Origin of the sequence: Eubacterium sp. An3, from assembly GCF_002159465.1 — a bacterium.
In the GTDB taxonomy this organism is placed as follows: Bacteria; Bacillota; Clostridia; order Lachnospirales; family Lachnospiraceae; genus Anaerobutyricum; species Anaerobutyricum stercoris.
In genome coordinates this window covers 1-57,671 of sequence record NZ_NFIR01000007.1, presented here as the reverse complement: position 1 = coordinate 57,671, position 57,671 = coordinate 1, and the positions used below count along the sequence as shown (strand labels likewise).

46 protein-coding genes and 1 pseudogene (1 of these 47 running past the window's edge) are annotated in these 57,671 nt (G+C 47.0%); 7 read left to right on the top strand and 40 right to left on the bottom strand.

Annotated features, from left to right (window positions below):
* From hisD to B5F87_RS08390, 7 genes are all read right to left on the bottom strand, one after another.
* Positions 1 to 658, bottom strand: partial view of a histidinol dehydrogenase gene (gene hisD, locus B5F87_RS08425; protein WP_087279671.1) — the 5' portion only. 650 nt of this gene lie to the left of the window's left edge; only the first 658 of its 1,308 coding nucleotides appear in the window; the start codon lies at positions 656 to 658; its stop codon lies off the left edge, out of view.
* A gap of 31 nt (positions 659 to 689) precedes the next feature.
* The gene (hisG, locus tag B5F87_RS08420; RefSeq protein ID WP_087279668.1) at positions 690 to 1,331 is read right to left on the bottom strand and encodes an ATP phosphoribosyltransferase; all 642 of its coding nucleotides are present in this window, start codon (positions 1,329 to 1,331) and stop codon (positions 690 to 692) included.
* A 1-nt stretch (position 1,332) separates the two neighbouring features.
* Positions 1,333 to 2,598, bottom strand: a complete 1,266-nt coding sequence (gene hisZ / locus B5F87_RS08415) for an ATP phosphoribosyltransferase regulatory subunit (RefSeq protein WP_087279663.1) — start codon at positions 2,596 to 2,598, stop codon at positions 1,333 to 1,335.
* A 202-nt stretch (positions 2,599 to 2,800) separates the two neighbouring features.
* Positions 2,801 to 3,238 (bottom strand): PH domain-containing protein, encoded by a 438-nt coding sequence (locus B5F87_RS08410; RefSeq protein ID WP_087279659.1) that lies wholly within the window; start codon positions 3,236 to 3,238, stop codon positions 2,801 to 2,803.
* A gap of 200 nt (positions 3,239 to 3,438) precedes the next feature.
* The gene (locus B5F87_RS08400) at positions 3,439 to 3,972 is read right to left on the bottom strand and encodes a VanZ family protein (RefSeq protein ID WP_087279653.1); all 534 of its coding nucleotides are present in this window, start codon (positions 3,970 to 3,972) and stop codon (positions 3,439 to 3,441) included.
* A gap of 68 nt (positions 3,973 to 4,040) precedes the next feature.
* Entirely contained in the window at positions 4,041 to 4,817 is a 777-nt protein-coding gene (locus B5F87_RS08395) for a DUF4367 domain-containing protein (RefSeq protein WP_087279651.1), read from the bottom strand.
* On the bottom strand, positions 4,814 to 5,359 hold the full coding sequence (locus B5F87_RS08390) for a sigma-70 family RNA polymerase sigma factor (protein ID WP_158096998.1): 546 nt from the start codon (positions 5,357 to 5,359) through the stop codon (positions 4,814 to 4,816). The genes B5F87_RS08395 and B5F87_RS08390 overlap by 4 nt, the downstream gene beginning before the upstream one ends.
* A gap of 695 nt (positions 5,360 to 6,054) precedes the next feature.
* Here B5F87_RS08390 and B5F87_RS08385 point away from each other — a divergent pair.
* Positions 6,055 to 7,803, top strand: a complete 1,749-nt coding sequence (locus B5F87_RS08385; protein WP_087279645.1) for an NFACT RNA binding domain-containing protein — start codon at positions 6,055 to 6,057, stop codon at positions 7,801 to 7,803.
* A 45-nt stretch (positions 7,804 to 7,848) separates the two neighbouring features.
* Here B5F87_RS08385 and B5F87_RS08380 read toward each other — a convergent pair whose 3' ends face one another.
* Both B5F87_RS08380 and tnpB read right to left on the bottom strand, forming a co-directional pair.
* Complete coding sequence (locus B5F87_RS08380; RefSeq protein WP_087279642.1) at positions 7,849 to 8,718, bottom strand: radical SAM protein; 870 nt, start codon at positions 8,716 to 8,718, stop codon at positions 7,849 to 7,851.
* A 157-nt stretch (positions 8,719 to 8,875) separates the two neighbouring features.
* Positions 8,876 to 9,980 (bottom strand): annotated as a pseudogene (gene tnpB, locus B5F87_RS08375) (IS200/IS605 family element RNA-guided endonuclease TnpB).
* A 260-nt stretch (positions 9,981 to 10,240) separates the two neighbouring features.
* Here tnpB and B5F87_RS08370 point away from each other — a divergent pair.
* Positions 10,241 to 12,340: a sodium-translocating pyrophosphatase gene (locus tag B5F87_RS08370; protein ID WP_087279639.1), complete on the top strand. Its 2,100-nt coding sequence runs from the start codon at positions 10,241 to 10,243 to the stop codon at positions 12,338 to 12,340.
* A gap of 124 nt (positions 12,341 to 12,464) precedes the next feature.
* Here B5F87_RS08370 and glgA read toward each other — a convergent pair whose 3' ends face one another.
* The 3 genes from glgA to B5F87_RS08350 all read right to left on the bottom strand — a co-directional run bounded on the left by glgA (position 12,465) and on the right by B5F87_RS08350 (position 18,947).
* Positions 12,465 to 13,901, bottom strand: a complete 1,437-nt coding sequence (gene glgA, locus B5F87_RS08365) for a glycogen synthase GlgA (protein ID WP_087279638.1) — start codon at positions 13,899 to 13,901, stop codon at positions 12,465 to 12,467.
* A gap of 160 nt (positions 13,902 to 14,061) precedes the next feature.
* Positions 14,062 to 14,622, bottom strand: coding sequence for a manganese efflux pump MntP family protein (locus B5F87_RS08360; protein WP_087279634.1), 561 nt, complete (start codon positions 14,620 to 14,622; stop codon positions 14,062 to 14,064).
* Positions 14,623 to 14,894: 272 nt separating this feature from the next.
* Entirely contained in the window at positions 14,895 to 18,947 is a 4,053-nt protein-coding gene (locus tag B5F87_RS08350) for an MMPL family transporter (protein ID WP_242964337.1), read from the bottom strand.
* A 217-nt stretch (positions 18,948 to 19,164) separates the two neighbouring features.
* On the opposite strand from B5F87_RS08350, the gene B5F87_RS08345 reads away from it, so the two are divergent.
* The gene (locus tag B5F87_RS08345; protein ID WP_087279628.1) at positions 19,165 to 19,767 is read left to right on the top strand and encodes a TetR/AcrR family transcriptional regulator C-terminal domain-containing protein; all 603 of its coding nucleotides are present in this window, start codon (positions 19,165 to 19,167) and stop codon (positions 19,765 to 19,767) included.
* 29 nt (positions 19,768 to 19,796) lie between these two features.
* On the opposite strand, the gene spo0A (B5F87_RS08340) is transcribed toward B5F87_RS08345, so the two are convergent.
* Together spo0A (B5F87_RS08340) and spo0A (B5F87_RS08335) are read right to left on the bottom strand one after the other, a co-directional pair.
* A complete protein-coding gene (gene spo0A, locus B5F87_RS08340; RefSeq protein ID WP_087279626.1) occupies positions 19,797 to 20,618 on the bottom strand; it encodes a sporulation transcription factor Spo0A in 822 nt (273 codons plus the stop codon).
* 62 nt (positions 20,619 to 20,680) lie between these two features.
* On the bottom strand, positions 20,681 to 21,502 hold the full coding sequence (gene spo0A / locus B5F87_RS08335; RefSeq protein WP_087279622.1) for a sporulation transcription factor Spo0A: 822 nt from the start codon (positions 21,500 to 21,502) through the stop codon (positions 20,681 to 20,683).
* Positions 21,503 to 21,828: 326 nt separating this feature from the next.
* Between spo0A (B5F87_RS08335) and B5F87_RS08330 the strand changes: the two genes are divergently transcribed.
* Complete coding sequence (locus B5F87_RS08330) at positions 21,829 to 23,361, top strand: sodium:solute symporter (RefSeq protein WP_087279619.1); 1,533 nt, start codon at positions 21,829 to 21,831, stop codon at positions 23,359 to 23,361.
* 147 nt (positions 23,362 to 23,508) lie between these two features.
* Here the strand turns inward: B5F87_RS08330 and B5F87_RS08325 are convergent, their stop codons facing one another.
* Positions 23,509 to 25,143, bottom strand: coding sequence for a class I adenylate-forming enzyme family protein (locus B5F87_RS08325; protein ID WP_087279616.1), 1,635 nt, complete (start codon positions 25,141 to 25,143; stop codon positions 23,509 to 23,511).
* Between the two features lie 253 nt (positions 25,144 to 25,396).
* Between B5F87_RS08325 and B5F87_RS08320 the strand changes: the two genes are divergently transcribed.
* Positions 25,397 to 26,581 carry a pyridoxal phosphate-dependent aminotransferase gene (locus B5F87_RS08320; protein WP_087279611.1) on the top strand — a complete coding sequence of 395 codons (1,185 nt, stop codon included), beginning with the start codon at positions 25,397 to 25,399 and terminating at the stop codon, positions 26,579 to 26,581.
* Between the two features lie 11 nt (positions 26,582 to 26,592).
* A complete protein-coding gene (locus B5F87_RS08315; protein WP_087279609.1) occupies positions 26,593 to 27,453 on the top strand; it encodes an amidohydrolase family protein in 861 nt (286 codons plus the stop codon).
* Positions 27,454 to 27,634: 181 nt separating this feature from the next.
* Here B5F87_RS08315 and upp read toward each other — a convergent pair whose 3' ends face one another.
* From upp to B5F87_RS08270, 9 genes are all read right to left on the bottom strand, one after another.
* A complete protein-coding gene (upp, locus tag B5F87_RS08310) occupies positions 27,635 to 28,264 on the bottom strand; it encodes a uracil phosphoribosyltransferase (protein ID WP_087279858.1) in 630 nt (209 codons plus the stop codon).
* An 86-nt stretch (positions 28,265 to 28,350) separates the two neighbouring features.
* Complete coding sequence (locus B5F87_RS08305; protein WP_087279605.1) at positions 28,351 to 29,337, bottom strand: diaminopimelate dehydrogenase; 987 nt, start codon at positions 29,335 to 29,337, stop codon at positions 28,351 to 28,353.
* Positions 29,338 to 29,584: 247 nt separating this feature from the next.
* Positions 29,585 to 30,889: a phenylacetate--CoA ligase gene (locus B5F87_RS08300; RefSeq protein WP_087279602.1), complete on the bottom strand. Its 1,305-nt coding sequence runs from the start codon at positions 30,887 to 30,889 to the stop codon at positions 29,585 to 29,587.
* Between the two features lie 67 nt (positions 30,890 to 30,956).
* Positions 30,957 to 31,526: an indolepyruvate oxidoreductase subunit beta gene (locus B5F87_RS08295; protein ID WP_087279599.1), complete on the bottom strand. Its 570-nt coding sequence runs from the start codon at positions 31,524 to 31,526 to the stop codon at positions 30,957 to 30,959.
* 11 nt (positions 31,527 to 31,537) lie between these two features.
* Entirely contained in the window at positions 31,538 to 33,265 is a 1,728-nt protein-coding gene (gene iorA, locus B5F87_RS08290) for an indolepyruvate ferredoxin oxidoreductase subunit alpha (RefSeq protein ID WP_087279596.1), read from the bottom strand.
* A 79-nt stretch (positions 33,266 to 33,344) separates the two neighbouring features.
* Positions 33,345 to 33,650, bottom strand: a complete 306-nt coding sequence (locus tag B5F87_RS08285) for a YerC/YecD family TrpR-related protein (protein ID WP_087279593.1) — start codon at positions 33,648 to 33,650, stop codon at positions 33,345 to 33,347.
* Between the two features lie 223 nt (positions 33,651 to 33,873).
* Entirely contained in the window at positions 33,874 to 34,185 is a 312-nt protein-coding gene (locus tag B5F87_RS08280; protein ID WP_242964334.1) for a hypothetical protein, read from the bottom strand.
* A 197-nt stretch (positions 34,186 to 34,382) separates the two neighbouring features.
* Positions 34,383 to 35,573, bottom strand: a complete 1,191-nt coding sequence (locus B5F87_RS08275) for an ATP-binding protein (RefSeq protein WP_087279588.1) — start codon at positions 35,571 to 35,573, stop codon at positions 34,383 to 34,385.
* Between the two features lie 185 nt (positions 35,574 to 35,758).
* Entirely contained in the window at positions 35,759 to 37,291 is a 1,533-nt protein-coding gene (locus B5F87_RS08270) for a 4Fe-4S dicluster domain-containing protein (RefSeq protein WP_087279585.1), read from the bottom strand.
* 221 nt (positions 37,292 to 37,512) lie between these two features.
* On the opposite strand from B5F87_RS08270, the gene B5F87_RS08265 reads away from it, so the two are divergent.
* Positions 37,513 to 38,013, top strand: coding sequence for a phosphatase PAP2 family protein (locus B5F87_RS08265; RefSeq protein WP_158096997.1), 501 nt, complete (start codon positions 37,513 to 37,515; stop codon positions 38,011 to 38,013).
* A gap of 13 nt (positions 38,014 to 38,026) precedes the next feature.
* Here B5F87_RS08265 and B5F87_RS08260 read toward each other — a convergent pair whose 3' ends face one another.
* The 16 genes from B5F87_RS08260 to B5F87_RS08185 all read right to left on the bottom strand — a co-directional run bounded on the left by B5F87_RS08260 (position 38,027) and on the right by B5F87_RS08185 (position 57,387).
* Positions 38,027 to 40,279, bottom strand: coding sequence for an EAL domain-containing protein (locus tag B5F87_RS08260; protein WP_087279578.1), 2,253 nt, complete (start codon positions 40,277 to 40,279; stop codon positions 38,027 to 38,029).
* A gap of 65 nt (positions 40,280 to 40,344) precedes the next feature.
* Positions 40,345 to 42,237, bottom strand: coding sequence for a bifunctional 4-hydroxy-3-methylbut-2-enyl diphosphate reductase/30S ribosomal protein S1 (locus B5F87_RS08255; RefSeq protein WP_087279575.1), 1,893 nt, complete (start codon positions 42,235 to 42,237; stop codon positions 40,345 to 40,347).
* 3 nt (positions 42,238 to 42,240) lie between these two features.
* A complete protein-coding gene (gene cmk / locus B5F87_RS08250) occupies positions 42,241 to 42,918 on the bottom strand; it encodes a (d)CMP kinase (protein ID WP_087279572.1) in 678 nt (225 codons plus the stop codon).
* Positions 42,919 to 43,025: 107 nt separating this feature from the next.
* Positions 43,026 to 44,273, bottom strand: coding sequence for an NAD(P)/FAD-dependent oxidoreductase (locus tag B5F87_RS08245; RefSeq protein WP_087279856.1), 1,248 nt, complete (start codon positions 44,271 to 44,273; stop codon positions 43,026 to 43,028).
* Positions 44,274 to 44,289: 16 nt separating this feature from the next.
* The gene (locus tag B5F87_RS08240) at positions 44,290 to 45,171 is read right to left on the bottom strand and encodes a MurR/RpiR family transcriptional regulator (protein ID WP_242964331.1); all 882 of its coding nucleotides are present in this window, start codon (positions 45,169 to 45,171) and stop codon (positions 44,290 to 44,292) included.
* A 159-nt stretch (positions 45,172 to 45,330) separates the two neighbouring features.
* Positions 45,331 to 45,855, bottom strand: coding sequence for an adenine phosphoribosyltransferase (locus tag B5F87_RS08235; RefSeq protein ID WP_087279853.1), 525 nt, complete (start codon positions 45,853 to 45,855; stop codon positions 45,331 to 45,333).
* A 135-nt stretch (positions 45,856 to 45,990) separates the two neighbouring features.
* A complete protein-coding gene (locus B5F87_RS08230) occupies positions 45,991 to 46,860 on the bottom strand; it encodes a Cof-type HAD-IIB family hydrolase (RefSeq protein WP_087279567.1) in 870 nt (289 codons plus the stop codon).
* A 67-nt stretch (positions 46,861 to 46,927) separates the two neighbouring features.
* Complete coding sequence (recJ, locus tag B5F87_RS08225; RefSeq protein WP_087279564.1) at positions 46,928 to 48,712, bottom strand: single-stranded-DNA-specific exonuclease RecJ; 1,785 nt, start codon at positions 48,710 to 48,712, stop codon at positions 46,928 to 46,930.
* A 120-nt stretch (positions 48,713 to 48,832) separates the two neighbouring features.
* Entirely contained in the window at positions 48,833 to 51,073 is a 2,241-nt protein-coding gene (gene secD, locus B5F87_RS08220; protein WP_087279562.1) for a protein translocase subunit SecD, read from the bottom strand.
* Positions 51,074 to 51,077: 4 nt separating this feature from the next.
* Entirely contained in the window at positions 51,078 to 52,433 is a 1,356-nt protein-coding gene (gene scfB / locus B5F87_RS08215; protein WP_087279559.1) for a thioether cross-link-forming SCIFF peptide maturase, read from the bottom strand.
* A 208-nt stretch (positions 52,434 to 52,641) separates the two neighbouring features.
* The gene (scfA, locus tag B5F87_RS08210; RefSeq protein WP_087279556.1) at positions 52,642 to 52,788 is read right to left on the bottom strand and encodes a six-cysteine ranthipeptide SCIFF; all 147 of its coding nucleotides are present in this window, start codon (positions 52,786 to 52,788) and stop codon (positions 52,642 to 52,644) included.
* A gap of 135 nt (positions 52,789 to 52,923) precedes the next feature.
* Positions 52,924 to 53,310, bottom strand: coding sequence for a TIGR04086 family membrane protein (locus tag B5F87_RS08205; RefSeq protein ID WP_090128054.1), 387 nt, complete (start codon positions 53,308 to 53,310; stop codon positions 52,924 to 52,926).
* 133 nt (positions 53,311 to 53,443) lie between these two features.
* Positions 53,444 to 53,758 carry a preprotein translocase subunit YajC gene (gene yajC / locus B5F87_RS08200; protein WP_087279551.1) on the bottom strand — a complete coding sequence of 105 codons (315 nt, stop codon included), beginning with the start codon at positions 53,756 to 53,758 and terminating at the stop codon, positions 53,444 to 53,446.
* 127 nt (positions 53,759 to 53,885) lie between these two features.
* The gene (gene tgt, locus B5F87_RS08195) at positions 53,886 to 55,028 is read right to left on the bottom strand and encodes a tRNA guanosine(34) transglycosylase Tgt (protein ID WP_087279547.1); all 1,143 of its coding nucleotides are present in this window, start codon (positions 55,026 to 55,028) and stop codon (positions 53,886 to 53,888) included.
* 239 nt (positions 55,029 to 55,267) lie between these two features.
* Positions 55,268 to 56,509 carry an ABC transporter permease subunit gene (locus B5F87_RS08190; protein ID WP_087279544.1) on the bottom strand — a complete coding sequence of 414 codons (1,242 nt, stop codon included), beginning with the start codon at positions 56,507 to 56,509 and terminating at the stop codon, positions 55,268 to 55,270.
* Positions 56,506 to 57,387: an ABC transporter ATP-binding protein gene (locus B5F87_RS08185; RefSeq protein WP_087279850.1), complete on the bottom strand. Its 882-nt coding sequence runs from the start codon at positions 57,385 to 57,387 to the stop codon at positions 56,506 to 56,508. Before B5F87_RS08185 ends, B5F87_RS08190 begins: the two co-directional genes overlap by 4 nt.
* Positions 57,388 to 57,671: the final 284 nt, after the last annotated feature.

Genomic DNA, 57,671 nt, shown 5'->3' with positions numbered 1-57,671 from the left:
CAAGAGCCACGTAAATGTTTCCAGGTCCCACGATCTTGTCCACTTTGGCGATGGATTCCGTGCCGTAAGCCAGAGCCGCGATGGCCTGAGCGCCTCCTACCTTATATACGTGGGTCGCTCCCGCCTCGTGAGCCGCCACCAGTGTCGCCGGCGTCACTTCACCGTTCTTGTCCGGCGGCGTCACCATGACGATCTTCTCCACGCCTGCCACCTGGGCCGGCACGATATTCATAAGAACCGAAGACGGATACGCCGCTTTTCCGCCAGGCACATACACGCCCACGGAAGCCAGAGCCGTTACCTTTTGTCCGAGGATCGTTCCGTCCGGTTTGGAATCAAACCAGCTGTACTGTTTCTGTTTCTCATGATATTCACGGATGTTGGCGAGGGATTTGCGAATGACTCCTACCAGCTCGTCGCCCACCTTTTCATAAGCGGCGGCGATCTCCTCCTCCGTCACCTGCAAAGTCTCCGGCGTCAGCCTGCAGCCGTCAAACTTCTCCGTGTAGCCGAACAGCGCTTCGTCCCCCTTCGCCTTCACAGCGTCAAGAATCTCCTGCACACTGTCCGCGTAGGAGTCGTACTGATTGGGACTTCTTTTGAGCAGGTCGCTCAATATATTTTCCGTCGTCTGCTTATCTATCTTTACAACTCGCATTGTTTTCCTCCACATTATTATTTCTTTTTTCTTATACCGCCTTTAACGCCCGCAGATCCTGGATCAGCTTGCGGATCCGCTCCTGCTCCATTTTGAGACTTACCTGATTGACCACCATCCGGGCGGAAAGGGAACAGATCTCTTCCAGCACCTCAAGGCCGTTGGCACGGAGCGTGGAGCCGGTCTCCACGATATCCACGATTACCTCAGAAAGGCCCACGATCGGCGCCAGCTCCACGGAACCATTCAGTTTGATGATCTCCACAGTCTGAAACTTCTTATTATAGAAGTAATCCTTGGCGATGTGCGGATACTTGGACGCCACGCGAATCAGCTCTCCGTGTTTGAGCTTCTCTCTGGCGGACGCCGGGCCGCAGACGCACATACGGCACTTTCCAAATCCCAGATCCATCACCTCATAAAGATTCCTTCCCTCTTCCAGAATCGTGTCCTCACCGACAACGCCGATATCCGCCGCGCCGTACTCCACATAGGTCGGCACGTCCGACGCCTTTGCCAGAAAAAACTTGAGCTTCAGCTCTTCATTGACAAAAATCAGCTTTCTCGTATCTTTATCTTTCATGGCCTCGCAGGTGATTCCCAGCTCCTCAAACATGGCCATGGTCGTTTTTGCCAGACGCCCTTTCGCCAGGGCAAATGTTAAATACCGCATTCTAGTACTCCCTCCTGAAATTAGTCAGACTGGTCTGTGCCACTCTGCCGGCAGAAAAATCATGGATGATCAGCGCATCCCCGTCCAGGACAAACACCGCCCGGGCGCCCTGCGCTTTCGCGAAGGAAATATAATCCCCTGCCTGCTGGTCTTCCTTCATGCAGATGCACTCCAGCTTATCTCCGCCGGTTCGCATTTCCATGGCAAGACCGATGGCCGTCGACATATCCTTTCTATTATAAAGGAGTACGGAATACTCAAATTCACGGATGGAAACCGGGATATTCTGCCTGTCCAGAGCAGAAAGCATATCATCCACCAGAATGGTAAAACCGATGGCCGGTGCATTTTTACCAAACTGCATGAGCAGATTGTCATACCGGCCTCCTTTTCCGATGGCGTCTCCGGTTCCGTAAGTATATCCTCTGAAAATAATGCCTGTGTAGTAATCAAAATGATTGACCATGCCAAGGTCAAAGCTTACATATTTCTCGTAGCCGTAATGACAGATCACCTCATAGACCTGCTCCAGACGCTCGATGGCTGCCTGGCATCTCGGATTCACCGTCAGCTTTTTCGCCTGCTCAAGCATGGACACGTCTCCGTACAGCTCGTTATATTCCAGCAAAATATTCCGGTAGCAGTCCTTCATAGGCAGATCCGCCAGCAGAAGTTCCATACCCAGAGAATTCTTATTCTCAATATATTCATGGATCTGCGCCTTTACCTCGTCGGATACGTCCAGCGCCTCCATGATTCCTCTGTAAAACTCACTCTGACCGATATCAATACGGAAATCATTCAGGCCGGCTTCCAGGAAACAGTCGATCATCATGACGATGGCCTCGGCGTCCGCCTCCGGCGAATCGTCGTTGATATACTCGGCGCCCAGCTCTGTCTTCTCCGCCAGCTTACCCTGATAACTTCTGTTATTAAGAAATGTATTGCCCACATAAGAAAGCCGCAGCGGAAATGTACAGTCGCTGTAATATTTTGCCACGCTTCTGGCGATGGACGGCGTCATATCCGGCCGCAGCACCAAAGTATTATTATCCCTGTCAAAAAACTTGAACATCTCCCGGGAGCTCACCGTTCCCGTATCACTGTTAAATATATCAAAAAACTCGAAGGCCGGCGTCTCGATATCCTGATAGCCGTAAAGCGCCAGCACCTGATGCAGTCTGCGCTCCAGCGCTGTCTTCTTCTTACATTCAGAATTATAAATATCTCTGACGCCCTCCGGGGTGTGAAGTAATTTTTCCTTCATAAATAAAAGTCTCTCCCTGTCTAAACATTTTACTTTATCGCAATGCAGTGGTAACGCAGCGATGCAATCTCGATTATACCTTTCTTCCTCCCGCTTGTCAATCTTTTTATCGTCTGCCAGTCGGGATTTTGTTAGCTGCCAACTGGGATTTCGGCTGGGATTTACCGGTCTGGATTCCTTTTACCGGCAGCCGGCGCAGCTTTTATAAATCAAGATCCTGCGGTTCATTTCCATATTCTATATCATCCAGATGCCCGGCAGCTCCGTACATGTCGCGGCCAACCACTTTCTTCTCTTCCCGTTCTTTCTCAATGAGATTACTGAGCATTCGTTTCACTTCCACCGAGTGAGCGATATTTTCCAGCCGGATCAGCGGTGTGGACTGGTCCTTCGTATTCATCTCAATGGTCCCCGTTCCAAAAATCCTCTGCGCGAGACTCCTCGTCAGGCTGATATCCGTGATCCGGTACAGCAGACACTCGTCTTCTCTCGAGGAAAGCAGCCCGGAATTAATATACAGTCTGCCGTCCCCCACGGAATACTTTGTAAAACTGATTGGAAACCACAGATGATGCTTCCGGTCCTGCCAGATTATATTACTGCCAATCTCACGAATTTCTCCGTTTTCTATCTTACTCATAGCTCTTTGCTCCTTTCTGTCCGTACATACAATGCCATCCGGCACGGGATTGTTTTATAGTACCACAGCAGAAAATCTATGTCAAAAAATAGTACCCTGCTCCAGGCACTAATACAACCAAAGAAACAGGGACAAAGCCCCTGAAACTCTGTCCCTGTTTCCTCCTGCATACTCGTCACCTTTTTCTTTTTGCTGTGCAATTATTCACTTTCCTTCGCATATCTCCCCAGCCACGCATAAGACAGTAAACCACCAATGATATACAAGATCATATCATCAATATCAATGCTCCGGTACAGATATCCCAGAAACAAACTAACCACAGCCTGGATTCCTTCCGCCATAACAGCAAAAGTCAAAAGCCATTTAATATATGCGCGTAAACTATACAGACGCATATACCATCCCAACACGCTCATAAGAAAGAAAAACAAAAGAATATTCCCACAAATCTGAGAGAGTGCTGTTCCAATCATGCCGTCCCTTACCGCCGAAATAATATATCCAGCTATGGTTTTAAAGGGAATTATGTTGATGCCAGCGAAACCTAGCTCATCCTGCGACAGCGGCAGCGGAAAAAGCAGCACGGTTAAAAAAACAATGAATGTGGCTGCCATTGCCAGAAACTTTATAATTTCCGACACATCCCATCTGAAATGTTCTGCCAACGCCGTTACCAGGCATATTGTTAATATGACAAAAAATAAAATACCAAAAACAAGATTTAAAATCATCTTCCCCTCCAAATTAACTTATATTTATCTCATATATATCTGCCGCATCATTTTATATACGTTCCATTTTACTCCTGAAGAATTCCGGAATTTTTGATCCACTCCACAATAATCTCTTCCGGCTGTTCCGACATGATAGTAAATATGTATCCATCCTTTTCAAAGAAAATCGAATTATCCCGGCCGCTGGATACAGAGTAGGCTTCTGTGCCGTTCAGATCGATTTTTCTTTTGTATCCCTCTTCTTCATTGCACGTGATAGTCACCGTATATATCGATGCGTCATGCTGCATGAAATGCAAATTATTTTCTTCTTTATTCTGGTACCATACTGTATACATTCTGCTTTCCGGTTCTTCCGTCTCATTCACCAAATGATACCCTTCCGGCACGTTCTTCCATCTATAAGCACGAAACGGCTGTTCGTCATCTGCGCTATTTCCTTCTGCTGCATTCTCATTTTTAGCTCCTTCAATGGAAACGCCGTTTGAGGAAAACTGAATACTCAGTTTCCTTAACCCCTCCCGCACATCTTCACTGGCAAGTGCCGCGGCAGATGCCAGCACCATTAAAAGTACAGCCACCAAAATATAACGACTTCCCGCAAATATATGGTGTTTCTCTCTTTTTTTTCTGGATTTTTGCAGTTTTTGCAGGAACGAAACTTTTTCATTTCCGAAAATGTGCGTATTCTCCTGCAGTAATCTCTGCATTTTCTCCTCAAACTGCGGTGTAAATGTATGATACTTGTTTTGCATCTCTGTGTCAAGATTATCCAATTCCCTCTCCGCAGCCATACATACAGCCTCTTTTAAAATATGCTCATCCAACATCTGTTTTTTCATCTTTCATACCCCATTTCTGTCATTTTCTTTCTAAGCTGCTCCTTCGCTCTTCGTGCAACCTGTCTCACATAATCAGGCCTGATCTGAAGCAGAGCTGCAATCTCTTTTACTTTCATTTCATTATAATATTGCAGATACAGCACCTCTTTATATGGATACGAGAGCTGACAGACCAGATCAGCTATCAATGCCTTTTGCTCCTGCCCGATCAGTTCAGCCTCAGGCCCCGATTCTCCCGGAACACGTACATCATCTTCGTCACAATAAGGGGCCACCCGCTTCTGCTTTTCCAGCAGATCAAAACAATGATGTTTCAGTGCCGTGAGTATATAATTCCATGTCCGGCGGCTTTGCACATTGTCAAGTTTGTCCATATGCTTTGTCAGGGACAAAAAGGTCTCATGAACCATGTCCTCCGCGGATACTTCATTGCCCGTGATGCGAAAAGCAATCTGATACATCTTTTGTACGTACATTTCATATAATGTTTGAAATGCCGCCTTTTCCTCCGGCGTGTCCAGCAATTCCAGGTAAGCAATCATAGTTACATCTCTCCTCCGCATCTGATAATTCCTTTAAAAGGTATTTTTTTCTGTAAATCTATCTGTTTTGAAAACAGACGTTCGCAGGCCTGCAGCGTTTTTATCTGCTTTCATATATGAAACGGTTTTGCAGGCGTTTTGTGACAGATTTTTTGTATTTTTTTCAAATTAATAAATTTTTTTCATTTCCAAAATGTCCGCACGGATTTACCGGATATATCATCCACTCATCCACGCAAAAGAAACAGGGACAAAGCCCCTGAAACTCTGTCCCTGTTTACAATTTGATATTTCAATCAAAATTATTGTGCATCTGCTCCGCAGAAAACCACGCCTCTATCCTGGCAATTGGCACATCAACAATCTCGGCTATCAGCTCCACCGGATAATTCATGCAGCGCAGCCGAAAAGCGGTTTCTCTGGCCTTTTTGGCTTCACCTCTTGCTTCACCATGAGCCGCAACCTCTTCCTGTAATTTCTTTTTGTGAATGGTATTGTTTTATTTTATCATAATTCAGAAGGTATAAAAATAGAATATTTTCACAATTCCGCTTCTTTTGACATCCTCCTTCCGTCTATGGTATAGTACATAAGGATTTTTGCCTTTTGGCAGAGCTTTCGTAAAAATGTACTGCAAGCCGGTGCATTTCTCAGGAAATGTACCGGGCGCCGCAGTTTTCACAGGAGGAATATATATGGCTTTTGACGGAATTGTCATTTCCAATATTGTTTATGATATGAATCGTCTGCTTACCGGCGGGCGTATCTATAAAATTTATCAGCCGGAGGCCGATGAGCTGCTGCTGGTTGTAAAGAATCAGAAGGAAACGTACCGGCTGCTGCTGTCGGCCAGCGCCAGTCTGCCGCTGGTCTATTTTACGCCGGATAATAAGGCGAACCCGCTGACCGCGCCGAATTTTTGCATGCTGCTGCGGAAGCATATCAGCAACGGACGGATCACGGGGGTGGGCCAGCCGGGCATGGAACGAATCATGGAGATATCCATCGAACATCTCAATGAGCTGGGAGATCTGTGTCAGAAGAAGCTGGTCGTTGAGATCATGGGCAAGCACAGCAACATCATCTTTCTCGATGACGCGGGAATGATCATCGACAGCATCAAGCACATTTCCCATCAGATCAGCTCTGTGCGTGAAGTTCTTCCGGGGCGGACTTACATGGCGCCGCCGGTGCATGACAAGGTGTCCCTTGATGCCGTCACTCCGGAGTGGATGGAGCGTGTTCTGCTGAAAAAAGCTTCCACCGTGCAAAAGGGTATCTATACCAGTCTTTCCGGCATCAGCCCGGTGTTTGCCAGCGAGCTTTGTTACCGGACGGGTATCGACGGCAGCGCCGCCATGGCGTCCCTCTCGCCGGAAGAACAGACCGCCCTTTACGGAGAGCTCGTCCGTCTGCGGACGCAGATCGAGGAGCACCAGTATCAGCCGAATATCGTTTATCAGGGCAAGGCGCCGGTGGAATTTGCCAGCCTGCCGTTTACCATGTATCCGGATATGGAGACGAAGAACTTTGATTCTATCTCTGAGGTGCTGCGCACCTTCTATTCGGAAAAAGAAGTGGTGACAAGAATCCGTCAGAAGTCCACCGACCTGCGCCGGATCGTCTCCAACGCCATCGAGCGGACTGCCAAGAAATATGATCTGCAGAGAAAGCAGCTGTCAGATACTGATAAAAAAGAGAAATATAAGATTTACGGAGAGCTGCTCCACACCTACGGTTACGAGGCGCAGCCGGGGCAGAAGGAGCTGACCTGCGTCAACTATTATGACGGGCAGGAGATCACCATTCCTCTGGATCCGCAGCTTGACGCCATGGAAAATGCAAAGAAATATTTTGATCGTTACGGAAAGCTCAAACGGACCTACGAGGCGCTCTCCACCCTCGTGGAAGAAACCCGTGCAGAGCTTCTCCATCTGGAGTCCATCAGCAATGCTCTGGAGATTGCCCGGGACGAAAATGACCTTGCCATGATCAAGGAAGAGCTGATGGAATATAATTATGTAAAACGCCACGGTCAGAACCGCGGCAAAAAGAAAAACAAGGCCAAAAGCAAGCCGTTCCATTACATTTCCTCGGACGGCTTCCATATGTACGTGGGAAAAAATAACTTCCAGAACGAAGAGCTGACATTCAAGTTTGCCAACGGCAAAGACATGTGGTTCCACGCCAAAAAAATGGCCGGCTCCCACGTGATCGTCAAGCTGGAGACAGCCTCGGAGCTGCCGGACCGCACCTATGAGGAGGCCGCCCGCCTGGCAGCCTACTATTCCAAGGGCAAAGACGCCCCGAAGGTGGAGGTGGACTACACTGAACGACGGAATCTAAAAAAACCGCCGCAGGCAAAACCGGGCTTCGTGATCTACCACACCAACTACTCCATGACCATTGAGCCGGACATCAGCGGAATCCAGGAAATATCATAGAAAGACTGTCGACATGGCTTTATCATAAAGCATATGTTCCTCCTGTTACAACATCCTGTATCGTTCTGCCTTATAGCCCTGTCTTTTCTCCGCCTCTTCCACCTGCGCCAGCATGGCCGGAATGTCCCGGTTTAACGTGCCTTTTAACGCCAGGTAGTTGGAAGCGTGATTGGCGCGGTAAATGGTTCCCTCGGAGTCCACATGGCTGAGAAACAGTTTCGTCTCTTCCATCACATCGTCCGGCGTGAGGAGAGTCATGCTGCCGGCGCGAATCTCGGAAAGAATCGGCGCGCCCTTCTCCAGCATCAGCGTCAGGAATCCCAGATATTCCGGTTTCATGGCAGAGACCAGACGGGCCGACTCCAGCGCGTGTTCTTTCAGGCGTTCCCTGCCGCCCAGACCCGAAATGAGGGTGAGGGACAGCTTTATGCCGCACCGTTTCAGCTTCTCTGCCGCCTGTATCATCTGTTCCACTGTCACATCTTTTTTCACGTGAGTGAGTATCACCGGGTCGCCGGTCTCCGCGCCCACATAGACCATGGAAAGCCCTTCCTTTTTCAGCAGCGCAAGCTCCTCGTCTCCTTTCCGCAGAATATCCTGCACTGTAGCGTAAGCTGTGATCCGCTGACAAAATGGGAATTTTATCTTTATATATCTTAGGATATCCAGCAAATCTTCCGTTTTCAGTACAAGAGCATCGCCATCTGCAAGGAAGATACGCAGCGGCAATTCCCCGTATATTTCGGACATTTCATCCAAATCCAGCAACACTTCTTCTTTATGGCGGATACGGAACTTCTTATCTTTATACATATTGCAGAACGTGCAGCGATTGTGACTGCATCCGACAGTCACCTGAATAATCAGGCTGCGTGCCTCACTGGGAGGACGGTAAATATTTCCTTCGTATCTCATTTTTTACTCCTTTTATTTCTTTTTACCCATTATATTTGACAACGAAATTATTGTGAACTACCCATTGCCTAAAGTCATTGAGTTTCCTGCTTCATCAACCTCGTAACCTACTATCTCCACAGGCGTTGATTCGGGCAGTCCCTGCCCTACGTATTTTTTATGCTATCTGACGTAATCCTTCGGCTAATATATTTTTCGCCGCATTTATATCTCTGTCATGCATTTCTCCGCATTTTGGACATACCCACTTCCTTACAGATAGATTTTTTATGTCCCTGTTCTGATAACCGCAAACGGAACATAACTGGCTACTGGCATAATATGTGTCTATTTTTATGTACCTTCTTCCGTTCCATTTTGCCTTATACTCTAATTGCCTTGTCAGTTCATAACCACGATACATCTATTATGGATTTTGCCAGATGATGATTTTTTACCATATTTTTTATCCGCAGATTCTCAGAGACTATCACTTGGTTCTCGCTGATGATCTCATGGGTTATCCTATGCAAATGATCCTTTCTTATATTTGTGATTTTCTCATGGCATAACGCTATTTTTTTCTTTGTCTTATAATAATTACTGCTGCCTTTTTCTTTATGTGCCAGCTGCCTTTGCAATTTTGCTAGTTTTTTCTCATATTTTTTTATTATCTTTGGATTTTCGTATTTCCTTCCGTCTGATGTGATACACAAATTCTTAATTCCCAAATCCAGACCAATCTCCTTCTTTGTATGCGGTAATTCTCCATGCTCTGTTTCCACCAATATTGATACATAGTATTTCCCGCTTGGCACTTGCGATACGGTGACCGATTTTATCTGACCGCTAAAATCTCTGTGCAGTTTTGCCTTCACTTCTTTTAATTTCGGCAGTTTTACCTTACCCTTCTCAAAATCTACCGCTATATTTCCGTTCGTAAAATTTGTTGTGTATGATTTATGGTTGTCGTGTTTACTCTTAAACTTCGGATACCCTCTATGTTCTTTAAAAAATTTCTGATAGGCAGAATCCATGTTATAGATTGCATTTGTCAGAGCAAATTTATCCACATCCCTCAGCCATTCATATTCTTTCTTTAATTCTCTGTTGCAGTAATTATTACAGTCTGTTTTACTGACATATCTTTTCTCTTTTTCATATCTTTCTTTTCGATATGCGAGTGTCTGATTATAAACAAAACGGCAGCAGCCAAATGTTTTTGCAATCTGCACCTTTTGCACATTATCAGGATATATTCTGTATTTATATGCTTTTAACATTTGCTGCCATCTCCTGTCTGTCCTTTGTCTTCTTTCAATTAATTATACTATAACATACTTTTATATGTAGAACAAGTGTTCTTTTTATGTTCAGAAAAAGTAGCAAACATCATATAAATATCAAAACTTTTCTTTAAAATTTCAATAGGTATCGGTATTTTTTGTTAAAAAAACAAATAATTTCAGAAATATCTTCACCATTTTTAGTAAAAGTGTTATAATAAATAACATAAAAACCGTTCAAAAAGGGGGAAAAATGAATGGATAATCAATTGGCTTTATTAACATTGTTCGGCTCTGTTATCGCACTTTTATTTGCAGCCAGCAGAGCAAAAAAGGTACTGGGATTTCCGGAAGGAAATGACAGGATGAAAAAAATTTCTTCATTGATCCATCAGGGAGCTATGGCTTATCTGAGACGTCAGTATAAGATTCTGATCGCGTTCTTTGCAGGAATGTTTATCATCCTCTTTATTATGGCAGTTCTTGGTTTTCTGACCTGGTTCGTTCCGTTTGCTTTCCTGACCGGAGGATTCTTTTCCGGATTGTCGGGTTTCGTGGGAATGCAGATCGCCACAAGAGCCAACGCCAGAACGGCAGCGGCCTGTCAGAGCGGACTGAATAAGGGTCTGAATGTTGCTTTCTCCGCCGGCTCCGTTATGGGATTTACGGTGGTTGGTCTGGGACTTCTGGATATTTCCATCTGGTATCTTCTCTTACGTCTGGTATTTAAGCTTCCAATCGAAGATATCACAAGTACTATGCTGACCTTTGGTATGGGCGCATCTTCCATGGCGCTGTTCGCCCGTGTGGGCGGCGGTATTTATACGAAAGCTGCCGATGTGGGTGCAGACCTTGTGGGCAAGGTTGAGGTCGGTATCCCGGAGGATGATCCCAGAAACCCGGCCGTTATCGCTGACAACGTAGGCGATAATGTAGGTGACGTTGCCGGCATGGGCGCAGACTTATATGAATCTTATGTTGGCTCCGTATTATCCGCATGTGCTCTGGGTGTTATTGCCTTTAACCGGATCGAATCCGTAGATCGTGTCAACGCCGTGGTCATTCCTATGATTCTTGCAGCTGTGGGTGTTCTGGCCTCCATCATCGGCTCTCTTCTTGTAAAGACCGGAGAAAGTACAGAACAGAGTACGCTTCTTAAAGCTCTCCGCCGCGGCACAAACACCAGTGCGATTCTTATTGCCGTCGTTGCTTTTCCGGTAGTATGGTTTGTTCTGGGTAAGGATTTCATTGGTTTTTATTTCGCCATTCTCGCCGGACTTCTTGCAGGTGTGCTCATTGGCTTTTTCACTGAATATTTTACATCAGATACATATAAACCGACACAGAATCTGGCCGGTCAGTCGGAAACCGGGTCTGCAACGATCATCATTGGCGGTTTAAGTCTTGGAATGTTATCAACAGCTGTTCCTATCATCATTATTGCTGTCTGCGTCATGGCTGCTTATTCTTTCTCCGGCGGATTCATTGATTCCACCAGAGGTCTTTATGGTATCGCTTTGGCCGCAGTGGGAATGTTGTCGACTCTGGGAATCACTCTGGCTACAGATGCCTACGGACCAATTGCCGATAATGCCGGCGGCATCGCCGAGATGGCAGGTCTGGATGCAGACGTAAGAAAACGTACGGATGCTCTCGATTCTCTTGGCAATACAACAGCCGCAACCGGCAAAGGATTTGCCATTGGCTCCGCAGCTCTGACCGCCCTTGCTCTGATCGCTTCCTATGTGGAAAAAGTACAGGAAGTCGGAGGCGCGGACATCACTCTTGACATGAGTGTCATGAATCCGTCCGTGCTTGTTGGTATCTTTATCGGCGCCTGCCTTCCGTTCGTCTTCGCCGCTCTTACCATGGAGTCTGTGGGACGAGCTGCCCAGAGCATTGTTGTTGAAGTCCGCCGCCAATTCAGGGAGATCACCGGTCTCATGGAAGGCAAGGCAGAAGCGGACTACACCAAATGTGTCGATATCTGTACGAAAGCCAGCCTGAAAGAAATGATTGCACCGACGCTCCTTGCCATCATCACTCCGGTCGTGACCGGCCTGATACTCGGCTACAACGGCGTCATCGGTCTTCTGACCGGCGCCACAGCCACCGGATTTCTCATGGCAGTCTTCATGGCCAATGCCGGAGGAGCCTGGGATAACGCTAAGAAATACATTGAGGGCGGCGCCCATGGCGGCAAAGGCAGTGAATGCCACAAAGCCGCAGTTGTCGGCGATACAGTAGGCGATCCGTTCAAGGATACCTCAGGACCTTCCATCAATATCCTGATCAAGCTTCTTTCGATGGTATCCATTGTATTTGCAGCGCTTGTAGTAAATTATCATATTTTCTGATTTGTTTACATCCTTTCAAATAAAATGACCCGGCAGCCGGAGGTATCCTCACCGGCTGCCGGGCTGTTTTTTCCGACATATATTCTTTTTATTCGTCTCAGAATATTTACTGTCTCTTTTTCTGTCACATCCCTGCATAGAGCTTCTCATACTCCGTACAAGAAGTATTCCAGGAATAATTCTCTCTCATTCCTCTCTCCGCTATACGGTTCCACTCTTCCGGCTGCTGTCGGTATACGGCCATAGCCTCCTGCAGCGTATCCCGCAGCGCTTCCATTGAATATTCCTCAAAACCGAAACCTGTTCCCGTGTGATATCTGCTGTCATAGACCTTCACCGTATCCTTAAGACCGCCGGTCAGCCGGACGATCGGCACGGTACCGTAGCGAAGCGCCATAAGCTGGGACAGTCCGCACGGCTCAAACTTCGACGGCATCAGCGTGGCGTCACAGCCGGCGTACATATATTTCGCCATGGCGTCGGAATAATTCACATCAAAGAAAACTTTATCAGGATATCTGGTCTTCACGCTGGCAAAGATTCCTTCATAGCGCTCCTCTCCGCCGCCAAGGATATAGAGCTGCACATCGCCGCTCAGGAAATCATTGAGCTGCGGAATCAGAAGATCCAGTCCTTTCTGCTCGGTGAGCCGGGATATGATGCAGACGGTAAAAATATTTTTGTCCGCCGGCAGCCCCGCTTCATTCTGCAGATACACTTTATTTTTCTTCTTTGCCCTGCGAAATGTATTGGCATTATAATGATATTTGATATATTCATCCTGCACCGGGCTGTAAATCTGATAATCAATGCCGTTGACAATGCCACTCAGATCATTTTTGCGGTACTGAAGGAGACCTTCCAGTCCCTCTCCGTATTCCGGCTCCTGGATCTCTTTGGCGTAGGTGCTGCTGACCGTGGTGACCTTATCGGCATAGGCGATGCCGCCTTTTAACATATTGCCCTGCCCGTAAAACTCCAGCTTATCAAAGGCGAACACCTCATCCGGAAGCCCGGTGATGTCTTTTAATGTGTTCACATCCGTCGTTCCCTGAAAACGCATGTTGTGAAGAGTCATCACAGTTTTAATATTTTTGTAGTACGGATTATTGCCGTATTCTGTTTTCAGATAGACAGGAATCAGCCCGGTCTGCCAGTCATGGCAGTGAATAATGTCCGGCTCAAATTCCAGATAGGAAAGCATCTCCAGCACAGCTTTAGAAAAGAAGCTGAACTTCTCGATGTCCATCCACATTTCCGAATAAGGGCTGTCCCCGGAAAAATAATGGTCACAGGCGAGGAAATAGCAGGTGATTCCCTGATATTCCAGAGTGTTGATGGTGATCGGATGTCTCCGCCATCCCATATGAACCGGGAACGGCAAAGAGACCGTCATTTGATTTTTCCATTTCTCATCGATACATTCATAGGCGGGAAGTACAATACGGACATCATAGCCCCGTTCCTTTAATTGTTTAGGCAGTGAACCGACTACGGCTCCCAGTCCCCCGGTCTTGATAAACGGGGAACATTCTGCTGCTGCATAGAGTATTTTTTTCATAGCATCCTCCCGTCTCATATACAGATCCACAGCCTGCGCGCGATTCCCGCTCTCACCTGGCCGGCACACAGCTGTGTATCACTGTCTTTTCATTTTCAGTCCTTCACATCCGGCCTCCGATTCCTGCCGGAAGCCTCGCCAAAGACCTTCTGCTTCTATTCTACACTAAAATTTCCAAATGTTCTAATAAAATTTTCGTTCCAAGTAAAATAAGTACGATTCCTCCGGCGATTTCTGCGTATGACTTATATTTTGCACCAAAAAGATTACCGATCTTCACGCCGATCACGGACAGAATAAAGGTGGTCACGCCGATAAATGTAATAGCAGGCACGATCTGTACATGGAGAAATGCAAAGGTGATTCCGACAGCCAGCGCGTCAATGCTGGTGGCAATGGCCAGCGGCAGCATCGCCTTCACGGAAAAGGATGCGTCAAGCTCTTCCGACTCTTCCCTTGCCTCCCGGATCATGTTGACGCCGATAAGCGCCAGCAAAATAAAAGCAATCCAGTGATCCACGCTGGTGATCATATGTCGGAAATTAACTCCCAGCAGATACCCGATCAGAGGCATCAGCGCCTGAAATCCGCCGAAATATAAACCTGTGATGATAAGATGGCTTTTTTTTGCCCGGGGCACAGACAGCCCCTTACAGACAGACACCGCAAAGGCGTCCATAGAAAGTCCCACTGCAATGATAAACAACTCAATAATACTCATCTCTTTTTACTCCTTTTTCTGTGGTTTACTGCGCAGAAAAGGCAGGGCAGCGACCGTGCATTTGCACAAAAAAACAAGACCCACCTGTATCTGCAGATAAGTCTCGCCATTTAAGATGAGAACAGGATTACTCCAGTATGTTGACCTCATCACACAATCTGTGCCGACTACTCTCTCATGTTCTGCCATTTTATCACAGAAAGGCGGAGGTTTCAATGCTTTCTTAAGAATTTCTTTCATTCTCCGCCTTTACAGAGAAAACGTCCGACCTTTTATGGACGAAATAAATCTATGAATTTATCAATAAATCCTTCCTGCGTCTCCGTATCTTTTTCCACAGTTTCTTTTGTTTTCTTTTCAACTGCTGCGGTTTTGATAACGAACTGCACAGACTTTACATTTTTATTTTTTGGTGACACAAAAGAGACTGTCTTTGTATCTTTTCCTTCCAGAGAAGCTAAAATTGTATCTATTCTGTCCTGCACTTCTTCATCCATAGTTCCGGTTTCTTCCTGCAATTCTCCAGTTCCGTCAGAGAGTTCCAGCGCACCGTCACAGAGCACGGAAAGATTCTCATAAAACTCCTCTGTCCCGTTTTCCAGATTCCTGGAACCTTTCAAAAGCTTTTTGCTCCCTTTTGCCAGAGAAGAAACACCGCTCACCACTTGTTTATAACTCTTAACAATAGCTGCCACACCATCTGTATACTCATTGATCCCGCTGTCAAGCTTTTTATAATTTTTAACCAGCGTATCAACACCGTCGGATAATGTTGTCAGTTTCCCCGATAATGTAAGCAGAGTATCTGTCAGACCGGATATTCCCGTATGAAAATCCGAATAACTGGCTGACAGCTCTGACAGACCTTCATTCAAAGAATCTGCTCCTCCTTCCACACTGTCCAGATATTCTTTCATCCCCGCGATAGCTCCGGTGTTTCCTGCAAAAAGTTTCTCATATGACTGCAGCCCCTCCAGCTGTTTTTCCAGCGCCGCTGCTTCTTCTTCCATTCCCTCCGTCTTTTTCAGCTTTTCGACGGTTGATTCCACTGAGGAAAGCAATGTGCTGAAGTCACTCTGTGCCGATTCGTTTCCTGACTGCAGACTGTCAAGATTCACGCCGTTTTTCTCCATCAACGCCTTAAACTGCGTATAACCCAGATTTTTCTCCAGATCGGCCGCACCTGCAGAAAGGCTGTCCAGAGCATCCCTGATATCTTTTGAGCTCTGTTTTAATGTTTTCAGCTCCTCTGTGGACATTTTCACAGCGGAAAGACTGCTCTGCATAGTTGTCAGAGCATCCAGCACTTCCCCGGAACCCTTCGTCAGCGAGGAGGACTTGCTGTTTAACGTTTTTAACGCATCCTGCATGCTGCTCACACCCTTCTCCAGAGAAGATATACCGGAGTCCAGCTCGTTAATGCCTGTGCGCATAGTCTTTGCTCCGCTGTTTAGTGACGCCCCTCCATCTTCCAGCGCATCGCTGCCGTCATATACAGCCTCCGCGCCGGAATGAAGCAGCTTTGTGGCATCCATCAATTCATTTACCCGGTCCATCAGTTCCTCATCATCCACATCCACGGACAGATTGAGGCGGATTCCGTTGATGGAAACCGCATCCATCTCAAAATCTTTCACATCCGCCTGAATAGTGGTGTCAAGTCCCTGTCCCGGCAGTATGGTGTACGTGAGTTGTTTATCAGATCCCACATTGGCAGCCGTCGCGTCAGCTGCAGTAATATTCTCACAAAGATCCGTATCTAGTGTGACCGATGCCTGCAGAGCATAATCTTCATAAAAATTCCCCTCACAGTTTTCATTTTCCGCGACGACAAAATGAATTTCCAGTTCACCGTCTTTTCCTGCCAGTTCTTTGGCTGTTACCGGGCGGCCATCCAGTTTATAGGTAAGAGAAATCTTCCAGGGAATTTCTGCATTTTCCATGGTTCCCTGATAATATACTTTCTCCGCATCGGATGTGAAACTCACTGTGTCTCCTTCCTGACGTATAACGTCAGAAGTAGTCAGCATTTTCACCGAGGAATACTCTCCGTAATCGGTCACGCTGCCGCCCGGAAATGTATTGACTACATTCACATTACGGATTCCCCCCTGAGCGTCCGTCATTACATAGATCACTTCTTCTTTCCCGTCTGAAGTCTTTTTATTATCAGCAGCTTCCGCAGCCCGGACAGGCGCGGTCTGAGTGACCACAAGAGCAACCGCAAGGAATCCTGCCAGCCGTTTTTTCATTTTTCTCATTTTTCTTTTTCCTTCTTTCTCCTTCACTTTGATAAAGGTTCCGTCCAGCACATATAAAAGCCCCGGCAGCACAAAGAACACGATCGCCAGCGAGCACAAGGTTCCCTTTCCAAGAAAGTATCCAAGCTGCGAGAGAAGACCGTGGGTGGATATGATACCCATTAAGAAACCGACTACCGTCAGCACACTGCCTGAGGTAAGAATCGAGACGGTGACAGAAGATATGGTCTTTACCAGCGCATCCGCTTTTCCACAATCCGCCCTGTATTCCCGGTACCTGTCTGTCATCAAAATCGCATAATCTACCGTTGCGCCCAGCTGAATGGAACTGATGATCAGATAAGCAATATAAAAAATCGTATCTCCCGCAAAATACGGAACTGATAAATTTATCCAGATAGCCGTTTCAATACTCAGTACCAGAATCACAGGAAGAACAAGCGACTTCATGGTCAGCAGCAGTATCACAAAAATAGAGCCCACCGCAACGGCGTTGACTTTCACCGTATCCTCGGTGATAGTCTCCATCAGATCACAGGTGGAAACGCCCTCTCCTGCGAGATACCACTGGCCCGGATAATATTTTTCGGCAGTCTGCCGGATAGCTTTTACGAGAGCAAATGTATCCTCTCCCTCATACTCGGCATCGACAGAGAGAACCATCCGGGTGTAATTTTCCGAGTTAAGCTGTGACAGAGTCTCCTCATCCAGGTATTCTTCCGGAATCTCCGCTCCCACGGTATCCACATAAGAGAGAATGCTGTCCACCCGGTCGATTTTCTTCAGGCTCTTCGACAGCTCCCGCTGCTTTGCTTTATCATCTTTTGGCACAAGGAGCACGTAAGTATCCGTATCTCCTGCCAGCTTCCGTATTGCTTCCGTATCCTGACCAAGCTTCGTTTCCTCCCCGAAAATGTGGGATGCCCCATAATAGAAACTATTAGAAGAAGAAGCCAGATAGGACGGTACGATGAGAATCACAAAAATCACTATCATCGGGGCCGTTATCTTCTTTACTGCTCTGCCAAAACCTGCAAAAGACGGAAGAAATGCTCTGTGTTTCGTCCTGTCTATCCACCGGCAGGTGTGAAGAAAGACGACCGGCATAAAAATAAATACGGTGATCAGGCTGATGGCAACTCCTTTTGCCAGCGCAAGCCCCAGATCCGGTCCCAGCAGAAACTGCATGAAACAAAGGGCAAGAAATCCGATGACCGTCGTGAGTCCGCTTGACAATATGGAAGAGGTTGACATACACAGCGCCTCAATCATCGCTTCTTTATCATCTGCCGCCCTTTTCCGGCATTCCTCAAACCGGTGCAGAAGAAACACTGAATAATCCAGAGACACAGCCAGCTGCAGGATATTTCCCGCGGAATTGGTCACAAAAGAAATCTCTCCAAAGATGAGATTCGTTCCCGCATTGATCACGATGGCGACTCCGAGACCGGCCAGAATCAGGAAGGGCTCTGCCCAGGAACCAGTGGTAAGCATCAGCACTGCCGTGACAAATATCACTGCGATGACAACGATTTTCTGCACTTCGCTGACTGTGCTGGTCGTCGCTTCCGCCGTGGAGACCGCGCTTCCCGTCACCGCATTGCTGTCACCGATAATTTCCCGTATCTCACTGACAGCCTCTATCCTGCTGTTTTCTGCGATGGTCAGAGAAAACAGTGCGTTTCCGTCTTTATAATAGGTCTCCACTGTTTTTTCATCCATGGTCTCCAGCGGTTCCGTGATGGATACGACGTCATCCAGCCAGGTAACGTCTGTTACTCCGTCCACATCCTGCAGGCGGGACTTATAGGAGAGAGCCTCTGTCAAAGATACATTTTTTACAAGAACCCTCGCATTAGGTATCCCCTCAGCAAACTCCTGCTCCATCACATCAATGGCCTTTGTAGAAGGACTGTCTTTCGGCAGATAATCATTGATATCATAATTGACCTGAATAAAGGGACGGCATGCCAGACTCGCCAGAAACAAGATTCCAAAAACAAGAATCACCAGTTTCGAATGTCTTAGCACGCCTCTGTAGAACTTTTCCATTTTCCGTATCACTCCAATCCTCTTATTGCGAGATTCATCATACAAAACGTTACTCAAAAAATACATGGCCAATTTCTACTCACCTGAGGAAAATTCTACATTTTTTAAAATTTAACGGTCAAATGTCCGGGATTACCCATTGTCTTTTCTTTTTTCCATTGTATAATAACGGATAGAACAGCATTTTTATTCGGTTATCAGAGATTGTATACGGAAGGAGACAGCAGAAATGACTCACGCGGAAAATTCCCTGCGCACCAAAACCAAACTTGCCGATTCGCTGAAAAAACTTATGATGCACAAGCCTTTTTCCAAAATCACGGTCAGCGAGATCATCCGGGACTGCAACGTCAACCGGAAGACCTTCTACTATCATTTTGAGGATATTTACGCCCTTCTCAAATGGATGTTTGCCCAGGATGCCATCAACATCGTAAAAGAGTACGACCTTCCCTCCGAATACCGGGAAGCGCTTTCTTTTGTCATGGATTATATATCGGATAATTCTTATATACTGAACTGCATTTTTGATTCTGTGGGGCTGGAAGAAATGAAACGTTCTCTTTATCCGGATATTCACGATATCATCCGGATCTGCATTGACAGCAAAGAAGAAGAGCTGGGGCTCCACATCAAAGAAGACTTTAAAAATTTTATCTGCAATCTGTATACGGAAGGATTTTCCGGTACACTGCTGAAACAGATCAAAGAGCCGGATAACGTGAGCAAAGAAGAAGCTATTTCATACTACTCTCTCATATTAAATGTATCTCTGCCGTCCGTTTTGCAAAGTGCTCCGAAAAAAGAAGACCTGCAGCCGGAAATACAATAAAAATTCCGGACTGCAGATTTTTTACATTTTTACGCATGCATTCTGTACTCAAGGCGGAGCTTGTCCGCAATCAAAGCGATAAACTCTGAGTTTGTTGGCTTACCTTTTCCGGCGCTGACTGTATATCCAAAGAGATCTTCCAGCACGTCGATTCTGCCCCGGTTCCACGCCACCTCAATGGCATGGCGTATGGCCCTCTCCACACTGCTTGAGGTTGTTTTATATTTTTTGGCAATGGTCGGATACAGCAGTTTCGTGATATAATTGAGCAGATTGATATCATTGACCGTCATCATAATGGCTTCGCGAATATACTGGTACCCTTTTATGTGGGCAGGAATGCCGATTTCCCGGATGATATTGGTGATATCCGCTTCCAGGCTGTTCTCCGTATATGCAGCCGCAGAAAGTACTTTTGCTTCTCTTTGTCCTGCTTCCTCCTCCACCTTTTTCTGGCGCAGGCTCTCCTCCCTGGCCGCTGCGATCTGCAGGATCCTGCGTGCCAGATTGTCCAGATTGAATGGCTTTAATATGTAGTAAGCGACCCCCAGTTTGCATGCACATTCGATCATAGACTGATTGCCTATGGAAGAGACAATGATAAACGACGGCGTATGAGACACGTTTTTATCGCTGTTAATCTTCTCTATGACGGAAAATCCGTCCATCACCGGAAGAACCACATCAAGAAGCACGATATCCGGCTGACCGCTTACTATGGCCGCGCAGGCATCCTGCCCGTTATCTACGCTGTCAATAAGGTTCATATCTTTTCTCTTGTCAAAAAAATCGCCAAGTTCTTTTCTTGAAATCTCTGAATGATCTGCGACTAAAATATTGATTGTTTTCATATGCAATGTCCTCCGTAAATTTTGTACTGCCACTCTGTTGTTCTACCTGATACCTTTGTTTTTTACTGTAATTTATTAAAATCTATCGCATTTTTATATTCCAGACGGATTTTATCGGAAATCAGCGCGATAAACTCTGAGTTTGTCGGCTTGCCTTTCCCCGACTGAATGGTGTAGCCAAACAGCTCGTGGATGGTGTCCATTTTTCCGCGGTTCCACGCCACTTCAATGGCATGCCGTATGGCTCTTTCCACCCTTGAAGGAGTTGTCTTATGCATTTTTGCAATGGTCGGATACAGCTGTTTGGTAATGGAATTTAAAATATCCATATCTGTCACCGCCATCTTAATCGAATCCCGCAGATACTGATACCCCTTAATATGAGCAGGAACTCCAATTTCATGGATAATGTTCGTCACAATCACCTCAAGCTGGTATTCCATATCCGTATGTTTTTGTTCTTTTTCCATGGAAATGAATTTTCCGGCGTCTTCCTTTGCTTTTTTCCCGTTTTTAACCTGTCGTATTTTTTTCATGAGAGAGTTCTGGTCGAAGGGCTTCAAAATCACATACCAGGCGCCCAGCTCCAGCGCTTCTTTTGTTATCATTTCCTGCTCCATGGCAGTCAGCACGATAAACGCCGGTTTCTTTTCCATTTCCTTATCCTTCTGTATCTCTTCCAGTACCCCGAGCCCGTCCATCTTCGGCATAATGATGTCCAGAAGCACCACGTCCGGGTGTGTCCGGCGGATCATTGACACTGCGTCCACGCCGTCAGAGGCGCTTCCGACAATCGTCATGTCCTGCTCTCTGGAAACAAGATCCTTCAGGTTATAACGGATTCTCTCGTTATCATCCGCAATTGCTACATTAATGTTTGACATATAACATCCTCCTGTAAATTGCAATGCTTTGTACCATCATTATACTTTTCCAGACAGCCGAATACAATTTTATTTTATCGCAATTGTTTATGATATTTATTATATTATGAGTTTCTCCCCTTCAATATGCCTTTTTTCCAAATATTTTTCTAGTTTTAGGCTCGGGAAAAATCGGTTTTGGCACTTTTTGTTGACTTTTTCAATTTCATGTGTTAAAGTTTTTATAGTTTTTACCGTTAAAGTGTCAAAGTGCATAAATTCTTCTACATTTGTACTTGCATCATTCAGCGGAAATAAAAAGAAATGAAAAAAGAAAGGGAGAAATTATGAAACTTATCGTCTTGATTATCTATTTTGCTATTTTAATCGGCATCGGATTCTACTGCAGAAAACATGCCACTGACGTCAACGGATTTGTTCTGGGAGGTCGTTCCGTAGGCCCATGGCTGACGGCTTTCGCTTACGGTACCTCCTATTTTTCTGCCGTGGTATTTGTGGGATACGCCGGACAGTTTGGCTGGCGTTTCGGTATCGCCGCCACCTGGGCGGGCATCGGCAACGCCATCATCGGCTCACTCCTTGCCTGGATGATTCTGGGGCGTCGGACCAGAGTAATGTCACAGCATCTTGACTCCGCGACCATGCCTCAGTTTTTTGGCAGGCGCTTCGACAGCCCTTCCTTAAAAATTGCGGCGTCCGCCATTATTTTCGTATTCCTGATTCCTTACACAGCTTCATTGTACAACGGACTATCGCGTCTTTTCGGAATGGCATTCCATATCGATTACTCCGTCTGTATTATCATTATGGCTGTTCTCACTGCTATATATGTCATTGCCGGCGGATATATGGCTACCGCCATCAATGACTTCATCCAGGGAATCATCATGCTGGTGGGCATCGCTGCCATTGTTATTGCCGTCATCAACAGTAAGGGCGGTTTCACCGCTGCTCTTGACGGACTGGCGCGGGTGACCGACGAGAGTGTCTCCACTACACCTGGTATCTTCGCATCCTTTTTCGGACCGGAGCCGCTCAACCTCCTGTTCGTGGTGATCCTGACCTCCCTCGGCACCTGGGGACTTCCGCAGATGGTGCAGAAGTTCTACGCCATCCGGGATGAGGATTCCATCAAAAAAGGAACTTTTATATCCACCATTTTTGCACTGGTAGTTGCCGGCGGCTGCTACTTCCTCGGAGGATTCGGACGTCTGTTTTCCGACCAGATTGACGTCGCGGCAAACGGCTATGATTCCATCATTCCGACCATGCTTGAGAACCTGAGCCCTGCGTTGATAGCTCTGACAGTCATCCTCGTACTGTCCGCTTCCATGTCCACCCTCTCCTCTCTTGTCATTGCGTCAAGCTCCACGCTGACCATCGACTTTATCAGGGACATTTTCTTTAAGAAAATGAGAGACGAAAGACAAGTTCTCATCATCCGGGTGCTCATCGTGGTTTTCATTGCCATCTCGGCCATACTGGCTCTTATCCAGTATAAGAGCAACGTGACATTTATCGCGCAGCTTATGGGAATCTCCTGGGGAGCTCTGGCGGGTGCCTTCCTGGCGCCGTTTCTTTACTCCCTTTACTGGAAACGCACTACAAAAGCCGCCTGCTGGGTATCCTTCCTTTTTGGCTGTATTCTGATGATCGTGGATATGGCTATACCTTCCATCCTTCCTGCCTTTATGCAGTCGCCGATCAACTGTGGTTCCATCGCCATGCTGGCAGGCCTTGTGATCGTTCCTGTGGTCAGCCTGCTCACGCCGAAACCGGAAGAATCATTTGTGGACGAAGTATTCTCCTGCTATAAGAAAACAAATGTAGTGGAACAAAAGACCGCCCTTGGGAAATAAAATAAATCAACCGACTGCCATAGATACATGGACTGTCATAAAACAAATGGATTGTCATAAAAAAGAGCAGCTCTGTGATACTCAATATCTGAATATCACAGAGCTGCTTTGCTTTTTATAAATGCAATGGCCAAAGCCACATTTTCTCTATCCTCTGTTCTGCTGTGCAACCAGATGTTCTGCGCCGTATTTCTTGCGGAGAGCCGGCTTCTCGATCTTGCCGGTGGCGTTTCTCGGGACATCAGCGAAAATAATCTTTTTCGGGCGTTTATACCGCGGCAGCTCCCGGCAGAAAGCATCGATCTCCTCCTCGGTACATTCCATGCCGTCTTTCACGGAGATGATAGCTCCGGTGATCTCTCCGAGACGTTTATCCGGAAGTCCAATGACCGCCACATCCTTCACTTTGTCATAGGCGCTTAAGAAGTTCTCGATCTGTACCGGATAAATGTTTTCTCCGCCGCTGACGATGACGTCCTTCTTGCGGTCTACCAGAAAATAGAAACCGTCCTCATCCTGCATGGCCATATCTCCGGTGAACAGCCATCCGTCCCGCAGCGTCTGCGCCGTCGCCTCCGGGTCGTTGTAATAGCAGGTCATGAGACCCGGACCCTTCACGCAGAGCTCGCCCACATCACCCTGTTTTACCGTATTGCCTTCTTCATCCACAATCTTACACTCCCAGCGGTAACCCGGCACGCCGATGGCTCCCACCTTGTGAATGTTCTCCATACCAAGATGCACACAACCTGGTCCGGTGGACTCGGACAGTCCATAATTGGTATCGTAAAGATGATGCGGGAAGTATTCCTTCCAGTGCTTGATCAGAGACGGAGGAACCGGCTGCGCGCCGATGTGCATGAGACGCCACTGGTCAAGTTCATAGTCAGAGAGCTTCAGTTCTCCCCTGTCCAGGCTGTCCAGAATATCCTGCGCCCACGGCACCAGAAGCCAGACAATGGTACAATGCTCCTTTGACACAGCATCCAGAATGATCTCCGGCGTGGTGCCCTTCAGGAGGACCGCACGGCTTCCGGCATACAGACTTCCCATCCAGTGGAACTTCGCTCCGGTATGGTACAGAGGCGGGATACATAAGAACACATCGTCCCGGCTGGTCTGATGATGCTTCTGCTCCATCTGCGCCGCCTGCATCAGACTCTCATGGTTATGTAAGATTGCCTTTGGGAAACCGGTCGTTCCCGATGAAAAATAGATAGCGGCGTCATCGTCCTCTTCCAGACGGATGAGCGGCGCCTGACTGGAACAGTCCGCCACCAGCTCCATATAGCTCTCAGCAAACGTCGGACAGCCGTCTCCCACATAGATGAGCAGACGTCCCTTACTCAATTCTTCCTCAATGGACTCGATTCGTCCGATAAATTCCGGTCCGAAAAACAAAATATGCACTTCCGCCAGATCCGCGCAGTACTGAATCTCCTCTGCGGAAAAACGGAAGTTAAACGGCACGGCAATAGCTCCGGTCTTTAAAATACCAAAATAAATCGGCAGCCACTCCAGGCAGTTGAACATGAGGATCGCCACCCGGTCACCCTTTTGGATTCCGCGGCTTAACAGCATATTTGCCACCCGGTTGGCCTTCTCATCAAAAATACTCCATGTGATTTCTCTCCGATACGGCATCGGTGAAGTCTGCTGTACCAGATCGTACTCCTTCCAGGTGGTCTTTCTCGTGTCCTTCATGGTCGGATTCAGCTCTACCAGCGCCACCTCATCGCCGTAAAGCTTGTGATTCCGTTCCAGTAAATCTGTAACAGGCATATTCTTTCCCTCTTTATCACTTTAAATTTTAATACTTTTTCAATTTTATTTGTTAAAGTACTTCATCTATGTTAAAATAACATATCGGGCATAAAAAGTCAACCAAACAGCGCCCGCGTTGACAGATTCTGCTTTTTCCTCTATCATTAGAAGCAGAGTCGTCCATAGATATTTAGTATACCATATGGTATGACGGAGTCAATCTACCGGACTCCGGCTCATTTTATATTCTATAGAAAAGAGGTACTGATTTATGTTAAACGAAAGAATGGTCGAGCTGGGTACACAGCGTTCTGTGATCCGCGAGCTTTTTGAGTTTGGTAAAATGCGCGCCGCAGAGATTGGCGCAGAAAATGTATTTGACTTCTCCATCGGTAATCCGAGCGTTCCTGCCCCGGACGCCGTCAACGAGACAGCCATCAAGCTTATCAAGGAAATGGATCCGGTTCTTCTCCACGGCTATACCAGCGCACAGGGTGACGCCGGCGTACGTCAGATGATCGCAGACTCCATCAACAGACGTTTCGGCACTGCTTTCGGCGCAGATAATCTCTATGTGACTGTGGGAGCCGCCGCTGCGCTTTGCTGCTGTTTAAACGGCTTATGCAATCCGCAGGACGAGGTTATCGTTTTCGCTCCGTATTTCCCGGAATACAAAGTATTTATCGAGGGCGCCGGCGCTTCCATGACTCTGATTCCTGCCGATGTGGAAGCCTTCCAGATTGATTTTAACGCATTTGAGAAGGCGCTGAACCCGAATACCAAGGCTGTTATCATCAACTCCCCGAATAATCCGAGCGGCGCCGTTTATTCTGAGGAGACGATCAAGAATCTTGCCTCCATGCTCACCGCCAAATCCGAAGAATACGGTCATCCGATTTATCTGATCACCGATGAGCCTTACCGCGAGATCGTGTTCGGGGGCACTGTTGTTCCTTATGTACCGAAATATTACAAAAACACACTGGTTTGCTATTCCTGGTCCAAATCCCTCTCCCTTCCTGGCGAACGTATGGGCTATATCGTCGTTCCGGATGAGATGGACGACCACGAGCTCGTCTATGCGGCCATCGCCGGAGCCGGAAGGTCTCTGGGCTATGTAAATGCTCCCGGCCTGTTCCAGAGAGTATGTGCCATGTGCGCGGATATGACCGCGGACACCTCTGTCTACGAGACCAACAAGAATCTGCTCATGACAGGACTCCGTGACCTGGGATTCCATGTGGTTGAGCCGGGCGGAACCTTCTATATGTTCCCACGGACACTGGAGGAAGACGATGTGGCATTCTGCGAGCGCGCCAAAGAATACAATCTGCTGATCGTTCCAGGCGTCGGCTTCGGATGCCCGGGACACGCCCGCGTTTCCTACTGCGTACAGACAGAGATGGTAAAACGCTCTCTGGACGCTTTTGAAAAACTGGCGAAGTCCTACCGCTAGGAGATATTCGTATGATCATTGATTTTCATACCCATACATTTCCCGAAAAGATTTCTTCCAGGGTAGTAAAAAAGCTGGGGACAGCCGCCCACATCAAAGCGTATACCGACGGTTCCATGGACGGCCTGGCCGCCTCCATGGAGAGAGCCGGCGTAGATTATTCCGTGAATCTGCCCGTCATGACCAGCGCACAGCAGGTGGAGAAAATCAATACTTCCATGATCGAAGACCGGGAAGCCCTTCTCGCCAGAGGCATCATTGCCTTTGGCGGGATGCACCCGGATTACACCGACTATAAAGCAGAGATCCGGCGTTTAAAAGAAAATCATATCGCCGGCATCAAGCTGCACCCGGCCTACCAGAACATTAACCTGGACGACATCCGTATGCTGCGCATCATCGACTGCGCCGCAGAGGAAGGGCTCATCATCCTGACCCACGCCGGCATGGATATCGGCATCTACGACCGGAACTACTGCAGCGTGGCGCATATCTTAAAGGTAATCGACGAGCTGCATCCGGACAAATTTGTGCTGGCTCACATGGGAAACTGGGATTTCTGGGAAGATGTGGAACGGGATCTGGCCGGCGCGCCGGTCTGGCTGGACACCGCCTTTTCCATCGGGCCGATCACCAAAAACCCGGCCACCGATGAACCGCCTTACGAGGAAATGAATCTTTACGACGAAGACTTCGTCCGCCTGTGCCGCAAACACGGCACGGACCGCATCCTCTTCGCCACCGACTCGCCATGGCAGGATCAGGCCGACTACATCAGCCGCATCAACGCCATGGAGTTCAGCGACGCAGAAAAAGAGCAGATCTTCGCAGGAAATGCGATGTCACTCCTTGGGAGGGAAATGTTTTCATAAAACAAAAACTGCTGCAAAACATGGCTCCGATACATAATACACGAGGGTTGAATTATCCCGTCTCTGTATTGTGTATGGCGCTGAGTTTTGCAGCAGTTTTTTAATTTGTGATAATCAATCAATGATATGAATTGCTGCCTGTAAATGTGCAGGAAATTCATCAACATACTATCATTATATTTTATTCCGTTCCAAAAATCCTGTCGCCGGCATCGCCCAGTCCCGGGCAGATGTAGGCGGCTTTATTTAATTCCCGGTCCAGGTGTCCCACGTAGATCTCCACGTCCGGATGCGCTTCTTGCAATGCCTTTAGGCCTTCCGGCGCCGCGATGATAAAGAGACATTTGATGTTCTTTCCGCCTCTCTGTTTGATAAAATCTACGGCTGCCACGGCGGAACCGCCGGTGGCAAGCATCGGGTCGACCATGACCACCAGACGCTCCGAGATGGATTCCGGCAGCTTGCAGTAATATTCATGCGGTTTGTGGGTCTCCGGATCACGGTAAAGACCGATGTGGCCGATCTTGGCTGTCGGCACCAGAGTGGTGATTCCGTTGACCATTCCAAGACCCGCGCGCAGCACCGGCACTACCGCCAGCTTCCTTCCGGAGATTACCGGAGTCATGCAGCTCTCAATAGGAGTCTCGACCTCGACTTCCTCCAGGGGAAGATCACGGAGAGCTTCGTATCCCATCAGAATGGCAATCTCTTCCACGATTTTGCGAAATTCACTGGTTCCGGTATGTTTGTCCCGCAGACGGGATATTTTATGCTGGATCAACGGATGATCCATAATATATACATTTTTCATATGTTTTCCCTTTTTATTTGTGCCGGCAGCAATCTGCCGACACCTTCCGATATGTTGATACATTTATTGCAACAAATATTTGCTCCCTACAGCATGGAAGCCCGCAGTTCCCCGCCGCTCTTGCTGCTTAAGTATGCCGGCGCGATATCAAATACGGTCTTGCATCCGCTCTGTCCTTCTTTGTGCAGGCGGTAAGCCGCTCTTGCATAGGCAACCAGCACGCTGGATGTAAATTCCGGATTGGAATCCAGTTTCAGGCTGTACTCGATGAGATGGCTGTGCTCGCCGTCCCAGCCGGTCTTACCGCTGCGCAGCACAAAGCCGCCGTGAGGGATACCGCTGTGGTTCTTGTCCAGTTCTTCCTGGCTGATGAAATGTACTGTGGTATCGTAGTCAGAGAAATAGTTCGGCATAGTCTTGATCTCTTCCTCTACCTTTGCGGCGTCTGCTCCTTCCTCCAGGACAACAAAGCACTCGCGGGTATGTTTCTGACGGGTGGTGAGCTCCGGATTCTCTCCGTTTCTCACTGCGTCAAGAGCAGCCTCCACAGGAATGGTGTACTGTTTCGCATCTTTGACGCCTTCCACTCTCCGGATAGCGTCAGAATGTCCCTGGCTGACACCTTTTCCCCAGAAAGTATAGTCATTGCCTTCCGGCAGGATAGCGTTGGCATAGAGACGATTTAAGGAGAACATTCCAGGATCCCAGCCCACGGAAATGATACCTACTTTGCCGCTTTCCTTCGCAGCCGCATCCACATTGGCAAAATGCTCCGGAATCCGTGCGTGAGTATCAAAGCTGTCCACCACATTGAACATGGACGCATATTTCGGTGTCTGCTCCGGCAGATCTGTTGCGCTTCCGCCGCAGAGAATCATGACATCAATTTTATCCTTCCACTGCTCTGCTTCAGACACACTGCATACTGCCACGTCTTCTGTCAGAACAGAAACGGTCTTCGGATCTCTTCTTGTGAAAACTGCCGCCAGTTCCATATCCGGATTCTGTCTGACCGCGCACTCGATTCCTCTTCCCAGATTACCATATCCCATAATTCCGATTCGTATACTCATAATTCGTTCCTTTCTTTCATACAACGTACTTTTCTTTTTTTACCGCTGTCTATTATAACACAGGACAAAACACTTGTGTTTTTCATTTTTATTAAATAATTCCATAAAACAAATCTACGCCCGGAATCTTTCAGATATCCGGACGCAGCATTGTTATCTTTTTTTGTCAAATAAATCTTCCATTGACATTTTTACATTTTTTAAAATCTGACTCTGTGACGAAATCAAAAATACAGTTCAGCAAGTACTATTTGTACAGATCACGTTTGTCGATAACACGAACCGCCTTGCCTTCACTTCTTGTAATGGTTTTTGGCTCTACTACTTTAACATCCACCTTAATGCCAAGCATAGACTTCAGTCCTTTAACGACCTTGCTTTCTCTCTGCGCCACAGTTACGGAAGTATCCTCAGCCATCTCCGGCGTCAGCTCCACCTGCACCTCGCAGGTATCATTGTTTCCTACACGGTCAACAACGATCTGATAGTTTGCCTGATAGCCCTGATTGAGAAGTACGGACTCAATCTGAGACGGCCATACATTGACGCCCTTGATAACCATCATGTCATCGCTTCTTCCCATCGGCTTATGCATGCGGATGTGGGTACGTCCGCAGGAGCAAGGCTTTCTGGTCAGATAGCAGAGGTCACGGGTGCGGTAACGGATCAGCGGAAATGCTTTTTTTGTAATACAGGTAAATACCAGCTCACCGATCTCTCCTTCCGGAAGAACCTCTCCTGTATCCGGATTGATGATCTCAGGAATGAAGTGGTCTTCCTGGATGTGCATGCCTGCCTGTTCCTCACACTCAAAAGATACACCCGGGCCGGAAATCTCTGTAAGACCGTAAATATCATAGGCCTTAATTCCTAAAAGATCCTCGATATTGTGACGCATTTCCTCTGTCCAAGGCTCAGCACCGAAAATACCGGCTTTTAACTTAAGCTGATCTTTTAATCCTCTCTCTTTGATAGTCTCTCCGAGATTCGCCGCGTAGGATGGAGTACAGCAGATGATGGTGGAACCAAGGTCAGTCATAAACTGCAGCTGTCTCTCCGTATTACCGGAGGACATCGGCAGAGTCAGGCAACCCACTTTATGGGAACCGCCGTTCAGACCAGGGCCACCGGTAAACAGACCGTAGCCATAGCAGACATGGCACACATCTTCATTTGTACCACCGGCAGCCACGATAGCTCTGGCGCAGCATTCTTCCCAGACATCCAGATCTTCCTGGGTATAGAAGGCAACCACACGGCGCCCTGTAGTTCCGCTGGTGGACTGAATACGCACACAATCTTTAAGCGGCACACCGAGAAGGCCATACGGATACTGATCGCGAAGGTCATCCTTTGTGATGAACGGAAGTTTATGCAGATCTTCGATTCCATGGATATCCTCCGGTTTCACACCGGCCTCATCCATACGATTACGGTAAAATTCCACATTTTCATAGACAAACTTTACCTGTTCTACCAGTCTTTCACTCTGAAGCGCCTGAATCTGTTCTACAGGCATCGTTTCAATTTCCGGCTGATAATATCTTTTCATTTTTCAACTTCTCCTAATCTGTTAATTTATTTTATATACGGGACTGTTTCCCGTACCACACGTTTTATTACTTGCCCCGACCCAGGTCAAACGCTTTTAAATTAAGCTCAACAAACTTTTCCGGAACACATTCCCGAATTGCCTGCTGCCATTTTTCCACAGGCATATCAAAGTATCTGGAAAGACGTCCCATCAGTACGATATTGACTGCTTTGGAGGAGCCTGCTTCATTAGCCAGACTCAGGCAGTCCATGGCGTCCACCTTAATGCCAAGGGCTTCCATCTTTTCCACCAGATCCGCCGGATACTCTGCCGCTCCGGTGATAACAGGCATTGGGTCAACCTCCTGGGTATTGGTGACGATCCTGCCGTCTTCTCTCAGATACTCCACATAGCGGGCAGCTTCCAGCTTCTCAAAAGAAACGATGAAATCCGCCTCGCCCTTGTCAATGATCGGAGAATACACCTTATCTCCGAATCTTACATATGTAACAACGCTTCCGCCCCTCTGGCTCATACCGTGAACCTCGGAAACCTTCACGTCATATCCTTCTGTTAATAATAAATGTCCAAGCAGCTTGCTGGCCAGCAGGGAACCCTGTCCGCCTACGCCGACAATCATAATATTTTTTGTCATTTTACACCCTCCTATGACTGTAATGCATCGAATTTACATAACTGCTGACAGACGCCGCAGCCCACACATAAGGTCTCGTCGATGACTGCCTTCTTGTTCTTGATGCTGATGGCCGGACAGCCCAGACGCATACAGGATTTACAGCCGACACAATTCTTCTCTTCCACTTTCAGAGGAGGATTATGTTTTACATATTTTAAGAGCGCGCAAGGACGGCGGCTGATGATAACAGACGGCTCGTCCGCAGCCAGTTCTTCTTTCACAACTTTATCGCAGGCCGCCAGATCATATGGATCCACAACCACAACCCGATTGAATCCCATGGAACGGCACAGACTCTCCAGATCGATCTTGCCGGCAGGATCGCCTTTGATATTGTATCCGGTGGTCGGATTCTGCTGATGGCCGGTCATACCGGTGATGGAGTTATCAAGGATGATAACCGTGGAATTACTCTGGTTATACGCGATATTGGCAAGACCAGTCATACCGGAATGCATGAAAGTGGAATCACCGATAACCGCAACCGTCTTTCCTTCGCTTTCCTCGCCGAGCGCCTTATTAAAACCATGAATGGCGCTGATGGAAGCACCCATACACAGAGTCATCTCCATGGCGGACAATGGCGCAACGGCACCCAGAGTGTAGCATCCGATATCGCCGAGAACTGTACATTTATTCTTGGATAAAGTATAGAACAGACCTCTGTGCGGACATCCGGCACACATTACCGGAGGTCTTCCCGGCAGAACCTCTCCCAGCTCTTTGTGAGCAGGAACCGGAACACCCAGCTTCTCCGCAATGAGATTCTGTGAAAACTCTCCTTCCATCGGAAGCACATCCTTGCCTGTGACAGCAAGACCCAGCTGTTTACAATGATTCTCAATGATCGGATCCAGCTCTTCAATGATCACAAGCTTCTCTACCTTGGAAGCAAAATCAAGAATCAGCTTCTCCGGAAGCGGATTAATCATACCCAGCTTCAAAATGCAGGCATTATCCCCGAACACTTCCTTGGCATACTGATAGCTGGTGGAAGAGGTGATGACGCCGATCTTCGTATCTCCCATCTCCACCCGGTTAAACTCACAGTCTTCCGCATAAGCGATGAGCTTTCTGGTACGCTCCTCCACAATCGGATGACGACGGATAGCGTTACCCGGCATCATAACGTACTTGGCAATATTCTTCACATATGGTTTCGGATCCGGCATCACTCTCTCGCCCGGCTCCACCACGCTCTGGGAATGAGCCACGCGGGTACACATCTTGATGATGACCGGTGTATCAAACTCTTCGGAAAGCTCAAATGCTTTCTTGGCAAACTCATACGCCTCTCCTGAATCCGACGGCTCCAGCATCGGAATCTTGGACGCGATAGCGTGATGGCGGGAATCCTGTTCATTCTGAGAAGAATGCATACCGGCGTCGTCCGCCACGCAGATGACCATACCCGCGTTCACACCGGTGTAGGAACAGGTATATAACGGATCTGCCGCCACATTTAATCCCACATGCTTCATACCACAGAAACTTCTCTTTCCCGCTAAAGACGCGCCAAAAGCAACCTCCATGGCAACCTTCTCATTCGGCGCCCACTCACAATATATCTCGTCATATTTGGCCGCTTCCTCTGTCACCTCGGTACTCGGCGTACCCGGATAACTGGAAACAACGCTGCATCCGGCTTCGTACAATCCTCTGGCAAAAGCCTTATTGCCCAGCATTAATTCTTTCATACTTGTATCCTTTCTGTTACATAAATTTACAGCGATAAAATCGCTGCATGTGTGTAAAGGGAATCTCTGGAATTATTCTTTATTCTTCTTCATCCTCATCATCGGGCAGCCTGTCCAGAACTTCTCCAAGACATCCCGTACCGTAATTCATCATACGATTCACCCGGCTGATCGTCGCTGAGCTGGCGTTGGTCTTCTGCATAATCTCCGTATAGACCTTCTCCTGCCTGAGCATTTTTGCCACCTCAAACCGCTGCTCCATGGAGCGAAGCTCTGTCACTGCACAGATATCTTCAAAAAAATTGCAGCACTCTTCCAGGTCCTTTAACTCTAAAATCGCCTTATACATGCCTATCTTCCGCTCTTTCGGAGCTCTTTTACCCATAGAAATCCCTTCCTTTTGCGTAATATGTGTTTATTGTAACATTTTTTTGTGATTTAGTAAATCATAAATTAAAAGTTTAAAGGGGTAAAGAGACAAGGCGAAGACAGGCTCCGGAGAATAGAAATGTATTGGAAATGGAGCAAGCGGGGCGCAAATGGAAAGAGTGAGCCGGGGAAGCTCACTCTGTAGTGGGTGTAATATACGCACTATATGATACCGTTCATTATGATATGGCCTGATTCAGTTTTTCACTGTGTTCAGCCACTACCCTTTTTAACAGTTCCACATCCGACGTCACGCCCTCCATCCTGTCAGCAGCATTTTGATACCGCTCGTAGGTGGCGACATAGCAGGATTCTATGTTCTGTAATCGCGGCAAAATATTATGTTCCAGGATTGCTTCAATCTTAGTCAACCTTTTCTCGATCGGCTTCATCTTCGCATCTAGTTTGGAATCCAGCTTAGAATCCAATTTGGCATCAAGCTTATCATCAAGCATATTCGAAATTGCCAATAATAATTCGTTATCAGACATTGTCATCATCCAGTGTTGCGCGTATTGTATATGTCATTAGTTTATATTATTTATTATAACAAATATTGCAGAATCGTCAATGATAAATTAAATGCTTTTTCACCGGAAGATGATGACGAAGAATAAGAAAATAGAGTGAGCAATATCTACTCACTCTACATTTTCCTTAATCTGGTTTACAAAATATTTGTCTTGCATTATTGTTCATCACACCATTGCTGATATTCATCCAATCTTTTTATAAAGCCATCAAATTCCGGGACAGTAAAATCCAGTTCTTTATATCTGACCGGATATATTATTCCTTTACTGATAAGCTGTGCTCGTATTGTCGAAATAGAAGAAACTTTTTTGTCCATATTCTTTGCTACATCAGAGATAGTACATGGCAGTTCGCCACATTTTACCATGGCAAAAATAAAAATCTTATCCTTTTCCGAACAGCGTTCATATCTCACTTTAAAGAAGCCCGTATCCAAAGTTTCAAAAAATTCATTGATATTATCGTCAACGTCTTTTCTATTTATCGGACTATGGTCTACATTTTGAAATACAATCTGACACAGCTGCTGGATAAAAAATGGGTATCCTTTTGTAATATCCGTTATTGTATCGACAGCCTCATCCGTATAATCTATATTCATCTGCTGTGCGGGAATTTTGATGGCACGTTCCGACTGTTCCCGATTTAACGATCCAACAATTTTGTACATGAACAATCTCTCAGAGTATGATTTCTCATCAGATAACATTTTAGATATTTTAGGCAGTCCTGCGCCAATAACCATAATCGGATACCCTAACTGGTTTGTACGATGCAATGCTGCAATCAGGGAACCAAGCTCCGTTTGTTTCATATACTGCATTTTATCGATAAAAAAACACAATGGTGTTTTTGCTTTATATGCTGTCTCGCCAATCGCCGTAAGCACTTCTGTCATACTCTGTGTGAGATTATTTGTCTGATACAATTCCCTCTCCTGAACCGACAAAGAAAATGTATTTTCATTCGGATCAAAAGACACAACCAATGACTTCAACGCATCCAATGGTTTTTGAATAAGATTTTTAAACTTTTCTTTTGCACTTACTTTTCTTAAAAATAATTGAGAGCATGCAGCAATTTTTGAAATAAAATCATTGGAATCTTCTATTTCTATATATTGGCAAAACACATCTTTATCTTCAGCAATACGCTGCAGCTTATTTAATAAAACTGTTTTTCCCACACCGCGCAATCCGCTGAATACGATAGACTGTGTCGGAATATTCATATTTAATGCATCAAAAATCTGACTAACATTCTCAATTTCTTCATCTCTTCCCGCCAAATATATTGGAGCCAGCCCTGCTCCAGGCCTGTAAGGATTAACTTTAAATTTAAACAACGATATCACCGCCTTTATACCTACTATCACATGTTTCCACGCATATGTCAACTAATTTAAGCTTATCTACGCATCTTACCGCAAAAAAATTCCTATAACTTTTTTACAAAAAGATAAAGGCAGAAGAAAGTTATTTCCTCTGCCTTCAAAATCAGGTATCTGTCCGTTCTCTGTCGGGAATCTTTCTACCCTTCTTCTCCCACCAGGTGCTTCAGCTCTTTCACGCTCTCGGTCTGGTCGGCGGTCTGGTGGCTGGCTTTGCCGGCGTAGTTCTTAACAAAGGTCTGGGCTTTGTTTACCGGCTGTCTGGTGCCGGCGCCGGCGACGCAGCCGCCCGGGCAGGCCATGCCTTCCAGGAGGTAGCCCTGGTAGCGGCCGGCTTTGGCGAGGGCCATGAGTTTTTTACATTCTTTCAGGCCTTCGGCGTTGGCCACCTGCATTTTGTGGTCCGGATATTTTTTGGCGATGACGTCGGCAACGGCGCGGGCTACACCGCCGGATACGGCGAAGGCACGTCCGTCGGCGGAGGAGTCGTTGACGCCGCCCGGCAGTTCTTCGATGGTATTTAAGTCGATGCCGCGGGCCGCGAAGATTCCGGTCATTTCTTCAAAGGTCAGCACAAAGTCAACTTCACTGCGGACTGCCGGGTCCATAGCCTCAAGTTTTTTAGCGGAGCACGGACCGATAAATGCCACTTTAGAGCCCGGACGGGTATGTTTGATCAGACGGGCGGTCAGGGTCATCGGCGTGAGAGCCATGGAAACACAGTCGGCGTAGTCCGGGAACTCTTTTTTTGCCATGGCGGACCAGGCCGGACAGCAGGATGTCGCCATGAACGGCAGTCGTTCCGGTACATTTTCCATGAAGTCGTCGGCTTCCTGCACGGCACATAAGTCGGCGCCGATGGCCACCTCAAATACGTCGGTGAAGCCCAGCTGCTTGATGGCGGCACGAAGTTTTCCGGAGGTCACTTTCGGGCCGAACTGTCCCACAAAGGCCGGCGCAATGGCGGCGTATATCTTTTCACCGGACTGGATGCCCCGGATAATCTGAAAGATCTGGGACTTGTCGGAGATGGCGCCAAACGGACAGTTTACCAGGCACATACCGCAGGAAACGCATTTATCATAGTCGATTTCCGCCTTGCCCTGTGAGTCGGAATGGATGGCGTCCATGCCGCAGGCCGCCGCGCACGGGCGTTCCTGGGTGATGATGGCGTTATAGCTGCAGGCCGTCGCACAGCGGCCGCATTTGATACATTTGTCCTGATCGATGCTGGCTCTGCCGATGGTGCGGTCCAGATGCACCGCGTCTTTCGGGCAGACTTCCATACACGGATGAGCGAGACAACCCATGCAGCCCTCGGTGACGATGAGACGCTTCTCCGGGCAGGCGTTGCAGGCAAACTTGATAATATTGATCAGCGGAGGTGTGTAGTAAGTCTCCGGACGGTCCGCTGCTTCCACGTCCTCGGATATCGGCGCCTGGTTGCCGGCGTCGCGGCACGGCAGGCCCATGGCAAGACGCACTCTCTCTCCTACGATGGCTCTCTCCAGGAACACGTCATTTCGGAAGTTCGCCACGTCCCCAGGGATGATCTCGTACGGGATTTTCTCAATATGCTTTTCCACAGACGCCTCTTCCTGATAGGCCATTTTGGCTACCTCTGTAAAAACCATATGACGGATATCCTGTATTCTTGTCTCGATTCCTCTCATAAATATTTGTCCTCCTATCTCTCTTTATTCTTCTTATTTTAAAATAAGTATTATATGATGCATAATGCAATACTGTCTTAATAATACCTTGTTTGTAAAGATTTTAAAAGCATTTCTTGTCTTTTTTTACTTTCTGTTTTTGTGCATTCTGCTAATTGATGAACATTTTTCAGCAGTATATAATAAACGGGTATTTATCATGCACATCGAGGAGAAAATGTATGAATTCTGATTTTTACGCAAAAATAATGCGTCCGTTTCAGACGCATCCCGGTTATATATCTATTATAAATGTTTTGAACCGCATCCTGACTCTGGCGGGTTTTCTTTTTTATCCCGCTCTGCTGGTATGGATGGCCGTAATGCTCGACAAACGGTTCTTTGCGTTTCTGTTTCTTCCGGCGTTTTTCTTTCTGGCCATGAGCCGGATACGGAAGCTCATCAACAGCCCGCGCCCTTACGAAGTATATGACATACAGCCTCTGATTGCCAGAGACGGCCACGGACAGTCTTTTCCAAGCCGACATGTGTTCTCCATCTTTCTGATCGGCACACTCTGGTGCGGCACTCTGATGCCAGCCGGCATCTTTCTTCTTTCGTGCGGAATACTTCTGGCAATGATTCGCGTTATCGCGGGGGTTCATTTTCCGAAAGATGTCCTCTGCGGTGCTGCACTCGGCATTTTCTGCGGAGCGCTGACATTGTTTATCAGCGCTCTGTAGAAGCATTGGAGCGTCAGTATTTCACGGTGTTTTCTTTTTCGCACCCTTTTTTCTTTTTGTTCCGATACATTCGTTCATCCGCCTGGTTGATCATGTCATTGAGGAAGTTTTTGGTCTTCTCAAAGTCTTCCGTATAGGAAATACCGAAATCCGCTGTGATATGCCTGGTCTCATTTTCTCCATAGGCAATACCGGCAAGCAGTGCGCAGATCTCTTCAATCCGGCTGTACACACGTTTTTCCGGGCAATTGAGGAAAATGACCAGAAATTCATCCCCACCGTAGCGTATGACGGAATCGCTGTCCCGCACAGAAGTTTTTAAAACTGAGGCTACTTTCACAAGTACTTCATCTCCTGCCAGATGCCCGTAGGTATCGTTAATTTCTTTAAAGCTTCGAATATCCATGAGTATCATGGCAACACTCCGAAGCTCTTCCCCCGGACGCATCTTGTCAAGAAACATCCATTCATTAAGAAAACGCCGGTTATAAAGCCCGGTCAGCTCATCGGCGTATATCTTCTCGTAGATATCTTCGGACATGTAAACAAGACTTCTTTGCTGCGTCAAATCCTCGATCTCCGGATTCTTTTCAATGAGCGGTATGATCTTTTCCTCATATTCAGAGACCGGCATTGGTTTTGAAAAATAATATCCCTGAATATAATCACACTGTATTCTCTTTAAGAAATCAAACTGTTCTTCTGTCTCTACGCCTTCTGCGATCACCTTAAGCCGCAGCCATTTAGCCATGGACACCACAGACGAAAGAATCCTCTTGCTCTTGAAATCATTGGAATGAGAAAAAAGAAACTTCATATCAAGTTTCAGATAATCCACCTGTATATCCTTCAGCGTATTCAGAGAGGAAAAACCGCTTCCAAAATCATCCATCATAATCCGGAAACCTCTTTTACGAAGCTCGCAGATCATACTGTTGACAAAGTCCGGATTATCCATATAGGCGCTCTCTGTCAACTCCAGCTGAAGAAGCCCCGGTGAAATATCATATTTTTTCACCAGGTAGGTGAGCTTATCGGGCAGACCCGCATTGGAACAGTCAACTCGTGACATATTGACGGAAATAGGCGCCGGTGTCAAACCTTCATCTTTCCATTTTTTTATGTACTGACAGACTTTCTCCCAGACATAGTAATCCAATTTCTCGATAAATCCGTTTTTTTCCAGAACTGGAATAAACTGCGTAGGAGCAATAAGCCCTTTTTTAGGATGATTCCAGCGAATCAGCGCCTCAGCTCCGTAAGGCAGCTGCGTATAGCCATTGTATTTTGGCTGAAAATAGATAACAAACTCTTCATTCTCCAGAGCAGGACGCATATCATTGAACACTTCCTGCTCCTGTGTAATCTGCTGACCCAGCTTCTCATCGTATACACCTATGTAATCCTGATAACGATTTTTTATTTTCCGGCTTGCCATAGTCGCCAAAATAAACATATTTTCTGCCGGCGTACTGTTATCCTCTATACAATATATTCCGAAAGACGGTTCAAGAGCAAAACTCGTACTATAGGAAAGAATCTGACAAATCAGAAACTGGAGCATACTATCACAGTCTCTTTTCTCATAAGGAATACAGATGCCAAAAATATCTGATTCTATACGTCCGAATGTACAGTATGGATAATGACTTGAAATATTCCGCAGAAGGTCCGCCATAAAACACAGAATGCGATTTCCTCCCTCTTCACCCCAATAGGAATTAATAAGCCGAAATCGTTTGATATCCATACGAATGAATACAAAAGGCTCCTTCAGATGTTTCTGCAGCATCTGCTCTGTTTCTTTAAAAAAATGCATTCGATTATAAAGTCCGGTTACAGAATCATGCTCTGCCAAATGCTGCATTTTCTTTAAATACCCCATACGGCTTCTGGCAATAGCATTTTTCAGACGTGTCATGAGAATCCGCTCTTTATATGGCTTAATGATAAAATCCCAGGCTCCCAGCTCCAGCGTTCTCTCCTCTGTGGTAATATCGCTGTCTCCGGTCATGGCAATCACGGGGATACTCTCCCACCGGGATCCCTTAAGTTTTTTCAAAAATTCATATCCATCCATGACCGGCATTACAATATCAAGTAAAATTGCGATAATCTCCTCATTTTTCTCTTCAAGAATCGACCATGCCTCCGCCCCGTTTTCTGCCTCCAGCACATCATACGCATTCTGAATCATATAACGCAGAATCGTTCTGTTTATTTTCTGGTCTTCCACAATAAGTATCGTGTTTCTATCTTCCTTCATCCCAACGCTCCATTACGAAAAAAAGGTGCTGCAGTTACACAACACCTTTCTTAATTACAGATTGATTAGTCTTCTTTTGGAGTATCCAGCGCTTTGATACTCAGACTGATTTTTCTCTCATCTTTTTTGAAATCTACAACCTTCGCTGTAATTTCTTCACCAACCTTTAATACATCGGAAGGCTTCTCGATATGCTCTTTTGCAATCTGAGAAACATGAAGAAGTGCGTCAACACCCGGCTCCAGTTCGATAAATGCGCCGAAATCTGTCATGCGGGCAACCTTACCGGTTACAACATTACCTACTGCATATTTCTCATCTGCAGTCAGCCAAGGATTGGTCTCAGGGAACTTTAAGGATAACGCGATCTTCTCGCCCTGAATATCCTTGATCAGCACTTTAACCTGCTCGCCTACTGTGAAGACCTTCTTAGGATTCTCCACACGTCCCCAGCTCATCTCAGAGATATGCAGAAGACCGTCAGCACCGCCCAGATCGATGAATGCACCGAAATCTGTTACATTCTTCACTGTTCCTTCTACAGTCATGCCAACTTCGATTCTTGCAAATAATGCTTCCTGTTTTGCCTTCTTCTCGGCAACCAGAAGCTGTTTGCGGTCACCAATGATTCTTCTCTTGCGAGGATTAAACTCTGTGATAACGAACTCGATCTCCTGTCCGTCATATTTCTTTAAGTTCTTCTCGTAAGTATCAGATACGAGGCTTGCCGGGATAAATACTCTTGTATCTTCCACAACAACGCTTAATCCGCCGTCAAGTACTTTGGCAACAGTAGCTTTTAATACTTCCTTATTATTGAAAGCCTCTTCCAGTCTCTTGTTGCCTTTTTCTGCTTTCAGTCTCTTGTAGGTTAAGAGAACCTGTCCCTCACCGTCATTCACTTTCAGAACCTTAGCCTCCATCTCGTCGCCAACCTTGGCTACAGTAGTCAGGTCTAAGTTCTGGTCGTTGGAATATTCGTTTCTTGTAATGATACCGTCAGATTTATATCCAATATTTAAGATGATCTCATCCTCTTTTACATCGATAATAGTACCCTGTACAACCTCTCCATTTCTGATTGTCTTAAAACTTTCTTCCAGCATCTGGTCAAAACTCATTTCCGCCATGCTTTCATGAACCTCCTTGATAATATTGTTTGGGGTCGATGCCCCTGCAGTAATACCGAGTATCCCGATATTATGAAAATCCTCCATATTCAAATCATTTTTTGTTTGTATATAAAAAGTATTACTACATTCTTTTTTACTTATCTCAAAAAGTTTTTGAGTGTTCGAGCTGTGTCTGCCGCCGATGACGATCATCGCGTCGGAACGCATGGCCAGCTCTCTGGTCTCCTTCTGCCGTTCCTCCGTGGCATTACAAATCGTATTAAAAACATTTATATCATAACCCTTTTCTGAGATAATTTCAACTAAATATTGAAACTTATTGTAGTTAAATGTCGTTTGTGATACAATAGACAGCTTTGTATCCGCATCAACTGCAATTGCTTCTGCCTGTTCCCGATTCTCAATGACAATCGGCGTGGTATGGCACCATCCCATGATCCCTTCCACTTCCGGATGATGGTTGTTGCCTACAATAATAACTACTCTGCCGTCCCCGCTCTCCTTTTCCACGATTCTGTGAATCTTTCGGACAAAGGGACAGGTTGCATCGACCAGATCAAGACCTGCATCTGCAATCTCATCGTAAATCGCCTTGGGCACTCCATGGGAACGAATAATGATGGTTCCTTTCCCCAGGGAACGAAACTCATTGCTGTCATTAATCACTCCGACTCCCTGCCGCTCAAGGTCAGCCACAACTTCATCGTTGTGGATAATGGGGCCATAAGTATAAACATTCTTCTTCGCAGATTCTTTATAAACTGTATCTACAGCTCTCCGAACCCCAAAACAAAAGCCAGCAGACTTTGCTATATTGATCTCCATTCTTTACTCCGGTAAAATTATTTTATTATATTCGGCAATGACCTTATCCACGACTTCGTCGATGGAAAGTTCCGAGGAATCTACCAGCACTGCATCTTCCGCCTTCTTAAGAGGGGCGATCTCGCGCTCCATGTCCTGCTTGTCTCTCTCGATGATATCTCTCTCAATCTGTGCAAAATCACAATCCGTTCCCTTCGCCTTAAGCTCATCGAAACGTCTCTTTGCACGGACAGCCGATGAAGCGGTAAGATAAATCTTGAGCGATGCATCAGGAAGCACGTTGGTCCCGATATCTCTTCCATCCATTAAAATATTGGATGTACGCGCCATATCTCTCTGAAGATCGAGAAGCGCCGCGCGAACGGCAGGAATCGCTGCTGTGAGGGACGCCATCTTCCCGACTTCCTCGGTCCTGATAAAAGGCGTTACATTCTCTCCATTCAGGAAAACCTGCTGCCTTCCTTCCCCGTCATATCCGAGGGTGACACGAATCTTCGGACACTCCTCCGAAATGCGTTCCGTATCATGACCATCAATCCCCTCTCTCAAAAAATAAAGGGCGATCGCCCGATACATAGCGCCTGTATCCACATAAATAAAATGAATCTTCTTCGCAATCTCCTTGGCAATGGTACTCTTTCCAGCTCCCGCCGGACCATCAATCGCAATACTGTAATACATGGATACTGCCTCCCGTCCTCTGGTATTCATCTGTTCTATGTCTAGTGACACAGCATTGCCTACACTAAATCATTCTATCACAAAAAAAGCAAAAAAGGAACCCCTTTTTATGCAAAAAATCCTGCCGTATATCCCGTAGACCAGGCAATCTGCAGATTAAATCCTCCCGTTACCGCATCCACGTCAAGAATTTCTCCGGCAAAAAAAATATTTTTTACCAACTTGGACTCCATAGTGGTCGGCGAAACCTCTTTTACGCTGACGCCGCCCCGGGTGACGATCGCCTCTTCAAACCCCCGCACTCCGGCGATATGCATTTCCAGCCCTTTCATGATCTCGATCATCCTGCGGCGCTCCTTTTTGGTGATATCCCTCACCTTCTTATCTTCCGGCACGCCGGCTTCCCTCAGGAAAACAGGAACCATCTTCCGCGGCAGCATCCGTTCGATGACATTGGAAATATTTTTATTGCGGTAGATATCAAACTCCCGCAGATAGCGTTTTTCCAGCTGCTCCGCAGTCAGAGACGGCTTCAGATCAAGAATCAGCGTAAGCCTGCCGTCTTCCAGCGCTTTTTGATACTTTCCGAGGCAGGTGCTTGCCGTCAGGACCAGCGGCCCGCTGACGCCAAAATGCGTAAACAAAAACTCGCCAAATCCCTCGTAGATCACTTTTTTCTGCTGTTTAACACGTATGGAAACATTTTTCAGAGTCAGCCCCATGAGCTCCCGGCACCAGTTTTCCTTCATAATAAAAGGCACCAGCGATGGATACGGCGGTTTTATACTGTGACCGACGGAACGTGCCAGCCGGTATCCGTCCCCATCGGAACCGGTGGACGTATACGAACAGCCGCCGGCGGCAAGGATGAGAGAATCCCCCTCGATGGTTTTACCGTCTGAAAGCTGCACCCCTGCAAAAAATGCATTCCCGGCGTCATGATGAAGCAGTATTTTTTCCACTTTGGTATGGTAATGAATCTGTACTCCATTCCGGTCACAGAGCCTTTTCAAAGTTCCGATCACATCGGAAGAATGGTCGGACTGAGGGAAAACCCGCTGCCCGCGCTCCACCTTGGTTTTCAGCCCCGCATCATTCAGCAGCCGAATCATATCATCGTTATTGAACCTGGAAAAAGAGCTGTAGAGAAACCGGCTGTTGGTGGCTACATGGCTTAAAAATTCCTCCGCGTCACAGGCATTGGTAATATTGCAGCGTCCTTTGCCGGTAATAAAAAGCTTCTTGCCAAGCTTTTCATTTCTTTCCAGAAGGATAACTCTTTTCCCTTCTCCGGAGGCAGAAATGGCAGCCATCATTCCGGCTGCCCCTCCGCCAATTATTATTACCTTTTTCATATCTTTGTGTATCCTCTCAGAAACTGTTGTAATCAGCACTTCTGTTATAGACATCATACTCATTCCAGATTTCTTCCAGAGCCATGAGCCTTTTTTCCACATCGTCCTTTCTCTGCAAAGCGATGGCTGTCACCAGTGCATTTACCACACTCAAGGCACAAACAAGAGAATCCACAATGGTCATCACATCGCTTTTGGCAAACAAACTGCAGTCGGCAAACTCAACGATCGGAGCCTGAGCATTGTCGGTAAGCGCGATCGTTTTTGCCCCATGATCCTTGGCAAACTGCAGGGCAATCATCGTCCTCTTGGAATACCTTGGAAATGTAATGCCGATCATCACATCGTTGGGCTGCATATTGTATATCTGCTCCAACGTTTCTGAAGTACTGTTGGCATCCACCACGATCACATTATCGAACAGCATTTTGAAATAATATCCCATGAGTCCTGCCAGATGAGCCGCGCTTCTTGTTCCCAATATATATAATCTTCGGCCTTCGTTGATAAACTTTACCGCTTTGTTGAATTCTTCTTCATCAACTCCATTCTGAATAGTATCCCGCAGCCGTTCACAGTCCGTGGAGAGGATACTCTTCAGGACGCCCTTCTCCTGATAACGTTTGGAGGAAAGGGACATCCTCTGCATCGAATTGGAATTAGTTTTGACAATCACCTGAATGGCTTTCTGCAGCTCCGGATAGCCGTCATAATCCAGCTGATACGCAAAACGAACCACCGTAGATTCACTGACACCGGCTTCTTTTCCAAGTTTGGAGGCTGTCAGATATGCCGCCGTATCAAAATTATCAGTAATATATTGCGCAAGCCTCTTCTGTCCTTTACTGAAGCTTGCAGATTTATTCTCTATTCGCTGTAATAAATTCAAATGTTCCAACTCTAACAATCCACCTATTCTCTGTATACTATATTACGTTTTCTCCCGCCGAAGGCAGCAGAATCCCTGTATCACAAGAAATCCCCGTGCGGATAATACCGCACAGGGAGAAGCCATCTCCGCCAAATAAAATCTGAAGGCAGAGACGGGCTATATCCATTATTTACCCGGATAAACAATGACAGAATCCACATCGTAGCCTTCCAGCTCTTTTCTTCCCTCAAGCCCGGCCAATTCCATAAGGAACAATACTTTTACGACTTTTCCGCCAAGCTTTTCAATCATCCTGATGGCAGCCGCAGCCGTTCCGCCGGTCGCCAGCAGGTCATCGACCAGAACCACTCTCTGTCCCGGAAAGATCGCATCCCTATGCATCTCAATGGTTTCCGTACCATATTCCAGATCATACTCTTCACTGATGGTCTCTCTTGGCAGCTTGCCCTTTTTCCGGATTGGCACAAAACCCTTGCTCTTATTGTAAGCAAGCGGCATGCCAAACAAAAATCCCCGGGCTTCTGTCCCGGCAATCACATCGAACTCCATTCCTTCCAGCCGTTTCATCATCTCATGGATACTCAGCTTTAATCCTTCCGGATCCTGAAGGACAGAAGTCACATCCCGGAAAATAATGCCCGGTTTTGGAAAATCCGGAATACTTTTGACATAATCTTCAAGCTTTCTCACTTTGCCCACCCTTTCTCTAACATAATGTATTTCTCCCTATGCGCCGCAACTGACGCTGTGCAGGAGCTCTTATGTTAAACTGCATTTTTATTATAGCAGAAATGCCATCGAAAAAACAGAAAAAATAGCAAATCCCTATGAAATTCTTTCCTTAAGCTGCAGATCACAAAACAGTTCTATGGCGCGCGCCACTCCTTCTTCATCATTGGTCACCGTCACATAATCTGCCGCTTCCTTCACACTGTCCTCGCCATTTTCCATGGCAACGCCCACTCCGGCATTCCTTACCATTTCCAGATCATTATTGCCGTCGCCGCATGCCATGATCTGCTCCATGGAGATACCCAGAATCTTTCCGAGATTCAGGAGCGCATCTCCTTTATTGCATGTACAATGATTAATCTCCAGATTGTTAGTCAGCGAGCAGGTCACTGCCAGATCAGGAATCCCGCTCAGCTCCCGGAACGCCTGTTGTCTCTTTTCTTCATCACGGAAGAACATGTTGATTTTTTCAATAGGCGATTTATGCTCCTTCACCCATTCCCGCAGATCTTCAATACAAGTTCTGGAACTTTTGACGAGGCGCTGAATCAGCGGTTCAATGCCGTAGTCATTAAGATTCTCGTAGAACCTTGCTTCGCACCATCCATTGCCCTCTGCGTAAGCATCATAGAAAGTGTCATATCTTTCCAGTATATCAAACACCTCCAGCGCCCTGTCCCAGGCAATGCCGTTGGTATACACAGCTTTTCCTGTAGCCAGCTCCACCACAGCTGCACCGTTGGAAGAAATCACATAGTGAACGCCCTCCATCTTCATAAGCTCTTCAGGAATTCCTGACCATACTCGTCCCGTAGCAGGAAGCACTTCGATTCCCTGCCGAATACATGCTTCCAGCACCTCTTTCGTGTGGGGCGTCAGTTTTTTATCTGTCGTCAGTGTCGTTCCGTCCAGATCAAGACCGATGAGACGGATATCTCTTTTCTCCACTATCTTTTTTGCCATTGACCATCCCTCATTTACTGTTATTTTATCTCTTGGTTCTATTTCTGTTATTTTTTTATCTGCATCCTTATGCGATGTCTTTTTTGCAGGAAAAGCGATAATTTTTTATCACGATCTGCATGGTACGCTGTCCTCTCCACTCATTGACTTCCGGATAATATGTACAGTCCATGCGAACGGAAGAAGATAATCCTTTTTTGATCCGCTCTGTCTCTTCTTTGCCGCAGCAATTCTCCATGTCCTGAAAGAAAAGAGATGTATCGCCAAAATAAATGGCATCTATGCTGTATCCCTTCTCATCCCGAAGAAACATTTTCAGACAACGTCCCGTACTGCCAAGAATCCGGGCTCCGGTTATGACAAAGCCTTTCTGCGCAAAGAGCGGCTTCTGATTTCCGTTGCCAAAAGGTTCCAGCATATCAAGCTCAGTCAGAAATTCTTCAGACAGCCAGGAAACAGGAAGAGCAATATCAATGTGCACTTTTTTGACAAAATCTTCCTCTGTGAGCTGCGCATTGGCATTGAGACGCTGCCGCAATTCGGACAGCCTGCTCTCTTCCATGGAAAGTCCCGCGGCCATAGGATGCCCTCCGAACTTTGTGAAGCACTCCTTCACCTTGACCATCTCATTATACATATGATATGTCTCAATGGAACGGCCGGAGCCTTTGAGTCCTTCCCTGGTTCTCGTTATTACAAAGACCGGTTTATTATAGCACTCTCTGATTCTTCCTGCAATAATTCCTGCAATACTTTCATGGCAATCCGGCAAAAATATAACAAGCACTTTATCTTGCATCTGCCCGGTTTCTTCCAGATACCGATGCGCTTCCTCCTCGCCCTTCCGCGTCATTTCTTTTCTCTCGGAATTTAGCTCCAGCAATTCCTCCGCCATGGCCCGACAGGCAGATTCCTCCGTACACAGCAGTAGATCCAAAGCTTTTTTTGCCGTCTTAAGTCTTCCGGAAGCATTAATACAGGGGCCCAGAATAAAACCAAGATGATAGGCAGTGATCTTTTTGTCCTCAAGATGATTGGCATCGATCAGCGCTCTCAGCCCGCGAATCTTTGTTTCATTCATGCGGCGAAGCCCTTCTTTTACAAGAATCCGGTTTTCATCCTGCAAAATCATCACGTCGCAAACTGTCGCCATGGCTGCAATCTCCAAAAACTCCTGCGCTTCCCGCCGTCCAATCCCAAAGGCATCATACAACAATTCAATAAATTTATAAACTACCACTGCGCCGCAGATATTTTTAAACGGGTATGCGCAATCCTCCTGTTTCGGATTAATCACGGCAGCTGCCTCCGGAATCTGCTCTGTCCTGACGCCGTCTTTTTCAACAAACGGAACATCATGATGATCCGTCACCACAAAAGTCATTCCAAGACCGTTGCCGTAACTGATCTGCTCTGCGGCAGCAATTCCATTATCACAGGTGATGACCGTATCCACACCATCTTCATACGCCTGGTCAATCAGATGTTCATTAATTCCGTACCCGTCAGCCACCCGGTCAGGTATACGATAATCCACCTGAGCGCCGCAGCGGGCCAGCCCCCGATACAGAATATAGTTGGAGGATACGCCATCCACATCATAATCCGAGATAATGCGAATCTTTTTTCCCGCCATGATTTTCTCTTTGATCACCTGAACACCTTTTTCCGCGTCTTTCAGCAATGACGGTTCATACAAATCCTCCAGAGAGCCGTAGAGATATTTCCGCATTTCTTCTTCTGTCGTCAGATTTCGATTCCTCATGAGCCTTGCCAGCACAGGACTGATCCCAAAATGTCTGGCGATTCCATTGAAATCCGCTTTTTTTGCGGATATGAACCACTGCTCCATTCGGTTTCCTCCTTTCTGTCATCCGGCGGCAAAAAGAAAGGGGCGCCTTCTGGCAGCCCCCTGCTTTTTGCTGTTTTAACGATACAATCGGGAACTCGCATCGTTCATGCATGTTCCTCTTTATTTCTTTTTCCTCTTGGAGGTCTTCTTTTCTCCGGCCTTATTGTTCTCCTCAATTTTTGCCGTATTTTTCTTTGTAGAAGCCTTTCTCCTGTCAAAAATCATCTTCATGCGATACCACAGCGGACCAGTGATGCATACGGAAGAATATGCGCCAAATACAACGCCGCACATCAAAGTCAGCGAAAACTCTTTGATAGATGCAACGCCTACCACATAAAGAATCGCAATGGTAATAAAAGTAGTCAAAGACGTATTGATAGAGCGGGTAAGAGTCTGACTGATACTGGTGTTAACCACCACATCCAGACCCTGTTTAACCATCTGATTGTCTTTCAGATTCTCACGAATACGGTCAAATATAACGATGGTCGCATTGATCGAATAACCGAGAATCGTCAGCATACATGCGATAAATGTACTTCCCACCGACAGTCTGGCCACGGAATATACCGTAAAGACACAGAGTACATCATGAAGCAGGGCAAGTACCGCACTGACGCCAAACTTCACATCCTTAAACCGGAATGCCACATAAATGAGCATACAAATTGATGCAATGGCCACTGCAATAACGGCGTCCTGCCGCATTTCATTGGAAACACTTCCTGTAATCTGCTGTACCTGATAATCAGAAATCGAATAGCTGTCTTTTAATGTATTTTCCAGGGTCTCTCTCTGGTCAAGGGAAAGCTCTCCGGTCTTAACTACCAGCTCATTGGCTCCCTGTACTTTTTGACTTTGAACAGTTCCACCGCCGACACTCTCTCTTACCGTATCACAGATCTGCTGGTCAAGCTCATCTGTAATTTCATCATCCAGAGTCATGGTAATGGCGGTACCTCCTGAGAAATCCAGATCAAAATTAAGGATATTGCCGGTGGCATTTTTGTTGATCGGCAGGAACACAAAGCCCAGGATGATAACAATGGCAGAAGCAATCATACAGAACTTGCTGAACTTAATATAGTTAAATACTTTGAACACCTTCGCCCGGCCATAGAACTTCTCATCCTTAAGGCCAAGGTTATAAACACTGATCATCAGCCGTTTTGTCACAAACAAAGCTGTGAACATGGATAAAATAATACCGATGGCAAGAGTCTGTGCAAAGCCTTTTACCGTACCGGAACCTCTGAACCAAAGCACAGCCGCAGCGATGAGGGTAGTGATATTTCCGTCCAGAATCGCTGACAGCGCTTTATTATATCCGCTCTCAATAGCATTGATCACCGACTTCCCTGCGTTGATCTCTTCTTTGATACGAGTAAAAATTATGACATTGGCATCCACCGCCATACCAATTGCGAGGATCACGCCGGCGATACCGGGCAGCGTCAGCGTCGCATTAAATCCGTTGATGGCCAGCAGGTTCAGAATCACATAGCAAAGCAGAGCAAAACCTGACATCAGACCCGGAATCCGATAAAGAATCAGCATGAAAAGGAAAATCACCACAATACCGATGGCGCCTGCCAAAAGGCTCGTGTCAATGGCGTCCTGTCCCAGTCTTGCTCCAACCACATTGGACTGAACCTCGGTCAATGTCAGCGGGAGCGCTCCAATACGGATGGTGGAAGCCAGATCTTCCGCTTCCTCATAGCTTTCCATATTTTCGATGACACATTCGCCTTCTGTGATAGCCGACTGTACCGTAGGAGCACTGACAACTTCACCATCATAATAAATATAAATCGGTTTACCGATATTATTTGCCGTTGCATCAGCAAAAGCCTGTTTACCCTCTTCATCCATTGTCAGGGAAACCACATAATTATTGATACCGTTTTCATCATAGGTTCCGGCCTGCGCACTTTGGATGTTGGAACCCGTCAGAACAACAGTGCCATCTTCCGTCTGGAAGGACAGATCTCCCGGCTTACCCAGCTCTTCAAGAATAGCGTTGGCATCTGTCGCACCCGGAATCTCCACAGTGATCCTGTTGGAGCCTTCCTGATATACCTCTGACTCTGTGCTGTAATTCTGCACACGAAGCTGCAGCTTATATCTGGTATCATCCATATCCGTCTGGGACGGATTCTCCTCATTGACCTCATAGGTGACGCTGACGCCGCCTGCCAGATCAAGACCCAGTTCAATGTTTTTGGCAGAACCAAGGTGATCCTTTCCCAGTCCAACCAAAACTGTGTAAAGACACACAGCAGCGACAACTATAGTCACCAGAATGGTCAGAACCGCATTCCGCTTCGGATTGCTGTTCTTTTTACGTTTATTAGCCATCTTCTTACTCCCTTTCCTGTGCCAGCGCGGCTTGAATCATAATGGCACATTCTACACGTTTTCTTTCCATCTCACAGCTAAGCTCATAAGCATCGTCAATGACGCCATGGAACTTGTAGGAATTCGCAGCACAGCCGCCGCTGCAGTAAAATCTCGCGAAGCATTCCCGGCATTTATCTTTCGTATATACATTGCACTGACGGAATTCATCGCAGATATCCGTTCTCTTTATGCCATCAAAGACATTGCCGAGAAGAAACTGTTCCTCGCCCACGAACTGATGGCACGGATACAGGTCTCCCCACGGAGTTACCGCCAGGTATTCCGTTCCGCTGCCGCAGCCGGACAGACGCTTCGCCACACACGGACCGCCGGTCAGATCGATCATAAAATGGAAGAAATTAAATCCTTTTCCCTCCTGATTCCGTTTGATGATCTCTTTAGCAAGGCGGTCATACTCCTCAAAAATCTGCGGCAGATCTTCCTCCCGGATGGCGTACGGCTCTTCCGGCAGCCCTACCACCGGCTCCATGGAGATCTGTTCAAATCCCAGATCCGCCAGATGAATGACATCTTTGGAAAAATCCAGATTCCGTCTGGTAAATGTACCGCGCACATAATATTTCTGCTGATGTCTGGACTCCGCAAAACGGATGAACTTCGGCATGATGATATCATAACTGGACTTGCCGTTGCGGGTCGGGCGCATATAATCGTTGACTTCCTTCCGTCCGTCTACGCTCAACACCACGTTGTCCATCTCTTTGTTGGCAAACTCCATGATCTCATCATTAAGCAAAATACCGTTGGTTGTCAGAGTGAACCGGAAATGCTTGTCATATTTTTTTTCCAGGGAACGGCCATATTCCACCACTTCTTTCACAACGCCGAAATTCATGGTCGGCTCGCCGCCGAAAAAATCCACCTCCAGATTATGACGGTTTCCGGAGCTTCGCACCAGGAAATCCAAAGCAGCCTTTCCCACCTCGGCGCTCATCAGCGCCCGGTCTCCTTTATATTCTCCCTCCTCCGCAAAACAATAGCGGCAGGCAAGGTTACAGTCATGGGCAATGTGAAGACATAAAGCCTTGACAACGGTCTTCCGTTCTTTCACTTCTTTTATGTAGTCTTCATATATATCGTCCGTAAACAGAAGGCCCTGTTCTTTTAATTCCTGAACCTCCTGATAAGCTTCTTCTACCTCTGATTCCCCGTACGGGAGCTGTTCTTTGATGGCATCCAGAGTATTGTCCTCAAAAAGAGCGACCACATCGTACACCACATCATCCACCACGTGGATGGCGCCGCTGCAGATATCCATCACGATATTATATCCGTTATTTTTGTACTGATGAACCACAATCTGTCTCCTTTCTGTTCTCTAATCTTGCGTCATGCATCCGTATTATATTTTTATTTATCTCCGGCACTCATATACCATATGGGAATATGCCGTGACCCTGTCCAAATAGCAGATGCTTATGACACAACAGATAGGGTGAACAGAACCCTCTGCTCACCCTAATTGCAAACATGCCGGTATTATCCGGCCATATGCTGCGGTTCAATTATTTGTTGTTCTCGCAAGTCTGGTTGCCAACTGTACAGGATGTCTTGCATGCAGACTGACAGGATGTCTGACATTCGCCGCATCCGCCTTTGCACATGCTTACTGCATATGTCTTGTTGCCAGTAAGTGTTTTAACGCGCTTCATACCAAATGCCTCCTTGCTCATAATCTTCTATGTAGTCTGGGACGCGGCTTCCGCCGGACGTCTCAAATTACGGTGTCAGAATGACACTCCTGTGTGTAGTATAGCACAAACAATTTTATAAAGGAAGAGTTTTTTTCAGCTTAACATCCCGCCAAGCATCCCGCTGCCGGCGCAGTAAAGAAATGTGGTAAAAAGCTGAAACACCTTCATGGAAACATCCTGCCCGCTGCAAAGCCGCAGCAGGAAGATGAAAAGAAAATAAAGACATCCCACAGCCAGTCCCCACAGAAAGCCCCTCTTCTCATTTTTTCTCCCGCAGAAAAAACCGCCGGCAAAACAGGAGATGACGCTGATGCAGATGATACCGATATTTTCCGCGCTGGCGGACATCTCCGTTTTCAGCATGATGAAAGCGAAGATCGCAATGAGAAGAATCGTCGCCGCAGCTGCCGCTGCCGCACCAGTCAGCAGCGCAAGCACCTTTTTCATTCCTTCCCTGTCAAAGATTCCGTCTGTTTTCATGCCACACCTCAGAATTTTTTTATAGTTTATGAAAGATGCGGCAGCTTTAGAACTGCTGCCTTCCAAACAGAAAAACTGCCGTGGGCACACATCCGGTTCTCTCGGATGTATGCTCCGCGGCAGTCTGTCTTTCTTATTCTTCTTCTGTTTTTGTGAGATTCGGTTTCTCTACCGCTGCGATGGCGTCTTTCTGCATCGGGATACGGCAGTTACGGTTGTTGCCGAACTCTACGATTACCGTGTTGTCCATAATATCGATGATCACGCCGTAAAATCCGCTTGTGGTAAGGACGCTGTCTCCTGCCTGCATACTTGCATGCATAGCTGCCGCTTCCTTCTGCTGTTTCTTCTGCGGACGAATCATCATGAAGTAAATGATCGCTCCAAAAACAACGATGTAAAGAATGATTGTTATGATGTTAGCACTTGCTGCCTGATTTAATAACATGTGATACCTCCATTTTCTTTTCTTTCTATATTATAATAACAGAATTATAATAACAAAACTAATTTACTTATAAATCCGGATGCTGTCCTGGCACACGGTTTCCGCTGCAACAAATTCTGCTGTTCTCTCAGCGCAGCTCCTCTTCCGGCGTCAGGAATCCTTCCAGCGTCTCTTTTTTGAACTCTTTGTAACGGTGCTCCTCGATGGCCGCCCGGATGCGCTCCATCAGATGATTGTAAAAATACAGGTTATGAAGAACGCAGAGTCTCATGCCGAGCATCTCTTTTGCCTTTAAAAGATGTCTGATGTAAGCGCGGCTGTAGGTTCTGCATGCCGGACATCCGCAGCCCTCCTCAATCGGCCTCGGATCAAGCTCGTACTTCTTATTAAAGAGGTTCAGCTTACCGTGAGCCGTGTATACATGTCCGTGCCGGCCGTTCCGCGACGGATACACGCAGTCAAAAAAGTCCACGCCCCGGTCCACTGCCTCCACAATGTTGGCCGGCGTACCTACGCCCATCAGATATGTCGGCTTGTCTGCCGGCAGGCAAGGCACCGTCTCGTCCAAAATGTGGTACATCTCCTCATGGGTCTCTCCCACTGCCAGTCCGCCGATGGCGTAACCGTCCAGATCCATCTCACTGATGATCCGCGCGTGTTCCTTCCGCACATCCGCCAGGATACCGCCCTGATTGATACCGAACAGAAGCTGATGCGGATTCACTGTATCCGGCAGACTGTTAAGTTCTGCCATCTTCGCCTTGCAGCGCGCCAGCCAGCGGGTGGTCCGCGCCACGGAGTTACGGATGTAGGACTCGTCCGCCTTGCTTGGGGGACATTCATCAAAGGCCATAGCTATGGTCGAACCCAGATTCGACTGAATCTGCATGCTCTCCTCCGGTCCCATGAAAATGTGGTGTCCGTCAATGTGGGACTGAAAATATACGCCCTCCTCTTTGATCCGCCGGAGTCCCGACAGGGAAAACACCTGAAATCCGCCGGAGTCCGTGAGAATGGGCCTGTCCCAGGCCATAAATTTATGGAGCCCTCCGAACTTCTTGATCAGCTCGTCACCCGTACGCACATGAAGATGATACGTGTTGGATAACTCTACCTGTGTTCCTATTGTCTTCAAATCGTCTGTGCTCACCGCTCCCTTGATAGCGCCCACCGTTCCCACGTTCATGAAAACCGGCGTCTCAATGGTGCCGTGCACTGTCTCAAGCCTGCCTCTTTTTGCCAGGCCGTCTCTCGTCAATAAAGTATACATATTCTCTCCTATTTTATACATACAAGCCCAATTCTAGCACAAAGGTTTGGATTACACAACTCCTTTTTGCAATTATTTCCACTGTGCTTTTTCTTTTATAAAGCAGGAAAAGCCGCTGACAGACCAAACCATTCTGTCCAGCGGCTCCAATGTAATCTGATATATAAGTATAAGAATATTTTTTCAGCAAATCAGAACATTTCTTTTCAGCGGAGATTCTCCCTATACGCAGTCTGCTCTTACATACTCCTCCGGCAATAGGACCACGCCGTCCCGATGAGCAGCACCGGTATCCAGATGGCAGCAGCAATGAACATGAGATGCACGTTCCAGACGGATAAGCTGCCCAGATGCAGAAAATCCAGTTTTGTCATGGCGTATAGCAGGCTGTTGTTCAGGCCGATGGCGCCGCCCGGCAGCAGACACTGAAGCCAGTTACTCAGAACTTCCGGAGCTCCAATGTAGATAATGACCGGCAGGATACAGAAGAACATGGCGGCGGCAAGCGCAATGGCAGCGTTTTTAATCCGTGCGGACAGGAAAAGAATCAGACTCATCAGAGAGAGAAACAGCAGGAAACTTCCCAGCAGGTTCACCCATTCCAGCTCTCCCATATTTAACGCCGGAAGACTGCTGGCGGAGAAGATCATCTGCATGGAAGTTTTTGTACTCTCCCAGCCGAACAGCATATTGGTAACGAGAATCCAGATGATACCGCACAACAGGAAAGTAATTCCGGTGATACACAGCGCTGACAGTATTTTTGTCACCGCAAGGCGAAGACGCCCGTATTTTGTGCATCGAAGAATATCATCCGAGCCGGTCTGATACTCCATGGAAAAAATCGGAGATACGATAACGGCGCAGAAAATGGTCAGCAGGAAAATGTACAGCACCTGATAGTCCATGCTATTGCCTTCCACACCGGTATAGTATTGAAACGGCTTCTCCACTTTCTGATACATGACCTGCGCTTTGTCGATGTCCGACTGACTGCTTCCCTCCATGCGCATCAGGTTTGCCAGCCGCACCGGCGCTTTCTCATAAAATGTACCGACTTCTTCCAGACTGAGGGAAAGAAATCCCGGCGCCATGCCGGTTTTCTCATCAGAAAACACTTCCCGCACGCCGTGAACAAACGGCTGGTATTTTATCAGCCTGTCATAATACACCTCCTCCGGAAGTTCGTAACTGTCCGTGGCTCCATATTCCTTCAGGGCACTTTGATACTCCCGCACCGCCCGCTGTACATTTTCTGCCGTAACATCTCCGGATATGTCCGCTCGCAGATCCTGCAGATAATGGACTGCCGCAAGACCGCTGAACTCTGTTCTTTCTCCATCTCCATTCTGTACACTGACGCCCTCAAAGGTAACCGGAATGTACGCCATCAGACCGGAAAGCAGCAGGGCGGCAAGAAGCAGAATCCATGTAACTCTCGTTCTTATGATTTTTTTCACTTCCAGCATAAATATTCTCATGATATACCTCCATTCTCCTGCGGGAACAGCCACAGGTACAGATCTTCCATCCGCGGAGCAGCAGAAATGCTCCCTGAAATCTGAGGTTCATCCGCCAGGTAGCGCAGAGAAATCTTTCCGCCCTCCTCATTTTTCAGATTGACAATCCTGAGCCGGTGTTCAAATTCCAGCAGACGACTTTCAGGGATCTTGCCGCTCCATACCTTTCCTTCCACCATTTGGGTGAGCTCCTCCGTCGTCCCCTCGGCAATGATTTTTCCATCCTTCATGATGGCGTTTCTCATGGCGATGTACTCCACGTCGGATACGATATGCGTGGAAATGAGTACGATCTTATCGTGGGCAAACTCTGACAGGAGATTGCGGAAACGAACCCTCTCCCCCGGGTCCAGGCCGCTGGTCGGCTCGTCGAGCACCAGCACCTCCGGTTCATTTAATAGCGCCTGCGCGATGCCCACCCGCCGCTTCATACCGCCGGAGAGTTTGACGATCTTTTTATTTTGCACTTCTGTGAGAGTCATCTGTTCCAGCAGCTCCTCCACCTTCCGTTTTGTGTCCCTTTTCGTGAGTCCCTTTAATGCCGCCACGTAATAAAGATAGCCTTTGACTGTAAATTCCGGATAAAACCCGAAATCCTGCGGCAGGTAGCCAAACCGGTCCCGGTACTTTTCTTTCAGTTCCGTGATGGGAAGTCCGTCATATTTCACCTGCCCCGCCGTCGGACGCATAATGCCGGCAATCATCCGCATCAATGTTGTTTTTCCTGCGCCGTTGGCGCCCAGCAGCCCCCAGACGCCCGGCGTCAGCCGCAAGGATACGTCGTCCACTGCCACCTTGTCCTTATACTTTTTTGAAATGTGATCCAAATATAATTCCATATACATTTCCTCCATAAAAATTGTACCTGTCATCATATAGTTAAATGAATGAACGAAAAGCCAATCCGGTTCTGTCCCTTGAAAATGAATCGGCATGAGAAAAATTTCGCTGTTATATATAGAAACGAATGAGAAAGGGAAAATGATTACATTTTTCAGAAAAATATAAAAAAGTGTCTTTGACACTTCAACCCCCTAGCCCCCATTCATGGGGGAATTAGGGGTTTCTTTTTGTGCTGTTTTCCTTCATAATAGTCTTATGAATATCCTTCAAAGAATTTTTA

Bases quoted from the DNA above. Each gene is read 5' to 3' on its own strand.
- hisG (WP_087279668.1), bottom strand. From the start codon at position 1,331: ATGCGGTATTTAACATTTGCCCTGGCGAAAGGGCGTCTGGCAAAAACG.
- hisZ (WP_087279663.1), bottom strand. From the start codon at position 2,598: ATGAAGGAAAAATTACTTCACACCCCGGAGGGCGTCAGAGATATTTAT.
- B5F87_RS08410 (WP_087279659.1), bottom strand. From the start codon at position 3,238: ATGAGTAAGATAGAAAACGGAGAAATTCGTGAGATTGGCAGTAATATA.
- B5F87_RS08400 (WP_087279653.1), bottom strand. From the start codon at position 3,972: ATGATTTTAAATCTTGTTTTTGGTATTTTATTTTTTGTCATATTAACA.
- B5F87_RS08395 (WP_087279651.1), bottom strand. From the start codon at position 4,817: ATGAAAAAACAGATGTTGGATGAGCATATTTTAAAAGAGGCTGTATGT.
- B5F87_RS08390 (WP_158096998.1), bottom strand. From the start codon at position 5,359: ATGATTGCTTACCTGGAATTGCTGGACACGCCGGAGGAAAAGGCGGCA.
- B5F87_RS08385 (WP_087279645.1), top strand. From the start codon at position 6,055: ATGGCTTTTGACGGAATTGTCATTTCCAATATTGTTTATGATATGAAT.
- B5F87_RS08380 (WP_087279642.1), bottom strand. From the start codon at position 8,718: ATGAGATACGAAGGAAATATTTACCGTCCTCCCAGTGAGGCACGCAGC.
- B5F87_RS08370 (WP_087279639.1), top strand. From the start codon at position 10,241: ATGGATAATCAATTGGCTTTATTAACATTGTTCGGCTCTGTTATCGCA.
- glgA (WP_087279638.1), bottom strand. From the start codon at position 13,901: ATGAAAAAAATACTCTATGCAGCAGCAGAATGTTCCCCGTTTATCAAG.
- B5F87_RS08360 (WP_087279634.1), bottom strand. From the start codon at position 14,622: ATGAGTATTATTGAGTTGTTTATCATTGCAGTGGGACTTTCTATGGAC.
- B5F87_RS08345 (WP_087279628.1), top strand. From the start codon at position 19,165: ATGACTCACGCGGAAAATTCCCTGCGCACCAAAACCAAACTTGCCGAT.
- spo0A (WP_087279626.1), bottom strand. From the start codon at position 20,618: ATGAAAACAATCAATATTTTAGTCGCAGATCATTCAGAGATTTCAAGA.
- spo0A (WP_087279622.1), bottom strand. From the start codon at position 21,502: ATGTCAAACATTAATGTAGCAATTGCGGATGATAACGAGAGAATCCGT.
- B5F87_RS08330 (WP_087279619.1), top strand. From the start codon at position 21,829: ATGAAACTTATCGTCTTGATTATCTATTTTGCTATTTTAATCGGCATC.
- B5F87_RS08325 (WP_087279616.1), bottom strand. From the start codon at position 25,143: ATGCCTGTTACAGATTTACTGGAACGGAATCACAAGCTTTACGGCGAT.
- B5F87_RS08320 (WP_087279611.1), top strand. From the start codon at position 25,397: ATGTTAAACGAAAGAATGGTCGAGCTGGGTACACAGCGTTCTGTGATC.
- B5F87_RS08315 (WP_087279609.1), top strand. From the start codon at position 26,593: ATGATCATTGATTTTCATACCCATACATTTCCCGAAAAGATTTCTTCC.
- upp (WP_087279858.1), bottom strand. From the start codon at position 28,264: ATGAAAAATGTATATATTATGGATCATCCGTTGATCCAGCATAAAATA.
- B5F87_RS08305 (WP_087279605.1), bottom strand. From the start codon at position 29,337: ATGAGTATACGAATCGGAATTATGGGATATGGTAATCTGGGAAGAGGA.
- B5F87_RS08300 (WP_087279602.1), bottom strand. From the start codon at position 30,889: ATGAAAAGATATTATCAGCCGGAAATTGAAACGATGCCTGTAGAACAG.
- B5F87_RS08295 (WP_087279599.1), bottom strand. From the start codon at position 31,526: ATGACAAAAAATATTATGATTGTCGGCGTAGGCGGACAGGGTTCCCTG.
- iorA (WP_087279596.1), bottom strand. From the start codon at position 33,265: ATGAAAGAATTAATGCTGGGCAATAAGGCTTTTGCCAGAGGATTGTAC.
- B5F87_RS08285 (WP_087279593.1), bottom strand. From the start codon at position 33,650: ATGGGTAAAAGAGCTCCGAAAGAGCGGAAGATAGGCATGTATAAGGCG.
- B5F87_RS08280 (WP_242964334.1), bottom strand. From the start codon at position 34,185: ATGTCTGATAACGAATTATTATTGGCAATTTCGAATATGCTTGATGAT.
- B5F87_RS08270 (WP_087279585.1), bottom strand. From the start codon at position 37,291: ATGAGAGGAATCGAGACAAGAATACAGGATATCCGTCATATGGTTTTT.
- B5F87_RS08265 (WP_158096997.1), top strand. From the start codon at position 37,513: ATGAATTCTGATTTTTACGCAAAAATAATGCGTCCGTTTCAGACGCAT.
- B5F87_RS08260 (WP_087279578.1), bottom strand. From the start codon at position 40,279: ATGAAGGAAGATAGAAACACGATACTTATTGTGGAAGACCAGAAAATA.
- B5F87_RS08255 (WP_087279575.1), bottom strand. From the start codon at position 42,237: ATGGAGATCAATATAGCAAAGTCTGCTGGCTTTTGTTTTGGGGTTCGG.
- cmk (WP_087279572.1), bottom strand. From the start codon at position 42,918: ATGTATTACAGTATTGCGATTGATGGTCCGGCGGGAGCTGGAAAGAGT.
- B5F87_RS08245 (WP_087279856.1), bottom strand. From the start codon at position 44,273: ATGAAAAAGGTAATAATAATTGGCGGAGGGGCAGCCGGAATGATGGCT.
- B5F87_RS08230 (WP_087279567.1), bottom strand. From the start codon at position 46,860: ATGGCAAAAAAGATAGTGGAGAAAAGAGATATCCGTCTCATCGGTCTT.
- recJ (WP_087279564.1), bottom strand. From the start codon at position 48,712: ATGGAGCAGTGGTTCATATCCGCAAAAAAAGCGGATTTCAATGGAATC.
- secD (WP_087279562.1), bottom strand. From the start codon at position 51,073: ATGGCTAATAAACGTAAAAAGAACAGCAATCCGAAGCGGAATGCGGTT.
- scfA (WP_087279556.1), bottom strand. From the start codon at position 52,788: ATGAAGCGCGTTAAAACACTTACTGGCAACAAGACATATGCAGTAAGC.
- B5F87_RS08205 (WP_090128054.1), bottom strand. From the start codon at position 53,310: ATGAAAACAGACGGAATCTTTGACAGGGAAGGAATGAAAAAGGTGCTT.
- yajC (WP_087279551.1), bottom strand. From the start codon at position 53,758: ATGTTATTAAATCAGGCAGCAAGTGCTAACATCATAACAATCATTCTT.
- tgt (WP_087279547.1), bottom strand. From the start codon at position 55,028: ATGTATACTTTATTGACGAGAGACGGCCTGGCAAAAAGAGGCAGGCTT.
- B5F87_RS08190 (WP_087279544.1), bottom strand. From the start codon at position 56,509: ATGAGAATATTTATGCTGGAAGTGAAAAAAATCATAAGAACGAGAGTT.
- B5F87_RS08185 (WP_087279850.1), bottom strand. From the start codon at position 57,387: ATGGAATTATATTTGGATCACATTTCAAAAAAGTATAAGGACAAGGTG.